Genomic DNA, 57,671 nt, shown 5'->3' on the forward strand with positions numbered 1-57,671 from the left:
AGATTATTGATATTTTTTTAGCAGGTGCTAAAGATTTAATTTCTGTGGTGATGATTATTGTGGTAGCTAGGGGAGCCTCAGTTTTAATGTCTCAAACGCATTTAGATTTATATATTTTAGATAAAGCAGCGGGTGGTTTATCCCATCTTTCGCCTATTTTATTTGTGATTATGTCTTACATACTTTATCTAGCCTTAAGCTTCTTAATCCCATCAACTTCTGGTTTGGCTTATGTATCAATTCCTGTAATGGGAGGCCTAGCCCACAGTATTGGTTTAAGTCCAGAGGTTATGATTATGATTTTTGTCTCAGGGTGTGGTCTAATCAATATTATTACTCCGACTTCTGGGGTAGTGATGGGAGGTTTGGAAGCGGCAAAAATTAATTACTCAACGTGGCTCAAATTTATTATCAAACCAATGATTATTATTTCATTAATGAATTTGATTGTACTTGTTATTTCGATGTTACTTGTAACATAAGGTAAAGCTTGTCTGTATTCTTTATGGCATAAAAAGAGGTACTTCTAGAAATACTAGAGGTACCTCTTTTTTCCATCATATAGATAAGTTAGTTTTAAGGAGTATCATCTGATTTAGTCGTATGTGTCATAACCTTTAAAGGTAAATGGGAATCTAAAAATAGTAGTACGGAGAAGTGTTACAGGGTCAGTTATTATAAGCTCTCCTTGTTTGTCAGTACAAAGAAGTTAGTTGGATTAAACACTAAAGCATTAGAAAGTTATTTGTTATTTATAAATGAATCTCGTTTTAAAAATGTATGTTTTGTATAAAGTTAATTGTATAATATAGATAAACTTTAGTGTTAGAAAGTAGGTAAATTATGCAGGACAACTATAAAAATATCATAGAGGCATGGTTAAGAATTGAATATTTGAATACAGGAAAATTAAAGATAAAGGAAAACACATCTAAAGTATCTAGCTTAGAAGGGACAACTTTTTCAGAAGGAAACTTTTTTTTGGAAGATGTCGAACAATATAGTGTCATCTATTTTGGGATTTTTGATGATAATGACTTGGAAAAACAGCTATGTACACTTGTTGATAATGGAAGAAAGCCGATAGGTGAAAAGAAAACTTTGAACTATTCTTTATCTGTAAAGGTTAGTAATGAGGGGGCATATGTTGAGAATAGTATTTTTATACCACAATTACAATATATGCTCAAAAAAATTATGGGTAATGAGATGGATAATATAGGTGAAGATGAGTTAGCCAGATTAGAAAATGAGGCAGTGGGGTTATTTGAAATCGAGTTAAAAAATTTATTTAAAGAAGGATTTACACTAGAAAAATTATTGAGTGTTAATGAAAAAATTGGTAATTATTTTCTGACAATTAATTTACTTAGAGAGGAATGCTATATTTCTTTTGGCGTAAAGAATGAGATTGATTTTAATAGTTTCCTTACATCAGATTTAGAAAAAATATCTAAGTTAGATGAATTACCAAAACAGTTGAAATTATACATTGATGGGCACGATCAGTTTAAAAATATAGATGAGAATGAGAAGGCTATTATGGAAATTTTAAATTTGGAGAACTTGCCAGATGGTAGATGGCCATCAAATAATAATTTCAAACTCTCATTGATGCAGCAGGTTTCGGTTAATCTAGTTCTAAATGAAGAAATAGATATTTTCTCTGTTAATGGCCCACCTGGAACGGGGAAAACAACATTACTTAAAGATATATTTGCTAACCTTGTCATTAAGAGAGCGTGTGAAATGACAAAGTTTTCAAGTCCGAAAGAAGCATATCAGAATAAAGGAGTGGTTTATTCTGATGTTAATAACAAGAAGGGATATAATTTTAGAAGTTATCAATTGGATGACTCAATATGTGGTTATAGTATTGTTGTAGCGTCATCAAATAATAGTGCGGTTGAAAATATTTCAAAGGATTTACCCAAATCTGAAGAATTAATCCATGATAATGATCGGTTTATGTCATCAGATAAGGGGTTTTCTGAGAGCATAAAGGAAGTAAATTATTTTCCTGAATACTTATCTTATATATTTGATAAGACAGGTGCTAAAAAAACAGAGAGTCCTTTTGAAAAATATTGGGGATTATTTTCGGTGAATATGGGGAGATCATCCAATATAAATCAAGTATTAGATCCTTTGCTTTATGGGAAAGAATCAAAGACGGATGGTAAATTAGAAAAACTTAATGATCGTTTGAAATCTTCAAAGACCACTGTAAAAGAGTGGTCTGTAGTATGTGAGAAATTTACTGATATAAAAAATCAAATTGAAGATGAGAAAGTAAAGATAACAAACTATTTGGTTCATTTAAAAAAAGAAAATAAACTTATAATAAAGTTAAACGAACTGGATGCAAATCTAACTATATTAAAAAATGAGATGAATGAAAAGCAAGAAAATATGAAAAGGTTTTATGTAAAGAAAAGTTATTTGATTGAGCAAAAAGAACTACTTCCACGGTTATCTTTTTTTACTAAGTTAATGGTAATATTAGGAATCAAAGTAAATGAATCAGAAGAAGAGTTGAAGAAGAGTCTTAGTGAACTAAATGAAAAAATTAGAGCGTATGAAATTGATGTCGATATGATGAAGGAACAGATAAAAAAAATTGAAATTGAGAAACAAGAAAATAGGATAAAACAAGAAAAATTATCTGAAAGTTTAAAAGAGGAAAGACTTTATTTTCTTGATGACGAAGTAGATACTTTAGAGGGAGAATGGGGACCAGAGTGTTATGATAAAAGACAATTAACGACACCTTTCGTGACTAAGCGATTAAATTATTTGAGGGGAAATTATTTTATTCAGGCAATGAATGTTCATAAGGTTTTTAATGAAATAAACTCACCCTTATTTTGGTCAGCACTCAATGTTCTAAAGAATCGCTCTAAATTAGATATGGCGAGTAGTGAACATAAAGAATTGTTAAAACAGTCATGGCAGATTTTTCATTTGTTAATTCCAGTAGTAAGTACAACTTTTTCAAGCTTGGGTACAATGTATAAAGGGTTAGAAGAAGAGAGTATAGATTATTTGTTTATTGATGAAGCAGGACAAGCAACACCACAAGCCGCTGCTGGGGGTATATGGCGAGCTAAACGTGTGATAGCAGTGGGAGATCCTTCTCAAATTGAACCAGTATTAGGAATAGATCCATCGATTTTAGGAATTATCAAAGAAAAATATCAAATTGAAGATCACTATGCAGGCGAACAAGCTTCTGTTCAAAAATTAGCAGATTATGCGAATAAGTATGGGACGGTAAAACCTGATAAATCAAGAATCGGAGTCCCACTTTGGGTTCATAGAAGATGTTTGAGTCCTATTTTTAACATTTCAAATGAAATATCATATGAAGGTAAGATGGTTCAAGGGGTATCGGGTAAAGAAGGGACAGTCAGATGGTTTGATATTAAAGGTAAAGCGACTGATAAGTATGTATTAGAACAGAGCCAATGTTTATTAGAGGAATTGAAAAAAGCGACAAATCTGAGTGATATTTACATCATTTCTCCTTTCAAAAATGTTGTTGACAAAACAAAAGAATTTTTAAGAGAGAATAGTTCTTATTTAGCTGAAAATGAGGGGATTAAAATAAAAGATTGGATTAATAAATCAATTGGAACCGTTCATACCTTTCAAGGGAAAGAAGCACCTATTGTTTATTTTATTTGTGGAACAGATATAGACTCTGAAGGAGCTGCAAATTGGTCATGTCAAACAGCGAATATAATAAATGTAGCAGTAACAAGAGCTAAGAAGGAGTTCTATATCATTGGTGATTATAGTAGATTTAGTGGCAAACCTTTTTACCAAACGCTTGCAAAGTACAGTGAAAATCCTATTAAAAACCAGCCGGATGAAATGTAAACCCAGTTATTTTTCAATTAAGAAACATAGAATCTCTATCGTGAATACGCTTACTTAAAAATTATAGTATGTTATACTTTAAATGACAATTTATCACATATTTTGATTCACCTTTACCACAATTCAATATTGTCAAGGTTCATATGTATTTTCTTTTATAAAATGGAAGAGGGGTTTATATGAAAAAAGTAAAAAAAATTGGGTTATTGATATCGGTAGTAGCAATGAGTGTGTTGACTTTAACCGCTTGTGGGAAAAATGAAGACACGTCTGATGAAAAGGCACAAGGGTCAGAACCTGTTACGATTTATTTAACACGACATGGTGAGACACTGTTTAATTTAACCTCAAAAGTCCAAGGCTGGTCTGATACACCACTTACTGAAAAAGGTGAGGAAGTAGCAGATGCGTTGGGAAAAGGCTTGAAAGCAGAAAAAATCACCTTCGATTCAGCTTACTCTAGTGACTTGAAACGAGCCTACGATACAGCGTCACATGTCTTAGCAAACACAGGTCAAAAGGATCTTAAAGTAACCTATGATGAAGGTCTAAGAGAAGCTTCCTATGGCTCGTTTGAGGGTGATAGAATTGCAGAATCAAGTGTTAAACTAGCTGAAAAAAATGGCTATAAAGATGGTGAAGAGTTTGAAGCAAAAACAGGAAAAATGTATTGGAATGAATTAGCAAATACCTATAAAGAATTAGATGAAATAGGAATTGCAGAAGATTCTAAGATGATCATTGACCGCATGACAAAAACGCTTGAAAAGATCGGTAAAACTGAAAGCGAAGCGGGGAATAAAAATGTCCTTGTAGTCAGTCACGGTATGGCAATTAATGTCATGTTATCAAGTTTATCAGACCAGTATGAAGGTAAACCACTAAAAAATGTGAGTGTCACTAAAATCATTTATGATAATGGTAAACTAAAAGTCGAAACAATCGGTGACAATCATTACTTTGAAGAAGGCTTGAAGCTATAATAAAGAGTTACGCGTTGGATGTCGCATGTAAGGGTGAAAAACTGAATAAAGGGAATTGTCAGATTAAATTTATTAAAAAGTAAGAGACTTATTATAGATTAAAAAAACGTAAAAGTTCATGTATGATATAACATGATTTTTACGTTTTTTTATAGTCACTTTATATTTTTTGATAAGCGGTAAATGAGGCTGACTTGAAGCCTGCTGCAATTCATTTTCTAAAACAATTAAAACGTCAGCTTAAATATACGTTGGAATTAAGTAGGAGTTCCCTCAATTGCTAGTTAATATTATATGAAAAGGTGAATAGCCTCTATGCTGATCCCATTTTAACATTCTTGTTTGGTAGCGGTAATATCAATTTCTCTAATCGTAACATTTTGTGGCATATCGTAAATAAATTTGACGGTCTGAGCAACGTGAATAGGGTCTAGCGTCACCCCACCCATTGTTTGCTTCCAACTATTGTAATCTGAAAGAGCCTGTTGATCTGTAGTGTGAGATAAAAGTTCTGTCTCGGCTGCACCAGGCGCAACGAGGGAGATGCGAACATTATGACTAGCAACTTCTTGTCGAACCGTTTCGGTTGCACCGTGAATACCAAATTTTGAAGCGACATAAGCAGCGTGGTTGGTAAAAGCTTTGAAGCCTGCGATTGAAGACATATTAATAATCGTTCCCTGTTTATTTTGTTTCATTGTCTCTAACACAATACTCATACCGTTTAATACGCCTAAGACATTAGTTGTTAACATGGTATCCCATTCACTAGGGTCTTGTGTTTCTAAGTTTCCTAATAACATAACCCCTGCATTGTTAACAAGTAAATCAGTAGGACCATAAGTCTCTTCTGCAGATTTTATTGCAGCTGTAAAGTCGTCTAAGTTGGTAACATCAACTTGTTTAATTAGAACAGTACTAAAATCTAAGGGTAAGGCCTCTATCTTATCGACACGACGTCCAAGTAAAAGCATTGGAAACCCTGCTTGATTAAATAATTTGGCGATTTCTGCACCGAAGCCAGAACTTGCTCCTGTAATAACGATTAATGGTTTAGTAGTCATTTTTGTTCCTCTTTTCTTTGTGATACACTGTAGCATATCACTTGGAGTAAGCTCCAAGTCAAGGAGGGAATTATGAAAAAATATACGATTGGTGAAATTGCTAAAAAATATGATGTCTCGACAGATACTTTACGATATTACGACAAAGAAGGGCTTCTTCCATTTGTAAAAAAAGATAAGGCCAATAGACGTTATTTTTTAGAAAGTGATTTTCAATATTTAGATACCATACTGTGTTTAAAACGAGCAGGTGTTGAAGTGAAACAAATTGCGTTGTTTATTAGTCTTTGTTTACAAGGTGATTGTACTTTAGAGTCTCGTTATGATTTTATTAAACAGCAAGAAAAGGAATTAGAAGCTAAAATAGCTCGCTTGTCAGAAAGTTTGGATTATTTAAGATGGAAAAAGTGGTATTATGCAGAAGCAAATAAGGCTAAAACGGAAGAAATATTTTTCGAGGATGGGACGACACAAGTGGATTCGAAATTTTATGAAGAGTATTTAAAAAATAAATGAGTAAGGTATCGGTTAATATAACGTAAGGATTACTTTAAGTGATTAATGGTGTTGGGTGTTTTTACCAAAAATTTTCTTAATCACTCGGTAGCCAAAAGAGACGAGCAAATTGACTACTAAGGGCATCAAACAATAAAGCCAAGCGAGTAATGAAGACTCTCCATAGTAAACAATAAAAAAAAGAATAAGAATAAATGTGATACATATGCCGGCAAGTGGGAGTGACTTAGTAAAGTAACCATCAAATTTTTTCATAGAGTTATCTCCTTTTTAATTGACTTAAGCGCTAAGGAAGAAGTGAATAGTCTATCTATCTTGGATTATACCCATTAGCACTAGGTATTTTCAAGAGAAAGGTTGATTTCACATTTGTAAGGGGTGTTAGAGAAAGCAAGTATTTTTGTAGAGAAGTATCCACGCGTGTGCTTACTCATTATGTAGTTCAGGGTTAAGTGAATTAAAATAATTAGTTGAATTTATTATGTAGGTTGTTTCTTTGGTGTCATTATTTAAGTGTAGAAGTAGTTAGTCTTAAAAAGAAGTAAGTATGTTCATTGTAAAAATAAAACTGAACCTTATTCAGATGAGATGTTAAACGCTAATTAAAAAAGCACCTGTTTTTTTACAATGCACCTCTTTTAGATTTAAGGTATAATAATTAGCGTAGATTAAACGGAAGTGTAGGTGAAAAGTAGTGGAGAGAATATCTTATTCAGATCGGTACTTCAATATAAAAGAGGCATTGACGAAACAAGAACGTGAGGCAGGGGAATATATTCTTAAACATTTGGGAAGCATTGACCAGTTGAGCATTCAAGAATTATCGAAGAAAGCCTATGTATCAAGTGCTACTGTGACACGCTTGTCACGCAAACTGAATTATACGAACTTTTCGGAGTTGAAAAGTTATATTAGAGAAGAGTGTGCCAAAGAACGTAACTCTAAAAAAACGCTAGAACCACCAATTGCCACTTATTATAAACAAATGCTTCGATCGGTAAATACCTTGGTTCATCGAGAATCATTAGAACAGCTCGTTAGTCTAGTCAAGAGTGCACGTAAACTTGTATTAGTTGGGATAGGTAGTTCAGGTTTAACCGCGACAGAGGCCAAGCTACACCTTTCTAGAATGGGATTCTTAGTGGACTGTATCAGTGACCCTCATATGATGAAGATGAGTGCGACTTTACTGACTAAGGCTGATTTGATTATTTGTATTTCAAATTCAGGTGAAACACAGGCGATATTAGAAACTGTTAAGATTGCGAAAGGAAATGGGACAACCGTTGTCTCACTAACCAATAGTTCTTATAGTAGTTTAGCAAAAGCATCTGATTTAAACTTAGCAACAGCAAGTATTGAAACAATTGATGATTCTCGCTTTATTAATAGTCAATTTACAAATATTTTTATTTTAGACTGTCTTTTTTATGAGTTACTTGAGACGCCAATCTATGCTGATAATCGTAGTAAAACATTAAGGGTCTTATAAAAAAAGAACTTAGCTCTCTAGAGAGCCAAGTTCTTTTTTTATTTGATTGCATCAACGAAAGTTTTGGTAATAAGTTGTGGGCGAGTAATTGAGCTACCGACAACGGCACTGTGTACGCCTAATTCTAAAACACGGGCTAGTTTTTCAGGGGTATTAATATTACCTTCTGCTATTAGAGGGACCGATACAACGGCAATCATTTCTTTTAAAATAGCAAAATCATCTGCTGAAACATCTAAGTGACTGGATTCTTTGGTGTAACCAATAAGTGTACTTGACACACAATCAAATCCGATTTCAGCTGCATATTTAGCTTCTTCAACTAGAGCAACATCGCCCATTAACAACGTGTTAGGGTATTTTTCTTTTGCATATTTTACAACATCAGCTAACTCTTCATTATGAGGTCGTTTGCGACTTGTTGCATCTAGAGCAATCATTTCGCAACCAGATGTTGCTAATTCATCAATTTCTTTTTTTGTTGCAGTAATAAAAACTTCTGAATCAGGATAGTCACGCTTGATGATCCCGATAACAGGTAAGTCAACTTCTTTTTTGATTGCTTTTATATCAACAACTGAGTTAGCTCTAATACCAGAAGCGCCACCTTCTTGAGCAGCTACAGCCATCCGTGACATGATATATGAGCTATGTAAAGGTTCATTATCAAGTGCTTGGCAAGATACAACAAGGTTACCTTTAATTTTTTCTAACATAAATTTATTCTCCCATCAATTCTTCAATTTCATTTTTTATGATTGTTACTTGTGGTCCGTAAATGACCTGAATACCATTTCCTTTTGCAACGACACCTTTGGCACCGGTTGTTTTTAATTTTTCTTCAGAAACTTGTGTGCCATCTTTGACAGTAACACGTAAACGAGTTGCACAGCAGTCGACAGTATCTAAGTTTTTAAGTCCACCTAGACCTTCTGTAATAGCTAAAGCACGGTCACTTACGTTACCGGTTGCTGTGTCTTTCGTTAGTGTTTCTTCACGACCAGGGGTTTTAAAATTAAATTTCTTAATTAAGAAGCTAAAGCTAAAGAAGTATAAAAAGAACCATGGGATCCCGACTAATAACACACGAATCCAGTTCGTTTTGTCATTACCTTGCAAGACTCCAAATAAAATGTAGTCAATAAAACCACCAGAAAATGTTTGGCCGATTGTAATATTTAAGATATGAGCTAACATAAATGCTAAACCATCAAAGAATGCATGAACAACATATAACGCAGGTGCAATAAATAAGAATGAGAATTCTAATGGTTCAGTAATCCCTGTTAAAAATGAGGTAAGTGCAGCGGTCAACATTAGCCCACCAACAATTTTTTTATTTTCAGGTTTAGCACATTTATAAATAGCAAAGGCTGCACCTAATAAACCAAACATCATGGTAATAAAACGCCCTGACATAAAACGAGCAGTCCCTTCAAAGAAGGCTGTTGTGTTAGGGTCACCTAGTTGTGCAAAGAAAATATTTTGAGTCCCTTGGAATACTTTTCCACCAACTTCTAATGTACCACCTAGAGCTGTTTGCCAGAATGGTAAATAGAAGATATGGTGTAAACCGAAAGGTCCTAATAAACGTAAAATAAAACCATAGAAGAAAGTTCCAATATAACCGGTTGCGTTTACAATATCGCCAATTTTAAAGATACCACTTTGAAAAATAGGCCAGATAAAATACATGACCGTTCCTAAAATAATAGCAGCAAAAGCTGTAATAATTGGGACAAAACGTGAGCCACCAAAGAACCCTAAAAATTGAGGCAATTCAGTTTTGTTAAAGCGGTTATGCAAGTAAGCAGTCATAATCCCTACAACTAATCCCCCAAATACACCTGATTCAAGAGTTTGAATTCCAAGAGACATTCCTTGTCCTGCACTAGCCAGTTCAGAAGGATCTGCTAGTTTTCCAGCAATACCTAAAATAGAACCAATGGTAGCATTCATGACTAAATAACCAAGTAAAGAAGCGAGTGCCGCTGTTCCTTTATCAGATTTTGCTAGGCCAACAGCAACCCCAACAGCAAATAATACAGGTAAGTTACCAAATACGATACTACCAGCTGCTGACATGACGCTAAAGATTGCCTGTAACCATTGGACATCAAGTATTGGATAAGCCGTCACTGTATTAGGGTTAGAAAAAGCACCCCCGATGCCTAATAGTAAACCCGCTGCTGGTAAAACTGCTATGGGCAACATAAATGATTTACCAAATTGCTGAGCTTTTTCAAATAAATTTTTCATTTCATCTCTCCTTTTTGATATTTTTTTCAAAGTAATAATATCATATGTGAAAAATATCTGCAATCGGTTTCTAAAAAAAGATAAAAAACACCCCATTCCTATAAGAAAGAGGCTCTTATTTTATTTAACTGGTAAAACATTAAAAACCAACTTATCATGTCATGCTATATTTTCAGGAACGGTTGTGATAGTTGCCACTCTCTCCATAGTTGTCGTAACAATGACAAATGGTGAAGAAGTGGCTGTTTTATTAAGTTGTTTAACTCCATAATGACTAACTAAGCCTCTAAATTGACGGGGGAACTCTCCGTTAAAAGTATATCAAAAAATATTTAATCTAAAGAAATTATCTCGATTATTATGTGGTTAGGTGTTTAAATCGGATGCTATTAAAATAAAAATAGCCTGCTTAGCTGAAAAAATAGTTGTATTAATTCTGGTTACTGGTGAGATAGTAATGAAAGGATCTTTAGGTTTTTGATAAAAAAACAATAATAGGATATAAAATGAAAAAAATATCAATTATTTGGATGTTAGCGTAAAAAAAAACGACCTCTTTAATTGCTAGTGTGGTCGTTTTTTCACGTATTTTTTAGTTGCTGTTGTTTTAGCAAAATTGCTAATTGTGGCTGTCTGTTTGTGACGTGTTGTAATCTGGTCATCACCTGGCGGAGTTTTTCCTTGTTTTCTAGCAATCAAACGTTTGGCTTTTTCTTGTTGTGTGTCGTTCATCCTGTCACTCCTTCATAGAATAATGAGTCTATTATAGCATTTATATAACTATCAGGTTTATTTGAGTTACTGATTTTTTATAAAAAAGTAAACTGTCGTTCTGATTAGTCTTGACTATGGCTGAGATGTTGGGAAGGGGGATAGCCATAGTGTTGTTTAAAGAGTTTTGAAAAAGAATTGAGTGAGCCAAAACCAAGAGATTCGGAAATCTGACTTAGAGAATCCTGTTGTTGTTCAATCAACTCACAGGCGGCCTGCAATTTAGTCTGTTTAATATAGCGTGCCACTGATATTTTCAAGTCTGCTTTAAAAATTTTATCCAAATGATTGGGGCTAATAGCTAGAAAAGTTGCGACTGTTTCTCTTGTCGTTTGTTCATAGAGGTGGTTGCTAATATATTCTCGAGCTTTGTTAGTAAGCGGACTGATATTCAGTTGTTTTTCTTGATGAACTAAGCGTGTTAAGTCGATAAGGGCTTCAGTCATTGACTTGTTAAGGTCTGTCATAAAGTGAGCATCTTCTAAAGTTTGGATAGCACGATCACTTAAGCTGTAAGCGACTTCAGGAAATAAGCCACCTTGTATAGCAGCACGGGTGGCAAGGGTAACAGTTGTAATACTAATATTTCGATAGTAGCGTATTAAGCTTTTTTTAGATAAGAGGCCGATTGAATCATTTTCCTTATTAAGTGGATTGTGGAGTAACAGTTCTTTGACTTTGGCGACTTGTCCATCTTTGATTGCACGTAACATCATTGTTTCTAATGTTTGTTGATGAAGAGGTTGCTCAGATGTCGCACGTAACTCGTTAGGTACTGTAGAATATTTGAGACCCAGGTCTTCTTCAAATCGTAGTGTTGTCCCTAGTTTCTGAAATAGCAAGTAATAGAGCAACTCACTTAGCGGTCGTAAGCTAGCTTTCTTCAGATAGGGCAAGGTACTTGTCTGAGTGCTAAGGGTAAAGGGGCCTAGTAAGTAATAGCAACCAGTTGATGGAAACATGATAAAGGCCATTTTGTGATTTATTTCTAAAAATAACGGATCGAGGCTTTCTTGGTGTTCAGTGTAAAAGTCACCAATTATTTTGAGTGAATCTGGTTGGTACTGATTGTCAGATAATAGTGTTGCTAATTCTGTTTCTGGATAAACTGCATGTAATCTAAGCTGATGCAACTCTTTAATAAGGTATTGAATTTGTTTGAATTCCATCTTACTTCCTCCAGTTTCTCTTTCCTTTATCCTATATCATGATTAATAAAAACGCAATTTTTGGATATTATTATTCTTTTTTACTCATTAGTTCTAAAAAACATGGGAAATCAGCTAGTTATCATAATATACGAACCGTATACTGTGTCTTGTCAAGCAGACAACTTAAAAGAAATGAGGAAGATAAGATGAGAACAGAAAAAGAAAAAATGATTGCAGGCGATTTATATTTATCAGGAAATGATGTCGAGCTCAATGCGGGTCTAAGCAGAGCTCGCTCCCTACTTTATAAGTTTAATCAATCACCACCAAATGATGAGGGGTTACGTTACGGGATTATTAAAGAATTATTCGGAAAATCACCAGAGTTATTCTTAGTTGAACCGCCTTTCAAGTGCGATCATGGGTTTAATATTTCAGTCGGCGATTACTTTTTTGCCAATTTTGACTGCACTATGCTAGATGTGGCACCGATTACTATTGGTGATCGGGTTTATTTAGGACCTAAAGTTGGCTTATATACAGCCAATCATCCTATTGATAAAGATATTCGTCATGAGTTTTATGAATTTGGTTCACCGATTACGATTGGCGATGATGTCTGGTTGGGGGCGAATACGGTTGTGACACCAGGTGTTACGATCGGTAGTAATGTCGTAATAGGTTCGGGGTCAGTTGTCACAAAAGACATTCCAGACAACGTGATAGCAGTTGGTAACCCTTGTAAAGTACTGCGTCCGATTACGAGTGAGGACAAAGCTTACTGGCAAGCTCGTAAAGAAGCTTATCAAGCTGAATTATGCCAAGACAATGTCATAGAATAACATTAGAAATCAGCGGATACTCGATTGAGCTAATAGTAGCAAAAAGGAGGGTCGAAGCGATTTTATTAAGGAGGCAATCGTATTGAATGAAACAACAGCAATAGAATCTAGCCATAAAACCAGTCTTGTTAATAGGTTAATTGGAGTCATTTCAGCTATCTTTACCCCATACATAGGAATATTAGCTGGGGCAGGCATTTTGATGGCACTCAATACACTGTTACAAAAGATGGCGATTATCTCAACCGAGTCATTTATCAGTGTGATATTAACAGCAGTCTCATCGGGTGTGTTTACCTTGTTACCAGTTTTTATTGGTATTACGACTGCCAAAGTTTTTAATAGTAATGTCTATATTGGTGTCGCCTTGGCGACAGCGCTGTTATTTCCCCTAACAGCAGCAGAGATGCCTGAGACAATTCATCTCTTTGGGCTAAGTTTAGGTGTCAAAAGTTACGGTGGGGCAGTTATTCCCACAATCTTAGCAGTTTTCGTCGCAGGTTATATTGAACGCTTTTTCAAAAAAATAGTGCCAGCCGTCGCTGAAATAGTAGTAGTTCCAGCCTTAACCTTACTTGTTGCAGGTTTTGTTACTTTTCTAGTTATCGGGCCTTTAGGGATGGCACTGGGAAGTGGTATTTCATGGATCTATGGCCAAGCTTACGGCTTTAGTCCTTTAGTGGCGGGAGTTTTACTAGGTGCTTTATTCCCCTTCACCTTCGTTTTTGGCATTCATTGGAGTATCTTACCAGTAGCCATGATTAATATTCAGTCTCTTGGATATGATACGATTTTACCAATCATGATGATGGCGGTCTTTGGTCAATTCGGAGCAGCAGCAGGGATGGTTCGTCATGTTTCAAAAGCAGATCGGGCTTTAACAGTCTCAACCTTAATTCCCGCTTTTTTCGGAATTACAGAACCAGCTATTTACGGTGTCAATTTGAAATACGGCAAACCTTTTATTAGTGGGGTGATTGCTTCAGCTTTAGGTGGTGGTTTGATTAGCTTTTTAGGGGTTAAAATATTCCAATTCACCCCGATTTTAAGCGCCTTATACTATCCGCTATTTATCGGGCCGGATTCTAGTATGAGATTAGGTATTTTGTCATCAGTCATCACCTTTGTTATTGCCTTTTTAGGCAGTTTTATCTTTGGAAAAATTAAACAAACAAATAACTAGGAAAAGAGTGTAGAATATGAAAAAAAATTACCAAGTATTATTAAAAGATCTAACGTTAGAAGAAAAAGCTGGACTATGTTCAGGAGGGACATTCTGGGATTTAAGAGGAGTTGATCGCTTAGGAATTCCTGAGATTGCCTTGACAGATGGACCTCATGGTTTGAGAAAACAACGACGTGATCAATCTGATCACTTAGGTTTCATGGATAGTGAACCAGCGATTTGTTTTCCACCTGCAGTCGGATTAGCCTCATCATGGGATCGTGAATTAGTATATCAAGTCGGAGAAGCTTTGGGAGAAGAGTGCTTATCACATGATGTCAGCGTACTTTTAGGACCTGGTATTAACATCAAACGTTCGCCTTTATGTGGCCGTAATTTTGAATATTTTTCAGAGGATCCTTATTTAACAGCCCAAATGGGTGCCGAACAAGTGAAAGGTACCCAATCAAAAGGCGTTGGTACCTCTTTAAAACATTTTGCTGTTAATAATCAAGAGACCCGTCGTATGACTATTGATGCTAAGGTCAGTGAACGCGCGCTCAGAGAAATCTACCTAGCGGCTTTTGAACATATTGTCAAAGAGGCACAACCGACAACGATTATGACATCGTACAATAAAGTAAACGGTGAGTACGTCAATGAAAGCAAGCATCTCTTACAAGAAGTTTTACGTGACGAGTGGGGCTTTGAAGGAGTTTTAGTCTCAGATTGGTTAGCTGTTGACAATTGTATTAATGGCATAAAAGCAGGTCATGATGTTGAAATGCCAACAACGGGTAATTATTCACCAAACAAAATCGTACAAGCGGTCAAAAGTGGTGAGTTATTAGAAAGTGAGTTAGACAAGGTCGTTTTACGGATACTAGCTTTGATTGACAAGACTGAAATAACTGAAAAACATGGGATGTATGACCAAGAGGCTCACCATGAGTTTGCTCGTCAAGTAGCAGCTGAAACTATGGTTTTATTGAAAAATGATGACAACATATTACCCTTATCTCAAACAGATAAGGTGTTATTAATTGGGGACTTAGCTCAAAAACCACGTTACCAAGGAAGTGGTAGCTCGCATATCATTCCAACAAAAATTGAGAATTTACATGAAGAATTAACAAAACTAATGCCCGAAGGCTCACTTACATTTACTAGAGGTTATGAAGCAGAATTAGATGTCGCCTTGTCTAATCATTATTTAGAGGAAGCTTGTGAATTAGCTCGTCAAGCCGATAAAGTTATTTTACATTTAGGCTTACCAGCCCGTTACGAAGCAGAAGGTTTAGATAGAAGCCATCTAAATTTACCAGAAAACCAATTGGAATTACTCTCAGCTGTCTCTTCCTTTAATTCAAATGTGATTGTGGTATTATCAAATGGCTCAGCCATTGATTTATCTTGGGATGATCAAGTTAAAAGTATTTTAGAAGCTTATTTAGGGGGGCAAGCAAGTGGCGGTGCTATCGCAGATATCCTAGTTGGGAAAGTCAACCCAAGTGCTAAACTAGCTGAAAGTTTCCCTGAAAGATTGCAAGATGTCTCATGTTACCGTGATTTCCCAGGTGTCCGAGATGAGACTGTATATACTGATGATATTTTTGTGGGCTACCGTCACTATGATAAAGTTGGTCTTCCAGCTCGTTATTCATTTGGTCATGGCTTGAGCTATACCAATTTTACCTACAGTGGCCTAACTATCAGTTCTAAAAAAATGGCAGCAGATGAGCAAATAGAAGTGACTGTGACTGTAACTAATACAGGACAGGTACGAGGGAAAGAAATTGTTCAACTCTATGTGTTACCGCTAGATGCAACCGTCCCTCGTCCTATTAAGGAATTGAAAGGCTTTGATAAAGTAGCCTTAGAGCCAAATGAGTCGAAAGACGTGACGTTTGTTGTCAACCAGGAAACCTTAAAATACTTTGATTCAGTTGCAAATGATTGGTATGTGGCTTCTGGCCAGTACCAGCTAGCAGTTGGAAAATCAGCGGAGCAATTACTTCTAAAAACAAATGTAACAGTTGAAAATGCAACACCTTTAAAAGCAACTGTCACGCGCAATACACCTGTACGTGATGTGGCAGCAGATCCAAAGAAATATGCCATTGCTCGTGAGTTATTTGAAACCTGGTATAGCTTAATTGTTAGAGAAAAAACGAGTGATAATGATAAGGTTGATACGGAGTTAGGAATCGCAACTTACAATAATATGCCATTACGTGGCTTGATTAATTTTTCTCAAGGACAGTTAATTGATGATGAGAAATTAGATGAGTTGATTACAAAATTGAATGCCGTACAGTAAGTTTTAAATAAAAAAGAAGAGAGCTTAGGCTCTCTTCTTTTTTATTTAAAACCCATAGGAGTCTTCTTGCTCTTGCCACGCTCTTTGATAGCTTTTAGCTAAGACTAAGCTGTCTTCTACTAGTTTATTTAATCGTCTGGTTACATCATCATTGGTGATTTTTTGTTGGTAAAAATCAATATCTTCAATAAAAACATAATTGGAAACAAGTAGGCCTTTCATATAATGAATGATAGGTTTTAGCTGAGTTTCTGCTACTAAAAAATGTTTTGGGGAACCAGCTGTCATGACAAGACCTACAATTTTTCGCTCTAAAGCATTTTGAGGAAGTAAGTCAAAAATATTTTTTAGTGTGGCAGGTATAGAGGCTTGGAAAGTCGGTGAACCGATTAAAATAACATCAGCGCTCATTAGTTCGCTTGTTACCAAACCAGCGTCTCCTTGGTAATCCAAATAATTTCGGCCATCACTAAACGGTAACTCATAATCCTTTAAATCTAAAAGAGTTAAGTCATGTTCAGAAGCTGTCAGCTTTAAGTGGTTATATAAATAAGTCATCGCTGTTTGAGTTTTTGTACCCACTGTTGAGCCAGATAACAAGACAATTTTCATTAGGGTGTCACTTCTTTCTTTGTATATTTTTTAATAGCAGGGACAATTTTCTCACCTAAAATTTCAATATTTTTCATAATTTTATCAAAAGGAACGCCACCAAAATCTAATTGAGCAATGTAACGTTGGTTATTGAAGACTTCATGTTGATAAAGAATTTTTTCAATGATTTGTTGAGGTGAGCCAACATTAATGATGCTTTCTTTTTCTTTACCATGAGCAAAGGCAGGTTTTGGAAATCCTTGCCCATTAGCTAAGGTGAGACCTTGATTAACATGAGGGTAGTATTCTTTAAAAGCATCTTGGCTATTTTCAGATGCATAGAAGAAACCGCCTGTGGCCACCAACAACTCTTCTTGTTTAAAACCAACTTGTTCACCGGCTTGGCGATAGTAGTCAAGTGTTGGTTTAAATGATGACGCAGGCCCCCCAAGATGAGCTAGGTATAGAGGAACACCAGCGCGTCCAGCATTGATTGCACTAGTTGAGGTCCCACCAACTGCTCGCCAAATTGGTAAGTGTTCTTTTTGAGGACGTGGGAGAATGTGAGCCTCGCTCAATGGTTTTCTAAACTGTCCATGCCAATTGATCGTTTCTTCTTGGTTAATTTTTAACAGCAAATCAAATTTTTCTTCAAATAAGGCATCATAATCAGCTAAATCATACCCCAATAAGTCGAATAACCCAACACGGGAAGCCCGTCCAGCTACTAGTTCAATACGACCACCTGATAATAAATCAAGAGTTGAAAAATCTTCAAAGACTCTGACCGGATCAGAAGTACTTAACATTGTAGCAGAGCTGGATAGTTTGATGCGATGTGTTGCTGCTGCAATATTGGCGAGAATAATACTGTGAGCTTGAGAGATAAAGTGCTCTTGATGACTTTCACCTAAGGCAAATATATCTAGACCAGCTTGTTCAGCTAAAACAGCCATCTCTTTGATTTCATTTAAACGTTGTTGAGGGCTAATTAATTGTTGAGTATGAGGATTAGGCATATGGTCACCAAGTGTATAGATGCCTAATTCTAATCCTTTAGTCACATCTATCTGTGGAGATGTTACGAATTTTTTTGTCATAAGGAACAGTCCTTTCTTATTATAAATACTTAAAGCGATCATTTAAGATAGAGCTAGCATATCACGCTTACTTTTAGTAAGCAATTTAAATGCTTTAAATGAATGATTGGGCTTGCTATGAAACTCGTTTCATAGATTATACTCAGGATAAGAGCAACTGAGGGAGGGAATAAAAGGTGAACACTTATGTAAAAGTCAACAATCATATTTCGAACGCTACCATTCATTTTCTAAAGAATCATCTGTATATAACAAGCCATCAAGGTTATTTTAAAGGTCAAACAATCAGTCTGAAGTGTCAGGATATTTATTATGTCACTTCTACGAGTGTTTTTGGTGGTAAACAAATTTGTTTTAGTTATGAAAATACTTATTATACCTTGTATACTCAAGGACTAGGCATGGCTGATTATTTTGAACGACACTTAGGTCTTTAAAGAGAAGCAACAGTCTATGATATTGTAGTGGAAACTTAGCCTTCAAGTTATTTTATGAAGAGAGTAAGGAATGGTTGGTTTTGTCTGATAGCGTCATACTATGTTAGTAATAAATGGGACGATTAAAAGAACTGTGACAATAGCTGTCAGAGTTTTTTTTCGTATTTGGCAACAAGTTGTTAGGTAAACTAATCCAAAAGGGACTATAATAAAGAAAGCTAACGTTGTTAACTATTTTGATAAAAGGGTGATGTTTATTCAAATATTGACTATTTTTGTTTCATTGACTTTACGAGCTCTTTTCCAATGCCTTAGTTTTAGTCGAAGGACGGAAAGTTTTTTATTAGGCTGTTTGTTAGTTACTATTAACCAATTCGCTTAAAGTTAACACCCTTAATGTCGGTACCACACAGTTAGCTGATAGGTGTGGTAGTCAATTTTAATTGGGGTAATTGTTGTCTTTAATTTGTCGATTTTATTTTCAAGAGTAACGATACAACAATTAGTCAGATTTGTAGTTCTCGAGGCAGTCGGTTGTTTGTTATTATTTGGTTATAATATCTTTCTAAAAAGGACGTGGAAAAATGAATATGCTAAAGAAAATAGTAAGCACAGTTAGTTTATTAATAGTCGTAATCGGTTTGAGTGCGTGTGGAGGATCTAAGGTTTCTGATGAAGAAGCTGAAGCTTATAAGCAAGAGGCAAGTGTGATTATTATGGATGTGATGGCACATAATTATGAGGATATTTTGACCAATTTGAACGATGAGATGAAAGAAGATTTGACTGAAGAGACTCTGAAAGAGATTGAACCCATTTTAAAAAAATCTGGCGACTTTAAAAAAATTGGCAAACAAACAGTACTTTTCAAAAATGATAACTACACGACGGTTTCTGAAGTCACATATAGTAAAGAAAAACGGATTTTTTCTATTTCATTTAATGAACAAGAGGAAATATCTAGCTTGGTTGTCAAATAAGTTGAGAAAGTAGTGTCTTTGAAAGATAGTCCTCCTTTAGAAAATAACATTATTAACATAGACTATCTGAATATCAACTAAAAGACATGGGATTAGAGGATGAATTTTTAGCATCAATTGCTCCTATTATGTGGGAATATACAAGTGAGAGGGATAAAGCGAATGGTGAGTAAGTTTTATTACCTAAAATAAGCAGTCAAAATAAAAATAATAAGAATTTGATTAAAAAATAAGGTGTTTTAGGTAGTAGAGGAGGATTCTAAGCAAGCTTGAGCAATTAAGTCCCTTCCTCAACTATCAATTAGCAAAAAACTTCTCATTTTGACTTAATGATAGGTATGACTATTTTGCTTATACTACTCTTACACGAAAGGAAGGGATAAGTATGAAACCATCATTAACGAAAGCTCAGTTTACTGATATCTATTTAAACGAGGAATTACTGCTTGTCAATAGTAAGATAGAGGGAGATGTGATTGAAGGTGATAATCTATATCGTGCCGATATTTCCAATTGTCATTTTAAGAATGTGACGTTTCATGGCGTTGATTTTGAAAAGGTTGAACTTGTGGATGTTGTTTTTGAAAATTGCGATTTTTCTAATTCAGCCTTAACAGAAGCCAGTATTATTCGAACCACTTTTATTGGTTGTAAATTATTAGGGACGGATTTTAATAAGAGTTATTTTTTTGAGAGTCAATTTAAAGATAGTGACTTATCATTAGCCAGTTTGTCTCACTCTCATTTTAAGCAAAGTCAAATGTCAGGGTGTCGTTTAATTGATACGTATTTGGTTGACTGCAAACTGACCAAAATGGCCTTCCTTGATTGTGAATTAGTGAAGGTGAATTTCACGGATACGGCATTAAAAAAAGTTGATTTAAGTACGTGTCAACTTGTTTCACTGATTATTGATTATAGTGATTTAGCAGGCTGTTTATTATCACAAAGCCAGACCGTTTTTCTTGCGAGTTTATTAAGAATTCAACTAGTTGATTAGATAATTAAACACTCACAACAAAAATTGGGTGAGTGTTTAATAGCTTAAGCTTCAGCAATGAAGGTTAAGGTAGCGTGTGCACCTGAATTTTGACCGTAATCCCAGATGACTTGACAATTTTTAAACCCTATTTTTTCTAAAATAAGTTTAAATTCTTCAATACCATACCAAGATAAGATAAATTGAGATAATTCAGTTTGGACCATCTGTCCTTTTACCCATTTTTCATAGCGGTGTAACTCAGTTGTACGTTGGGCTTCCCAATCAATATTGAGTGAGGTACTATTGAAGATGATACCAGTGCTATCAGAAAGTTCACATGTTGTAGTTGATGAGTTTCCTTCTTGAAAGTCTCGAGGTAAAAGTAAATCTAAAATTAATTTACCACCAGGTAATAAATGGTGTTTAAACGCTGTTAGGCTTTTAAGCATCATCTCTCTAGTCGGTAACAGTGCAAAACTACCGGTTGGCATGATAATCATTTGATACTTCTTTGGTAAATCAAGGGCTTGAAGATCTTGAAGATAGAGTTTCACTTCTAGTTTGCGCTCATTTAAATGGTGTTGACATTTTTCTAACATAAATGGGGACAAATCAACGCCTTCTATTTTGATGCCTTTTTCAGCAAAAGGCACGAGCATGCGTCCTGTCCCAACACCTGCTTCAAGGACTAAGCCTGTTGCTGATTTGACTTGTTCTAAATAAAAAGTTAGGTCGCCGTCAATTTCATGACCAATTGGTTTGGTAAAGTCATAAAGCTCAGTACTTAGTTCACCATATTCTTCGAACATATAAAACCTCCTATTTTTAAGTAGTAAAAGTATAACATATTTTTAAGAAAGCTGTGCTCAATGGTGATAGTGTAGAAATAAAGAAAGCGAGGTGCTCAAGGTGGCTAGACCCGAAGATAAAGAAAGTTTATTAGCTTTATCAGCAGAAAATTTTACTAAATTAATGGCAATGATTGAGAATATGCCAGTTGAGATGAAGGAGGGAAGCTTTCCCTTTAATGATCGAGATAAAAACGTGAGAGATGTCTTAGGACACCTTCATGACTGGCATCTTATGTTTTTCGATTGGTATAAAGATGGGATGGCAGGTGTTAAGCCAACGATGCCAAAATCGGGGTATACCTGGAAAACATTGCCGGCCTTAAATCAACAAATTTGGGAAAGTTATCAAATGATGAGTTTAGAAGAAAGCCAGAGTTTGCTCATAAAAAGTCATAAACGTGTAATGGCATTAATTGAAAGTCATTCTGACTATGAGTTATTTACTAAAAAATACTATAAATGGACGAATACGACGTCTTTAGGAGCTTATTTTATTTCGGCAACGTCTAGTCACTATGATTGGGCTTTTAAAAAGTTAAGTAAGTATCAACGTGCTATGAGATAAACTTTCTAGTCAAATAAAAAACATCGCAAATAAGATTTGCGATGTTTTTTATTTGAGTTCTTTATCATACAGAAAGAAACCAATTTGTTCTTTTGAGCGATCAGGTGTTAAGGTAAGAGTCATCATTTTTTTGTCCTGTTGCTTCATTCCTTGGTACTCATAAAATTGATAATGACATTTAGTATCTGTAAATAAATAAAAGTTAGTCACTTTTTGTTGCTCAAAATAAGAAATAGCTGCTTGATAGAGTGTTTTACCGATCCCTTTTCCTTGATAGCCATCAGCCATGACAAATAAAGTTAATTCGGCCTCATAATTCTTGTTGCTTTTTGCTAGAAGTTCTTGATCAAGTGCTTCTACTTTAGTCAAATTAGTAAGGACATGTCGACCTTCTTCTGTTAAATAGAGAGGAAGTAAAGAGCTAGCCAGGCGAAAAAGATCCCTCACATTTTGCTTTTTACAAGTAAGGTCTTTTGCTAAAATAACTCCTACTACTTGATCTTGATAGACAGCTACTTGTGAAAAACTTGAGTGGGCTAAACAAGAGCTTAAAAACATTTTAACGGCTCGTTTAGAGGTTTTTGGGCTACAAAAAGTATCGTATTCCCATATTTTTTGAATGATTGATTCTAACGTTTTAAAGTCCTTTTTTTTGATGTTTCGAAAGTATAAAGTCATTTACATTCTCCTAAAGTTAATAAGGTATATCATAACTGAAATTAAGTGATAGTCAATAGTTATCAAGTAGTTATTGAGAGAAAGTGTGCTACACTATGATCATTATAAATAAAAAAGGGAGTGAGAAAAATGATTTTAGAAACAGATCGTTTGATACTAAGGCCATTTGAACTTGAGGATGCCACGGCGCTTTATCACTATGCTAAAAATCCTAAGATTGGACCTGCAGCTGGTTGGTCTTCACATACAAGTGTGGCTGAAAGTCAAAGAGTCATTCAAGAGGAGTTAACGGGTGAACTTATTTTTGCGATTGTCTTAAAATCACAACCTGATGAAGTCATCGGTTGTATCGATCTAGCAATCGGTAAGCGTTCATTTATGTTGGATACTGAAGGTGAGATTGGTTATTGGCTAGGAGAAGAGTTTTGGGGACGTGGACTTGTGCCAGAGGCAGTTCGAACAGTATTGAGACAAGGGTTTGGGATTATTGGTTTAGATTATATTTGGTGTGCTGCCTTTATCGATAATAAAAACTCTCAAAGAGTGCAAGAGAAGATCGGATTTAAGTACATTAAAACGATAGAAAATGTAGAGTTTAAACTGATTGATGCTAAGAAAACAGAACGCTTGACCCGTCTAAGTCGGCAGGAGTGGCACCAACTATCTAAAAACTAAAAAGGGTTCGTTTGCGTTATACTTAGTCTCTAGAAGTGTTATTAAACTAATTAAACGGAAAATATTCCTTGACTATTTAGGCGATACCTTCTTATAATGTGCGTATAGAAATGAATCAAATAAAAAGGCACTCGAAAAGAGGATAGAAGTCCTTTTTCGAGACTTGAATTCGACACCACCATGTCTAATCAAGTTGCCATAGATTTATGCTACCATCATGGTTAATAATTGTAAATAACTTTAAGTGCAAGTTTGTTTTAAATTTGCTGTTTTTACAGCCTATGTTGGTTTTATTTAGCTATGTTAAAGAGGTTGGATGAGTTTATCCCAACTTCTTTATTTTTTTGCATTAGTGTAAAAAGAACGGCAAGTCAGATTCGTTTCTATGCTTTATAATGAAAGCGGTTAAATAAATGTTAGAGAGGGGATTTTTACAGTGAACGAATTACAAGAAGAGCTGTTATCAATGTTAGAAGCAAGAGAAGATGAGATGGTTGCTATCCGTCGTTACTTGCATGCCAACCCCGAACTGTCCTTTCACGAAACGAAAACTGCCAAGTATATTGCTGATTTTTATAAAGGAAAAGCCTGTCATGTGCAAACAATGATTGGTGGACAAAATGGTGTATTAGTTGATATTGAAGGAGGATTTCCCGGCGATAATTTAGCTTTACGAGCTGACTTTGATGCACTTCCTATCCAAGAAGAAACGGACTTACCTTTTAGTTCTAAAAATGAAGGCGTTATGCACGCGTGTGGGCATGATGCTCACACGGCTTACATGTTAGTGTTAGCTGATTGTTTGATTCAAGTGAAAGATCGTTTAAAAGGGACGATTCGGATCATTCATCAACCAGCTGAAGAAGTTCCGCCAGGAGGTGCTATCACAATGGTTGAATGCGACTGTTTAAAAGACATCTCTCATGTATTAGGGATACACATCATTAATAATTTTCCAACTGGAACGATTAGTTATCACCCAGGTGCAGTTCACACTGGGAGAGCGACTTTTAAATTGAAAATTCAAGGACAAGGTGGCCATGGGTCATCCCCTCATGAAGCAAAGGATAGTATTTTAGCCGGAGCTCAATTTGTGACAGCTATCCAAACGATTGTCAGTCGGAAAATTGATCCAATGGAAACTGTTAGCGTGACTATTGGCTCATTTGATGGCAAAGGATCAGCTAATATTATCAAAGATTCTGTTATTTTAGAGGGTGATGTCAGAATGTTAAAGGAGAGTTCTCGTCCTAAAGTAGAGGCAGAATTTAGAAGAATATTAAAAGGTGTTTGTTTAGCAAATGAGATGTCTTACGATTTAGATTATATGAATGATTATATAGTTTGTATCAATGATGAGGCGACAACCATCATGGTTAAAGAAGCTTTGGATTTAGCGAATCTAAAAGAGGTGACAACTATTAATGATTGTGGTGCCCTAAATCCCTCAGAAGATTTTGCTTATTATGCAGCTAAAAGGCCGAGTTGCTTTTTTTATGTAGGTGCTCGTGAAATTGAAGGAGCGTGCTATCCTCATCACCATCCCAAGTTTAGAATTAATGAAAAATGCTTATTGATTGCTGCAAAAGCAATGGCCAGCTCTGTTCTATATTATATGTCAGAAGGTGTGTAGGCTAAGATGAGTGCTACTAATTTGACTTATAAAGGGACGAACAAACTCTTAACCGGAATCGTTTTAAGTATCTTGACTTATTGGCTGTTTGCTCAAGCTTTAGTAAATATAGCGCCTGATGTCCAATCAGATTTAGGACTATCGGCAAGTATTTTTGGGATAGGTCTGTCTTTAGCAGGTTTATGTTGTGGTACTTTTATCGTAGTGGCAGGGACAGCTGCAGATCGCTTTGGTAGAATGAAGTTAACTTATCTTGGCTTAAGTTTAAATATTATGGGTTCCTTATTTTTAGTAATAACACAAGGAGCGTTATTATTTATTATAGGTAGAATGTTACAAGGACTGGCAGCCGCCTGTATTATGCCTGCGACTATTTCTTTAGTTAAAAGCTATTATGTCGGAAACGACAGGCAAAGAGCGGTTAGTTATTGGTCGATTGGTTCTTGGGGTGGTTCAGGTTTTTGTTCATTTTTTGGAGGAGCTGTTGCTAGTAATTTTGGCTGGCGCTATGTTTTTATTTTTTCTATCATTATTTCGGTTTTGAGTATGGGCTTGATATTTGGAACGCCTGAAAGTAAAGCTGAGAAAACTAAAAAGGTACCCTTTGATTTTGTAGGTCTCACGATTTTTATTATTTTTATGTTAGCATTTAATATTTTTATTTCTAAAGGTGGCGATTTTGGTTGGACGAGTCTAACGACGCTCATGTTGTTAGTAGTTGCTATAGTCGGTGGTTATCTATTCATAAGAGTAGAGTTGGGAAATCAAGATAGTTTTATTGATTTAAGTTTATTTAAAAATAGATATTATTTAGGTGCGACAGTTTCGGATTTTTTACTAAATTCTATTTCAGGCACCATGTTTGTAGTTAATTCATATGTTCAACAAGGAAGAGGTTTGTCCGCAGCTCAATCAGGATTATTATCACTAGGTTATTTGGTTTTAGTTTTAGTTTCAATTAGGATCGGTGAAAAATTATTGCAAGTAATGGGTGCTCGTAAACCAATGATTTTGGGAACAGTTATAGCAGGGATGGGTGTTAGTTGTATGTCTTTGACTGTATTAAAGGGTCCAATATATTTAATGTTTGTTTTCATTGGGTTTAGTTTACTGGGAATCGGATTAGGATTGTATGCAACTCCCTCGACAGATACTGCTATTTCTAGTGTTCCAGATGAAAAAGTTGGAGTCGCTTCAGGTATTTATAAGATGGCCAGTTCACTAGGAGGAGGTACGGGAGTTGTCTTATCATCAACTATCTATGCTCATTTTAGCGCAAGTGGTGATTATACATCTGGTGCGACCTACGGATTATTATGGAATATTTTATTTAGCATATTAGCAGTGTGCTCAATTGTAATGATTGTTCCAAAAGAAACTAATCAGAACGACTGAGCTGGTCATTTTCAATGCTGTTGGCAATTTATTTTATGATGATCAACTAATTAGTTGAATTCGGTAAAAAAGTTCCTATTTAAAGGAACTTTTTTACTTTACTATGTAGTATTGATGATAGTTGTACTTTTTAATTGAGTGCCCTTACTAGCATAGTTGATAGAGACCTATTAATTGGGCATATCTCGGTGATAGTTTCTATGAGTATTTCAGTCGAAAAAGTGACAGGGACATAAGACTTTTATCATTCTATGCCCCAGTTTCTTTTTAGTTGCTCATTAATTATTAAGCGACGTTACATTCTGAGACTGTTTTTATGAGAATAGAAAACACATTTGATGTGTATTAAACGGAGGTATGTAGAATATAAACAGTAAGCGCTTGCAAACGTTTGGAGAATCTACTAAACTAGAGTTGTCGAAAGTTACACAAACTAAACTCTGATACTTTATTAAAACTTTATTATAACAAGTTATTTAACACTGGTTGTTATGTGAATAAATTATTTATTGGGGACATAGCAGTCATTTAAGATAACTATTTCAAGGCATAAAACTGACTTGTAGTAGTTAAAAGTAGAATAACTAATCATAAGCTTTGATATAAGTGAGAGGGGTTTTCATTATGGAAAATACAGAAAAGTTAGGATTTAAGCAATCATTATTTCATGTTTTAAACGGAACAGCCACAGGAATTGTAGTTGGTTTGATTCCAAATGCAGTTTTGGGTGAGCTTTTTAAAGCTTTTGATGGTGCTTTTTTTGAAATGGCCTATCAAGTAGTTTATTCCTTGCAATTTGCCACAGCTGCGGCTGTTGGTGTGCTAGTCGCTGTTAATTTCGGTTTTAATGCTATGCAGGCAGCTGCGGTTGGGACAGCTGCATTTGTTGGTTCTGGTGCAGTGACTTTTAAAGACGGTATATGGGTCGGTGGTGGGATTGGTGATTTGATTAACGTCATGATAACTGCGGGTATTGCTTGTTGGATTATTTTAAAAGTGAAGGATAAATTGGGCTCTTTTAATGCTATTGGTTTACCAATTTTAGGCGGAGCGGTGCCAGCTTTTATTGGATTATTTCTATTACCTTATGTGAGCATGATTACAACTTATATTGGTGATTTAATTAATAGCTTTACGCACTTAGAGCCCAAATTAATGAGTGTACTTATTGCGATTGCTTTTGCGATGTTAATCGTCTCTCCTATTTCAACTGTTGCGATAGGTTTGGCCATAGGCTTAAATGGGTTAGCAGCAGGTGCAGCTGCAATAGGAGTGACTGCGTGTACAGCGATTCTTTTGATTTCATCTGTGAGGGTCAATAAGATAGGGACGACGTTGGCAATTTTATTTGGTGCTATGAAAATGATGTTACCAAATTTAGTTAGAAACCCAATCATGCTAGTTCCCTCAGTGATAACCGGAGCAATTAGCGGATTTGTAGCGGCTTTATTAAATATTCAAGGTATCCCAGCTAGTGCGGGATTTGGTTTGGTTGGCTTAGTAGGCCCAATTCATGCCGTTCAACAATCAACAGCAAACTTCAGCATGGCTGTGTTGAGTACAATTTTAGCTTTTATTATTGTTCCGTTTGGAGTAGGTTGGGTAGTTGACTATCTTTGTCGAAATGTTTTCCATCTATATAAAACGGATATTTTTAAATATGAAGCTTAAGAGTGACTAAAAATAATAAAAAGAGCTCCTCAAGAGAGCTCTTTTTTATTCGACTAATTTGATTTTTTTATGATTAGAGAAGAGTAACGAAGCTAACAACAATCAGAGTTGTCATAAACGGACAGACGTCTAAATTTTCTTACCTTTGATTAATTGTTCATAGACATTGTTTTTTTATTCTAAGTAGTTGTTTTTTATAATTTGTTTTGTAAGGGTACTTATTTTTAGTTTTCTAACAATTTTAGTGACAGATAGACTCTCTTTCTTTTATTACATCGTTTTTATAGAATCGTCATTTTCATTGATCAGAACTATTTTTTAATGTTTAAAAGCAAGGGTGAGCATTTGTAAGCTACTATCAAAAATGTGAACAGATTGAAGTATTCATAAACCGATAATCCCTGGGTATGATCATCTAAGTATTTAAAAGTAACGATTTTTGATAAAATAGGCAATCTACTAATATTTATTAATTAGGATTTCTGATACTATGACAATCATTTAATTTTTGTATTTATCAATAGTAATCGCCAACTATAAACTATTGAAGATATTTTCTGTAGGATAATCGACCATAATAGAAAATAATAAGATTGATTTATTAAGGTTAGTTTGTTAAACTATTTTTAATATAAACGAAAGGGGTGAGATGATGACTACTTATGAATGGATAAAAGTCATGATACCACCGTTTCCCTGTAAAGGATGTTTTTTCCTCAGATTACAATAATTAGGAGTTTAAACAATGAGAAAAAACATCAAAAAACAACCGGGCGTCTTACTATTAATCGTATTAGTAGGGTTTCCGCAAATCAGTGAAACAATTTTTACCCCATCTTTACCACAAATTGCTACAGCTTATGGTGTGGCGATTAATACAGCGCAATTGACTTTAAGCATTTATTTCTTAGCATTTGCTTTTGGCGTTTTTACGTGGGGATGGTTATCAGATAGTATAGGTCGTCGTAAAGCGATGAATTACGGTATTTTAATCTATGGTCTTGGTAGCTTAATGTGCTACCTATCAGGCTCGATGACGAGTTTATTAGTAGCGCGTTTTATTCAAGCTTTTGGTGCCAGTACTGGCTCCATCACAACTCAGACTATTTTACGTGAAAGCTATGAAGGGAACGAACGCCACAGTTTATTTGCCAAAATATCTGCTGCTTTAGCCTTTACTCCCGCAATTGGACCACTTATCGGTGGGTTTGTCGGAGAATCATTTGGCTATCGAGCGGTCTTCTTCACCTTAGTCTTGATGAGTGTAGGAGTATTTGCCTATAGTTACTTATCTTTACCAGAAACATTTGTCCCTGAAACGAAAACAGCCGTTTCGCTTTCAAAAGTTGCTAGACGATTAATTTCAAATCCACGTGTTGTGACCTTTGGGATTATTATCGGAGGAATTAATGGGCTATTGTTTAGTTATTATGCTGAGGCACCGTATGTGTTTATTGAGTATTTTGGTATGACTCAATCTCACTATGGTTTCTTAGGAATCATGATTGCTTTAGCAACAGTGATTGGTTCATTGCTCTCAAAACGCCTGTTAGCTCACTTTAAACCAGAAATGATTATACGCGGTGGTTTGAGTTTAGCTTTCCTAGGTGCCGTAGCTTTACTTGTAGTCACTTGTCTATCAGGTATGGCAAGTTGGATACAAATGGGCTTATATATCATAACAGTTTTTATAATATTAGTTGGAACAGGCATTAGCTTACCAAACTGCTTGAGTTTGGCTTTAGTTGATTTTAAAGATGTTGTCGGAACAGCAGGAGCTATTTTTAGTTTAGCCTATTATTTATTGGTTAGCTTATGTACATTTTTAATGAGTGTTCTTCACACAGGCTCATTAATCAACATGCCACTATACTTTATCGCCTTAATCGGTGTGCAATTGATGTTAAGTAAACGTTATTTGAAATAGTAGTGAAAGAACTAGTCACAAGGTGACTAGTTTTTTTATTAAGTTAAGGACAAGTGAAAGTAGGGGATAGGATGAAGATTTATAATAAGAAATATTTTATTCAAGGTATACTCTCAGGTTTAATTGGGATGATAGCGCTAATCAGTTTGGCTGTAATCCCATCAGAAGACGTAACGTTTTTAAGAATGGTTCGATCGGTATTTTTAGGAGGAATCTTATTGCTAATTTCAGTTTATGAATTGAAGTGTGGGTGTTCCCCTCAATTTGATACAGCTAAAAAGAAACCGACTAATAAATAATTGAGTGACGCACAAATGATTTTGAGCGGCCCCTCTATTTAGTTTTTGTGACTTGTGTGATAATGACACAACCTTTCATTTAAAGGGGATTTAAATATAAAAATCAAGGAAGGAAGGAGCCTTTGAAGGCTACTTTTAATAATGATTCAAAAAATAATCAACTTGTGAGGCGTTGAATCTGACCCTTATTAGTTTAAAAATAACAAAAGTCACGATATTATAGTAATAGAAGGAGGGGATTGGTTGACTAAAGAAGTTGTATATGTTGTATCAAACAAAAGTGATATGACAGAAAAGTCTTCAACATCCATGCTCCGTTTCGATGAAGGGAATCACTGCTAATTAACTTGATGATTTAGTAAGGTATCGGAAATGAGTCTTGGTTTGAGGGATATTTTTCATAAAAACAGGAAATGAAAGGTATCTTCTTACAAAAAAAAGAGTCAAAAAAATCATTATTAAAAGGGAGAGTGGCAAAGATGGGTTTAATTTGGACATTATTAGTAGGCGCCTTAATTGGGGTTATTGCGGGATCACTAACTAACAAAGGCGGCTCAATGGGCTGGATCGCGAATATTTTAGCAGGCTTGGTTGGTTCTTCAATTGGTCAGTCTTTATTGGGACATTGGGGACCGCAGTTAGCTGGGATGGCTTTAATTCCATCTATTGTAGGAGCTGTCATTTTGGTCGCAGTGGTGTCATTTTTCTTCAGTAAAGGTGAACAAGTCAACAAGTAAGTTTCCTCAAATAGTATTCAGAATAGAAAAACTAGTGATAAAATTAATTTTTTATCACTAGTTTTTTTGTTCCCCTTTACAAAGGGAACGTATGTTTGTATCATAAGGTGAAGCGTTAGAAATCGTGAATAGATACTATAAAGCACTAATGTTCTAAGAGCTAGTGGCGTTTACTTTTATGAAAAGAAACTATCAGATTTAGATAGGAGTAGCAACAAAAAATTTCTAGGGAGCTGTTTTGAGATGAGGACTTTTATGAGACAAGGAAAACTATTTTTTAAAACGAATGGTGTGATTCATTTTAATGCATGGTATGCTGATTTTGAGATCAGATTGGCCAATCTTCTCACTATTTTAAAGGAGAAGATTATGATGAAAAAAAGAGTGATTACCTTAACTAATGTTCCAGTTTATTATAAACGTCGAGTAGGAGAGTATGGGATTGGCAATTATCAAGTAATGGAAGAGATGAAGCAATGGGTAACTGATAATTTACCAAGTGAGACGGAAATTTGGGCAGTCGCCTTAGACAATCCTAATCAAGTTGCACCAAAGGAGTGTCGTTATGATGTCTGTGCAACTAAATTATTAGGAGGCATCCCTTTAACTCTTCCAAGAGATATTAAAAATCGGACGCTAATAGCAGGTGAGTATATGGTGATCACGATTCCTCATACAGTTGAAGGGACACAAGTTTTTTGGCAGACTTTTTTAGAGCAATTAGAAGAATATGACATAGACCGTAGCCGACCTATTATGGAACATTATTCCAAAGCTAAATTAGCTTTAGGTTATTGTGAGATGTATGTCCCTATTAGAAGCTGATTTGATTGACGCTACTTCTACTAAAAGGCATGTCATACAAGTAAAAAACGTCAGCTGTTTTGGTTGGCGTTTTTTTTTGTTAACATTTTGTTCATAAAGCTGTGTTAAAGTTAATTTATTGATAAAAAAAAGGAGACAGATATGAGTAAAATAAAACAAAAAAATAAGTTATTCGAAATGGCACAACCTAACAAGAAATTAATGGCAGTTGCTATTTTTTTAAGTGCAACAAGTGCTATCTTCGGGTTAATCATTCCTTTGATTATTCAAAAAGTGATTGATGGGTCAGGTAGCACCCCAAGTATTGGGATGGGGCTTATTGCTCTGGGAGTATTTTTATTAGAAATAGCGATTAGTGCTCTTTCTTATTATTTGCTAACATGGATCGGTTTGAAAATGGTAAAAGGGTTACGTGAACGAATGGTAAAAAAAACCACAGCCTTTGAATTATCTTATTTTCAAATAGAAAAACCTGGTGAATTAGTGAGTCGAACAATTAACGACACTAATTTGATAAAAGAGTTTGTGGGAGAAAAAATACCACAATTAATTTCAGGAATTGTTACCCTCGTTTTTACAGTGATTATCTTATTTTATATGGATTGGCAGATGAGTATTTTAATCGTTATTTCAATGCCCTTATGCACCTTGTTTATGCTACCCTTGGGTAAAAAATTATTTAATATCTCAAAAAAAACGCAAGATAAAATCGCAGGTTTTACTGCTGATTTTACCCAAGTACTATCCTCAGCTGAGTTAGTAAAAGCCTCTAATGGCGAGGCTGAGATGGTCAGGCAGATGGAAGATGAAATTGAGTCTCTATTTACCTATGGTAAAGAGGAAGGAAAGGTTAATTCTATTTTACAACCTTTAATGATGTTTGTCGTAATGGGCTTAATTATGTTTATTGTGGCTTATGGTGGGTATCGTGTGTCCCAGGGTACCCTACTACCTGGGAAATTTATTGCTTTCATGATTTATATTTTTCAGATTATTGGTCCGGTTGTTTCTTTTAGCACAATTTTTTCTGGGTATCAAAAAGTAAAAGGGGCAACAGAACGTATTCAAGAATTAGATAAGGTTGTGACAGAAGATTTAACTAAAGGGCGTCAAGTGGTGATTGATGGTCAAGACATTCAGTTTGTTGATGTCACATTTGCCTATTCACAAGAAAAAACAATTTTAAAAAATGTATCATTTATAGCCAAACAAAATCAAACAGTGGCTTTTGTTGGACCTAGTGGTAGTGGTAAAAGTACAACTTTTAATTTAATTGAGCGCTTTTATCGGCCTAGTTCTGGGCAGATTTTAGTTGGCGGGGAAGATTTAGAAGAATTTTCTTTACAATCATGGCGTGAACAAATTGGTTATGTTCCCCAAGCTAGTACCCTATTATCTGGGACAATCCGCGATAATCTTACCTTTGGCTTAGTACGAGAAGTAACAGATGAGGAACTGGACGTTGTGATGTCTCAAGCGTGTGGTTCTGAAATTATTAAACGTCTACCAAAAGGGTATGATAGTGAGGTAGGTGAAAGGGGGAGCCTTTTATCAGGTGGAGAACGTCAACGACTGGCTATTGCCAGAGCTTTTTTACGTCAACCCAAGTTATTATTGTTAGATGAAGCAACGGCTAGTCTCGACAGTCGTTCTGAAAAAGTTGTCCAACAAGCCTTGGAAAATCTAATGGAAAATCGGACAACCTTTGTGATTGCACACCGTTTGTCTACGGTCGTTAATGCAGATAAAATATTATTTATTGAACAAGGTGAGGTAACAGGTGAGGGGACTCACCACGAATTATTAGCTAGCCACGATTTATATAAAGAATTTTGTAATCAACAATTAGCAGAATAGAGGTGTCACTTATGCTAAATATTTTAGTAATGGATGATGATCGAAAAATTAATGAATTTCTGACAATTGCTCTCGAACAAGCTGGTTTCCATGTCTTATCAGCTTTAGATGGAGAAGAGGGCTTGTCGCTCCTTGAACAAGAGACTATTGATTTGATAGTACTTGATATTATGATGCCTAAGATAGATGGGTGGGAAGTCGCCAGTTATGTTCAAGATCTAAATTTAGAAGTGCCTATCTTAATGTTAAGCGCGAAAGGACAATTAGTTGATAAATTAAAAGGGTTTGAATTAGGTATTGCTGATTATCTCCAGAAGCCTTTTTTGATTGAAGAATTGGTAGCTAGGATTCGCGCTATCTTGACTCGTTATCGAAAAATGACTCAAACTAATAGTGTTGTTGTAGGCAAGACAGTGATAGATTTTCAAGCAGGCAGTCTATCTATAAATGGTGGACAAGGAGTTAATTTACCTAAAAAAGAATTAGACCTATTGCATTATTTATATTTAAATAAAGGGCATTTAGTTAGTCGAGATAGCATTTTTAATCAGGTTTGGGGCTTGGCTTTTGTAGGGGATAGTCGAACAATTGATGTCCATATTAAAAGGTTACGTGACAAATTATTAGCTAGTGAGCTTAAGATTGTCTCGGTTCGTGGCTTAGGTTATAAATTAGAGGTGCCGTTACATGTCTAAGTCAAAAAAAATCAGTCAATTTAGTCTAACGCTAATTGGCATTGTTTTATTATTTGTTGGCGTTACCTTTCTGATTGACCATCTGCCTCTTACCTTATCTTGGTGGCTCAAATCAGGACTATCAGGTTTGTTATGGTTAGGAATAATTACGCTGATAGGTTACTTTTTGGGAGGAAGCGAGAGACAGTTTTACAAAGTAGTGACACATACGTTATTTGAAATGGGTCGAGGTAATTTTGCGATTGACTTATCGTCAGAAAAGAAAAAAATGGCACGTTTTGATGAGTGGGTAACATTTTTAAATCAAATAGAAAAAACGAGTGATAACTTAGCTAAGATGGAGGCATTGAAACAGTCTTTTATTTCAAATGTTTCACATGAGATACGTAGTCCTTTAACGTCAATTTCAGGTTTTTCTCAATTAGCTTTAAATGAAAAAGATGAGAGAAAGCGTGCTTATTATTTAGAAAATATTCAAGGTGAGTGTATGCGTTTATCTCATTTAAGTGAAAGTTTATTAAAATTAACAGAACTTGAAGAGACAAATGTGCTTCAAAAAAGTCAGATTGATTTGTCAGAGCTACTAAAACAAGTCGTAAATGGCTTTCAAATTCAGTTGATAGAGAAAAAAATCGAAATCAATTTAAAGTTAGCACCGATTAGTTATCAAGGTGAGCCAGTGCTATTTTACCAAATATGGCAAAATTTATTAGGGAACGCGATTAAATTTTCCACCTCTGGTTCTATCGTTAAGTTGGAAGTAAGTGGAACAGATGAGGCATGGGCTATCACGTTAATAGATCAGGGAATAGGTATGTCAAAAGAAAACGTAACACATATTTTTAATCGCTTCTATAAAGTTGACAAGGCGCGTAATTCGGATATAGAAGGCAATGGGTTAGGTTTAGCAATTGTCAAAGAGATAGTCACCCTTCATGAGGATTTAACGCTTGAGGTATGTAGTGATTTATCTGTTGGGACAACCTTTACATTAAATAAGCATTAAGATTGGTAAAAAACATGCTATCATTTTACGAGGTAGCGTGTTTTTAGCCTGATATAATAAGGATGCTAGTCATACTAGTAGGCTAAAAAATAATAGCTAGAATAACTAGCTTGTTTTATTATTAGCAATTAGTTATAACAGATAGGGGAGGGGACTAAATGGAATTTGCTAAACAAATTAAACAGCTACGAGCCGCTAATCAGTTAACACAAGAGCAACTTGCTCAACAATTAAATGTTTCTCGTCAAACAATTTCAAGTTGGGAAACAGGACGTAATTTACCAGATTTAGAGATGGTCGTAGTGTTGGCTAAACTATTTGACATTTCGCTCGACACTTTAATTTTAGGAGATGATAAGATGGAAAATAAATTAATTGACGATGGTAATTTAGTAAATAAATCAAGAAATAATCGAGTGAGTCTTAGCTTGATAGTCATTGGTGTAATCTGCTTTTTAATAAAGGCATTAATCAAAACAAAAGTTTTAGCAGATGGAACATTGAGTGAACCTTTTTTCTTTTTACTCCCAATTGGTTATCTTTTTATTTTTTTAGGCTTACTAATTGGGATTATTAGCTTAATTAAGGTGGTAATAAAAAAACTTTAGAAAAGCTAGGAAATATTTAGTGAGCGGTGTTAACAAAGTATTTGGAGATTACTATTTGATTCGTTAGAGAAATACTAAATGCCCCATATGCTCGCTAGGACTCCCAGATTATATGATTTAGATTTTTAAGTTGTTTGTTATTTAATTATCTGGTAAAAAAACAAAAAATATTTTTTTATACTCGTTTTTTATTGACCTATTACTAATAAAAGTCTACACTGAAGTCATCATTAATTGAGGGGATTGTTGAAATGATTCGTTATTTATTAACATTTAAAAATGTTGCAACCAGGCCGTGCTTCTAGAACTAACAATTAATTAAAAATAGAAGTGAGGAATTTACAATGACAAAATGTAACCATTGGTCTGAAACAAAATATATTAAAGATATTATTACTAACCCATTAATTGAGGCAGGAGATTATTCTTACTATTCGGGGTATTATTCATCAGGTAGTTTTGAAGATGGATGTGTTCGGTATTTATGGGGAGATGAGGTCTCTCGTCAGTTATTTAATCCCATTGAACAAATGGGTTGGCACCTTGATAAGCTACTTATTGGCAATTACGTGTGTATTGCCAGTGGCGTCACGATTTTAATGGGTGGCAACCATAATCATCAGATGGATAGTATCAGTGTTTACCCTTTTTTAGAGACCATTGCAGACACGTATGAACCACGAGGTGACACCATTATTAAGAGTGATGCTTGGTTAGGCATGAATGCGATGATTATGCCAGGAATCACAATAGGTGAGGGTGCAATTGTAGCGGCAGGTTCAGTTGTGACTAGAGATGTTGAACCTTATACTGTGGTAGGTGGCAATCCAGCGAAACCAATCAAAAAACGGTTTAACGAAAAAGAGATCGAACAACTCTTATCGATGCGTTGGTATGATTGGGAGCGACCTTTAATTGAACGTGCCCTACCCATTATTACGCAAGGCTCCGTATCAGATTTATATGACTTTTATCAACAAGAGGTATTAGCAACTAAATGATGAGTACGTAAGGCTACCTAATATTATTAGGTAGCTTTTTTTACTAATACGAAACAAGTGTTTTAGTGATTTTTATAACAAGCTTTTTACTTTATTAATTATGTTAACGCTGTCATAATAAAAGGGTGATAAACGAACAGAAGGAGTGAAGAAAATGAAAAGGTTTAAAGATAAAGTAGCGATTGTAACAGGGGGAGCCAGTGGGATTGGACTTGCAACTATTCGAGAGTTTTTTGCTGAAGGAGCTAAGGTTGTTATTGCTGATTTTTCAGATAAAGGGGCAGACATTGCAGCAGAGTTTAACCAAGAACGCAGTGAATCAGCGTTATTTATTAAAGTTGATGTTTCTCAAGAAGAGCAAGTAAAAAATTTATTCGTTGAAACGGTTAAATTTTTTGGTAAAGTTGATATTGTTTTTGCTAATGCGGGCATCGCTGATCAAGGACGTATCACTGATATTAGTTTGGCAGATTGGGATCGGATTATGGGGGTAAATTTAACTGGTGTCTTTTTGACTGATAAGTTTGCTGTCGAACAATTTTTAGCTCAAGGCTCACCGGGGGTGATTATTAATTGTGGATCCGCTCATAGTTTAGTAGCGAAAACAGGTATTACAGCTTATCCGGCAGCTAAAGGAGGGGTGAAGATGTTGACTCAGACTTTAGCTAATGACTACGCTAAAGATGGGATTCGGGTCAATACAGTGGCACCAGGCTATATTGAAACACCAATCATTGCTAGGGCTAATAGTGAGGCTAAAGAACGTTTAGTTAGTTTACACCCGATGGGACGTTTAGGTGAACCCAGAGAGATTGCTCGTGGCGTACTATTCTTAGCAAGTGAGGATGCTTCATTTATTACTGGTACAATCTTACCGATAGATGGTGGCTATACATCAGTTTAAAATAAAAAAAGTGTGTTTGTGTGACGTTTACTCACATAAACACACTTTTTTTTATTTAGAATAAAACTGTTCACTAATCGGTGTTAAAAGGCTTTTTTTAAATGGAAAATCACTTGGAATAAAAAAAGTTCAAAACTGAGCACATAAATATTATACATTTTAAATAATTCATGTTATTTTAAATGTATAATAAAAAAACAAATAGTAAAGTTCGATAGGACGTTGTATTTAGACGGTAAATTTCTTTGTGTCTATTTATGGTTTCTTTAGTAAGCGTGATCATTAGTGAATAGTTTAGCTAGCAAGGATGATTATACAGGCCCCCTTTAGAAATTAACAACATCTTCACCTTACTTACAATTAGTTCGAGAAAGGTTGGTTTAATATGAAAAAGTTTAGCTTTTTATTTATAGCAACAACGTTAATGGTATCACCTTTAGTTGGAATGGGTGCTGAAGTAGTTGGTGGGAGTCAGTTAAAAGATATTAAAGAACCTCAAATAGAATTAGCAACGGCTAAGATTGAAAAAAAATTAGCTGATATAAAAGAAGAAACAACAAAAGAACAAAAACAGAGTAAAGTGAAGGGGATGTGGGGAAGCGCCCCATTTGAATTTGAAAATGGAGTTTTTACTATTTATGAAGGTGATTTAGAAAGTCATCATATAGCACCATGGAGATCTGGCGGAGGAAATAAGATAGACCCAAAAGGTATTTTAGAAATTAAATTAGCTGGGAAGGTGAAGGCTCCAGAGTACTGCTACAGATTATTTGCAGGCGATAACACTGCTAACTCTTTGCATAATATAGTGACGTATACTAATTTAGATTTATTAGATACATCAGAAACAATAAGTATGGCAAATATGTTTAGTGATAATCGGAGCCTAACTTATTTAGATCTACGGTCATTTGATACGTCAAAAGTTACAACTATGGAGAGTATGTTTGCTAGAACACTGAAACTAGATACTTTGAAGGTAGACGGTTGGGATACTTCTAGCTTAACTCAAATGGAGAATATGTTTCAAGGAACGAGCATGAAGAATTTTAATATTAATCATTTTAATACTTCAAAGGTGACAAGTATGAGGGATGTTTTCCATGGCTGTGAGATTGATAAATTAGATATTAGCGACTGGGATACCTCGAATGTTACAGATATGGTTCAAACTTTTCATCTAAGCGAAATTAGAGATCTGAATATCAGCGGATGGGATACTGGGAAAGTTACTGATATGTTTAATATGTTTAATAGGGAACCAAGTAAATATGATAAGTGTGGACCACATAGAGTCACATTGGGAAAAAATTTTAAATTTATTGGTTACGATAATCATGCGACAAACCCAAGTTTCAACCCTCAATATGGTGTAGGGACAGGAAGATGGATAAGAGAAGATTTATTAACAAAATCATATACACCATTAAATTTTATGAAAAATTATGGAACAGGAGAACTGACACCAGGGACCTATATCGTTGAACCTAAGGAAAAGGTTGCCCAACCAATTACCATTCATTATAAGGATTTAAATGGTAAGGAATTAAGGGAGTCTACTAAACTAGAGGGTAAATTAGGATCAGTAGCTAAGATCGATATTCCTGATATCAAAGGCTACGAATTTGTTAAGTCGGATAAGGATTTAGAACTAAAATATTCTGGTTTAGCACAAGAGGTGACCTTAACTTATAAAGAAGCTGATTTTACTTCGATCAAAGCGAGTAACTCTATCATTGCTGTAGATACTAAGTGGAAAGCGGAAGATAACTTTGTTAAAGCAACCGATAAATTAGGAAATGAGGTTAGTTTTGATAAGGTTAAAGTAAGTGGTGAGGTTGATACTTCAAAAGTTGGTAATTATAGCGTGACCTATCGTTATGGTGGCTTTTCAACAACGATTATTGTGGTAGTTGTCGAAAAACCAGAACGTCCAGAAGTTTGGCCTGGTGAAGAGATCAACAAAACGAGTATTGAAGCTAAGAATTCAAAAATTGCGGTAGATACTAAATGGGAAGCGAAAGACAACTTTGTCAAAGCGACAGATAAATTAGGAAAAGATGTTAAGTTAGAAAAAGTTAACGTTACAGGTGAGGTTGATACTTCAAAAGTTGGTGAATACAAAGTAACGTATGCCTATGGTGGTTTACGCACAACCATCACAGTAACCGTTGTTGAAAAACCAGAACGTCCAGAAGTGTGGCCTGGTGAAGAGATCAACAAAACGAGTATTGAAGCTAAGAATTCAAAAATTGCGGTAGATACTAAATGGGAAGCGAAAGACAACTTTGTCAAAGCGACAGATAAACTAGGTAAAGAAGTTAACTTTGAAGACGTTAAAGTCAGTGGTAAAGTTGATACGTCGAAAGTTGGCGAATACAAAGTAACGTATGAATACGGGGGAATGCGTACAACCGTTACCGTAACCGTAGTTGAGAAACCAGAACGACCAGAAGTCTGGCCTGGTGAAGAGATCAACAAAACAAGTATTGAAGCTAAGAATTCAAAAATTGCGGTAGATACTAAATGGGAAGCGAAAGACAACTTTGTCAAAGCGACAGATAAACTAGGAAAAGATGTTAAATTTGAAGACGTTAAAGTAACTGGCGATGTAGATACGTCGAAAGTTGGCGAATACAAAGTAACGTATAAATACGGAGATAAGCGTGTAACCGTTACTGTAACAGTAGTCGAAAAACCAGAACGTCCAGAAGTTTGGCCTGGTGAAGAGATCAACAAAACAAGTATTGAAGCTAAGAATTCAAAAATTGCGGTAGATACTAAATGGGAAGCGAAAGACAACTTTGTCAAAGCGACAGATAAACTAGGAAAAGATGTTAAGTTAGAAAAAGTTAGCGTTACAGGTGAAGTTGATACGTCGAAAGTTGGCGAATACAAAGTAACGTATAAATACGGAGATAAGCGTGTAACCGTTACTGTAACAGTAGTCGAAAAACCAGAACGTCCAGAAGTTTGGCCTGGTGAAGAGATCAACAAAACAAGTATTGAAGCTAAGAATTCAAAAATTGCGGTAGATACTAAATGGGAGGCGAAAGACAACTTTGTCAAAGCGACAGATAAACTAGGAAAAGATGTTAAATTTGAAGACGTTAAAGTAACTGGCGATGTAGATACGTCGAAAGTTGGCGAATACAAAGTAACGTATAAATACGGAGATAAGCGTGTAACCGTTACTGTAACAGTAGTCGAAAAACCAGAACGTCCAGAAGTTTGGCCTGGTGAAGAGATCAACAAAACAAGTATTGAAGCTAAGAATTCAAAAATTGCGGTAGATACTAAATGGGAATCGAAAGACAACTTTGTCAAAGCGACAGATAAACTAGGAAAAGATGTTAAGTTTGAAGACGTTAAAGTAACTGGCGATGTAGATACGTCGAAAGTTGGCGAATACAAAGTAACGTATAAATACGGAGATAAGCGTGTAACCGTTACTGTAACAGTAGTCGAAAAACCAGAACGTCCAGAGGTTTGGCCTGGTGAAGAGATCAACAAAACAAGTATTGAAGCTAAGAATTCAAAAATTGCGGTAGATACTAAATGGGAAGCGAAAGACAACTTTGTCAAAGCGACAGATAAACTAGGAAAAGATGTTAAATTTGAAGACGTTAAAGTAACTGGCGATGTAGATACGTCGAAAGTTGGCGAATACAAAGTAACGTATAAATACGGAGATAAGCGTGTAACCGTTACTGTAACAGTAGTCGAAAAACCAGAACGTCCAGAAGTTTGGCCTGGTGAAGAGATCAACAAAACAAGTATTGAAGCTAAGAATTCAAAAATTGCGGTAGATACTAAATGGGAAGCGAAAGACAACTTTGTCAAAGCGACAGATAAACTAGGAAAAGATGTTAAGTTAGAAAAAGTTAGCGTTACAGGTGAAGTTGATACGTCGAAAGTTGGCGAATACAAAGTAACGTATAAATACGGAGATAAGCGTGTAACCGTTACTGTAACAGTAGTCGAAAAACCAGAACGTCCAGAAGTTTGGCCTGGTGAAGAGATCAACAAAACAAGTATTGAAGCTAAGAATTCAAAAATTGCGGTAGATACTAAATGGGAGGCGAAAGACAACTTTGTCAAAGCGACAGATAAACTAGGAAAAGATGTTAAGTTTGAAGACGTTAAAGTAACTGGCGATGTAGATACGTCGAAAGTTGGCGAATACAAAGTAACGTATAAATACGGAGATAAGCGTGTAACCGTTACTGTAACAGTAGTCGAAAAACCAGAACGTCCAGAGGTTTGGCCTGGTGAAGAGATCAACAAAACAAGTATTGAAGCTAAGAATTCAAAAATTGCGGTAGATACTAAATGGGAAGCGAAAGACAACTTTGTCAAAGCGACAGATAAACTAGGAAAAGATGTTAAGTTAGAAAAAGTTAGCGTTACAGGTGAAGTTGATACGTCGAAAGTTGGCGAATACAAAGTAACGTATAAATACGGAGATAAGCGTGTAACCGTTACTGTAACAGTAGTCGAAAAACCAGAACGTCCAGAAGTTTGGCCTGGTGAAGAGATCAACAAAACAAGTATTGAGGCAGAAAGTTCAACAATTGTCGTAGATACTAAGTGGGAAGCGAAAGACAACTTTGTCAAAGCGACAGATAAACTAGGAAAAGACGTTAAATTTGAAGACGTTAAAGTAAGTGGCGATGTAGATACGTCGAAAGTTGGCGAATACAAAGTAACCTATGAATACGGCGGTATGTCAACCGTTGTGATCGTAACAGTAGTCGAAAAACCAGAACGTCCAGAAGTGTGGCCTGGTGAAGAGATTAATAAGCTAAGCATTGAAGTTCGCAGTTCAACAATTGTTGTAGGTAATAAATGGGAAGCTGAAGACAACTTTGTCAAAGCGACAGATAAATTAGGAAAAGACATTAACTTTGAAGACGTCAAAGTAAGTGGTGAAGTTGATACCTCAAAAGTTGGGGATTATCAAGTATCATTTACATATGATGGCATGACAGTGACGACAACCGTCCTAGTAGTCGAAAAGCCAGAGCGTCCAGAAGTTTGGCCTGGTGAAGAAATTAATCAAGAAAGTATTGAAGCGCAATCTTCAACTCTAGTTTTGGGAAGCGCGTGGGAAGCGAAAGATAACTTTATTAAAGCGACAAATAAATTAGGAAAAGCTGTTAAATTTGAAGACGTTAGAGTCAGTGGTGAGGTTGATACTTCAAAAGTAGGCGAATATGAGGTGATTTATGCTTATGGTAGTGCAAGTGCAAGCGTAAAAGTGACTGTAGTTGAAAAACCAGAACGTCCAGAAGTCTGGCCTGGTGAAGAGATCAATAAAACAAGTATTCAAGCCAAAAATTCAACAATTGTTGTTGATAGTCAGTGGGAAGCGAAAGATAATTTTGTCAAAGCAACAGATAAATTAGGTGAAGAAGTATCTTTTGATGAAATTAAAGTAAATGGAAAAGTTGATACAACACAACCTGGTGACTATCAAGTTAGTTACGATTATGATGGTATGAGTATTGTTGTAACAGTAACTGTAGTAGAAGAACCAGAGCGTCCAGAAGTGTGGCCTGGTGAAGAAATAAATAAAACGAGTATTAATGTTCAAAATGTGATGTTAACAGTTGGGACATCGTGGGAAGCGAAAGATAACTTTATTAATGCCACTAATAAATTAGGTGAAGAGGTCACCTTTGATGACATTGATGTAACAGGCGAGGTTGATACGTCAAAAGTTGGGGACTACAAAGTGACTTATCACTATGGTGGCTTAAGTATAAGTGCTATTGTGACAGTTGTTGAAGAACCAGAGCGTCCAGAAATCTGGCCAGGTGAAGAAATTAATCAGACAAGTTTAGTAGTCCAAAACTCAACGATTGTAGTTGGAAGTGAGTGGACAAGTGAAGATAACTTTATTCAAGCAACTGATAAGAATGGTGAAGCGTTAGCCTTTAATCAAATTAAAGTGAGTGGTGAAGTTGATACAACTAAACCTGGTGAGTATCAAGTAACTTACAAAAATCAGGGTATGATTGCAATCGCAACAATTACAGTTGTCGAAGAGCCAGAGCGTCCAGAAGTCTGGCCAGGTGAAGAAGTGGATCAATCAATGATTCAAGTTCAAAATTCAACAGTTGTAATTGATAGTGAGTGGCAAGCTGAGGATAACTTTGTGAAGGCGACAGACAAACAGGGACAATTAGTTGATTTCACTAAAATCAAAGTTGAGGGAGAGGTAGATACGTCAAAAGTAGGCGACTATCAAGTTACTTATGCTTATAACAATCAAGTGGCAACAGCAACTATTACAGTAGTAAAAGTTCCAGAACGTCCAGAAGTCTGGCCAGGTGAAGAAGTTAACAGAACAAGCTTGCAAGTAAGAAGTTCTAGTATTGTTAAAGGTGCCGAGTGGCAAGCTAAGGATAACTTTATTCAAGCGACGAATAAATTAGGTGAAGAGGTTAATTTCTCAGAAGTTAGGGTGGTAGGAGATGTTGATACGGCTCAGGTTGGTGAGTATCAAGTAACATATGACTATCAAGGTATTAGCGCGATGATAACCGTTACTGTTGTCGAAAAACCAGAACGCCCAGAAGTCTGGCCGGGTGAGGAAATTAATAAGTCAAGTTTACAAGTTAAAGGTTCAACTATTTTAGTAGATAGTAAGTGGCAAGCGAAGGACAACTTTATTCAAGCAACTGATAAAGAGGGGAAAGAAGTCGATTTTGCTAAAGTAAAAGTCACAGGAGAAGTTGATACGTCAAAAGTCGGGAGCTATGATGTGATTTATAGCTATGGCGGCATGTCAACAACAGCAACAATTACGGTGGTAGATAAACCAGAGCGTCCAGAAGTGTGGCCAGGCGAAGAAGTCAATAAAACAAGCTTGCAAGTGAAAAACTTGGTCTTGGAGATTGGAAGTAAATGGGAAGCGAAAGACAACTTTGTTGGTGCGACAACTAAGTTAGGGAAAGAAGTCGTATTTGAAGAAGTGAACTATTCAGGTGAGGTTGATACTTCTAAAACTGGGGATTACGAAATTGTCTATAGTTATGGTGGGCTAAAAGCAATAGCGATCGTAACAGTTATTGATAAAGAAGACTCAGATCAAGACAAAGATAAAGATCAAGACAAAGACAAAGACAAAGATAAAGATCAAGATCAAGACAAAGACAAAGACAAAGACAAAGATAAAGATAAAGATAAAGAACAAGACAAAGACAAAGATAAAGATAAAGATAAAGAACAAGATAAAGAACAAGACAAAGATAAAGAACAAGACAAAGACAAAGAACAAGATAAAGACTTAAATAAAAACAACGGTCAAGACAACGGAAAAGATAATGATTTTGGAATAAATAATAATGACACCTCACAAAATAAAGTTAGTGATGGTCAAAGAGAGGATGGTGCTAGTAACAAAACTATTGGGACGGATCTGACGACTAGACAGGGAGTATTAAGAACAACAACTACTAATCAAGACGGTACAAAAAATGCTGTGTCAGCCTCAGTTCCAACTAATGGGCTAGAACGAACACAAGTAACACCAGCACCAGTTAAAGGTCAGCAAACAACAGGAAATGATGTTATAGCAGATACACACAAAAAATTAGGTACAAGTCTTCCTGTTAGTGGTAAAGATATTAGTCAAACAACCTTACCGCAAACAAATGAAAAAAATGACTCATGGCTAGTTATCTTAGGTGGTTTCCTGTTAGGTCTAGTTACATTGTTTAGAAATAAAACTAAATAACCAAATAAAGTAAAAGAACCCTATCTATTGATGGGTTCTTTTACTTTATTAAGGCTAAAGGCGGATGTCGAACTGGTCATTATCTCTTATAATAATGATTGAATAAAATAGGGGGAGATATGATGGGAAAAACAAAAATAAAAGGACGAGTATTATTAATAGCATACTTAGTGGTACTGGTCTGGATTTTATTATTTAAATTTGCTTTCTCAATTGATGACATTATAGCAGTATTTCATAATCAAGGGAGGAGCATTAATTTATTGCCCTTTTCAGAATCAGTCATTGTTAATGGTCACATTGATATCAGTGAAATAATCAATAATTTAGTTATTTTTATCCCTTTTGGCGGATTATTAGGAATCTTAGGTGAAAAGAGAGGCTTTATTAAGTCGCTAAGTTTAATTTTATTATTTAGTTTGCTAGTAGAAGCTAGCCAATTTATCCTAGGCATAGGAGCTACCGATATTACCGATATTGTGATGAATAGTTTAGGTGGGGTGATTGGTTTAGTGAGTTATGGTGTATTAGCAAAGTATATCAATCGCTCTAAATTAGATAGATTTTTGGTTAATATAGGCACGTTATTGTTTAGTCTGATTTTGGCGACATTAGTTTTTTTACTTATTTTTAATATGTGATTTTAAAAGATCTTGGTTAAGTGTCAAGGTCTTTTTTTGTAAATTTTATCTTTTTATACGCCTTTAAAATGGGAAAAAATGTAAATTTATAATACTTATCAGTAAGGTGGATGTCATATCAAAGAGACTCTCGTTATACTTGTTTTGTGAACGTTCGCAAAAAATAACTGTAAAAAGAGAGGTTGTCATTGTGGATAAATTATTGAATTTAGTTGAAGCCAAACTAGCCCCATTAGCACAAAGATTGGATCGGAATCGTTATTTGACAGCAATTAAAGATGGTTTTTTTGTGGTCATGCCTTTATTAATTATTGGGTCGGCTTTTTTACTTGTTACACAGTTACCTTTTAAACCCTATTTAAATTTTATGGAAAGTCTATTAGGCAAAGAGTGGACTTCTTATTTTTTAGTTGTAAATACTATGACAATGAATATGATGACTTTGTTTGTTGTTTTAGGAATAGCTAGAAGCCTGGCAAGACAGTATAAAATTGATACGATTGGGAGTCAAGCTATCTCCCTACTTTCTTTTTTTATTTTGACACCTGTCATAACAGATAAGGCAGGTGCTGAAGGTTTACCGATTGGTAACTTTGGTGCAGCAGGCTTATTTATTGGCATGATGTCAACGATTGCGACAGTGGAACTTTTTCGATTAGTGATCAAAAAAGGTTGGATTATCAAAATGCCAGAATCAGTTCCCCCCAATGTCGCTAATTCTTTTTCCGCACTTATTCCAGGATTTATTGTAGTCGTTATTTTTAACTTAATTCGAATTTTATTTTTAGTGACGCCTTATGAAACTGCGCATAATTTTGTCTTTGAGATTTTACAAAAGCCGTTATTATCATTAGGAAGTTCTTTGCCAGCATTAATTGTACTACTATTATTTGAGGCATCTATGTGGGCCTTTGGTATTCATGGCTCAAATATTATGTTGGCCGTTATGACGCCTATCTGGACAGCTCTAGCAGTTGAAAATGCTGAGGCTTTTGCTCGCGGAGATGTTTTACCTAATATTGTTAATATGCAATTTTATAGTAATTTTATCAAATTAGGTGGTGCTAGCGGGACAATTGGCTTAGCAGTAGCTTGCATGTTTTTTGCTAAGTCTAGTCAGTATAAAACGTTAGGAAAACTATCTTTTGGACCTGCACTATTCAATATTAATGAGCCTTTGATTTTTGGAATGCCGATAGTTTTAAATCCTATTATGTTAATTCCTTTTATCCTATGTCCTATTATTTTAGGGATTTTAAGTTATATCGCAATGGCGACAAAGTTAGTTCCGATTACTAATGGCTTACAATTACCTTGGACTATGCCACCTATTTTTTCAGGATTTATATTATCAGGTTGGCGTGGTGCTGTTTTTCAGGTGATTGAGATGTTTGTTAGTTTTATGATTTTCTTTCCATTTTTTAAGCTTGAAGACAGAAAAGCTTTGGCAATTGAAGAAAATAAAGGTAAATAGTAGGAACAAAGAAGAACGGTCTGAAACTCACATATCAGACCGTTCTTCTTTGAGTGTTTCTAACTTTGAACAACGAGGATCATTCATTTTTGAAATTAAAATATTATGATCTAAATTTGTTTGATAATTAAGTGAAAAGACGCCAGAGTACAGAATATCTAAGATTAAACAGATTGAGTGATGACTACTAAATCCACTAACTTTAGAATATAGTTTTTCTCGTGTTGATATTTTTAAAGAACAATTGGAGGCATTAGCAATGGTATTTTCTCCCATATTAGTTAAGGAGAGTATTTGAACTTTATTTTTTTTCAAGATAGGTAGCAGATGAGTAATAGAGCTGTTTTCACCACTATAAGAAATTAAAAAAGCTAAAACATTTTCGTTAGCATTAGCAGCTTCAAAGACTTTTTCTCCATCTAAGCTAACAATGGAGATGTTTTTTTTGATTCTAGTCATCTTATGAGCAAAATCCTGTGCTAGGTAAATATTAATATTACTAGTAAAAATTTTTATTTGTGGAGACTCATCCAATAATCTTATAGCTTGGGATAAGTCATCATGATGTAGGAGATGTAAGGTGTCAGTGACAGTTTCTTGAACTAACGTTCCAACTTTATTAGCAATTTTCATACAAGAGTCTTTGGCAGTAAAAGGAAAATTGGCATCAATATTATTGAAATGGGTATCGAGATAGTTCACTTCTTCTAAAAATTCTTTTTTAAAAGCTGTCCATCCGCGATAACCTAATTTATTAGAAATACGAATCAAAATGGATGGGCTGATAAAGGTCTCATTTGAAATCTCTTTGATAGTTTTATTGGCAATAGCTAAACGTTGTTCTAAAAGGTAATCAATTACTAATCGCTCAGTAGTTGAAAAGATCGGTTGTTTTAATTTTTCCGTTAAGAGCATATTAGCCTCCTTTATTAGTTTTTATTTAACTTTATTGTAACGTAAATACTATGGTTTGTAAGCAATTACAAGTAATGTAAATTTTTATTACTAAAATTTACAAATTTAAGATGGTTCTTGTGTTTTTTTGTAAATTAACTTTTTTCCTTGGAAAATATGTTCTCAATAAAAGAGGGGTCATTTAAACTTAAAGAGTAATCAAAACAGCTAAGGAGTGACGATAATGAGTAAAAAAGAAGGAATTAAAATCGCAACAATTGGCGGAGGTTCAAGTTATACACCAGAGTTAATGGAAGGATTTATCAAACGTTATGAAGAGTTACCAATTCGTGAGATTTGGTTAGTAGATATTGAAGCTGGGAAAGAAAAATTAGAAATTGTTGGCGCAATGGCCAAAAGAATGTGGGAGGCTTCGCCTTATGAGGTTGAGGTTCACCTAACACTAGATCGTGAGGAAGCATTAAAAGATGCTGATTTTGTAACGACACAATTCAGAGTCGGACTATTGGATGCTCGTGTAAAAGATGAGCGTATCCCGGCTTATTACGGTATGATTGGTCAAGAAACCAATGGAGCAGGTGGAATATTTAAAGCTTTTAGAACTATTCCTGTTATTTTGGATATTGTAGAAGACATGAAACGACTTTGTCCAGAAGCATGGTTGATTAATTTTACCAATCCAGCTGGGATGGTTACAGAAGCAATTGTTCGCTATGGAAAATGGGAAAAAGTGATGGGGTTATGTAACGTACCGGTAGGTGCAATGATGATGGAGCCAAAATTATTAGAAACGACTTTAGATCAGTTGGTCTATAAGTTTGCAGGCTTAAATCATTTTCATTGGCATCGTGTAGCCGATGCTGATGGAAACGACGTTACCATGAAGATTATTGATAAAATGTATAGTGAGGACGCAGGTTTGCCTGCTAATATCTTTGATATTCCATTCTTTAAAGAACAGTTAGAGCAAATGAAAGCTATTCCATGTGGGTATCATCGTTATTATTATCGTGAACAAGAGATGTTGGCTCATGCTTTAGAAGAGTATGAAACGATTGGAACTCGTGCTCAGCAGGTAAAAGAAACAGAAGCAGAATTATTTGACTTGTATAAAGATGTCAATTTAGATCATAAACCAGAGCAACTAGCAAAACGTGGAGGCGCGCATTATTCGGACGCTGCGTGTGAAACGATTGCATCAATTTACGCTAATAAAAATACACATATTGTTGTTTCAACCAAAAATAATGGAGCAGTGCCAGATTTACCGGCTGATTGTGTCGTTGAAGTCTCTGCTTTTGTTGGTGCAGCAGGTGCGTTACCAATTGCCTTTGGTAGCTTACAAGCTGCTGAGAGAGGTTGGCTACAAGTAATGAAGAATATGGAGCTAGTGACAATTGAAGCAGCCATTACTGGTGACTATGGTTTAGCTTTACAAGCCTTTACGATTAATCCACTTGTTACATCTGGTGAGACTGCTAAACAAATTTTAGATGAATTATTAATTGCACACAAAGAGTTCTTACCTAATTTTGCGGAAACTATTTATCGTTTAGAAGCAGAAGGGGTTACGGTCAAAGATCCTATTGTTAAAGAGATGTTGAAAAATTAAATAATACTATAATAAAAAGTAGACAATTATTTGTCTACTTTTTTACGTTATTTTATATGATTTTAAGTTGTGGCAAGGAATCAATAGTTTTATCGGAGAAGTTATATATCTTGTATTAGTAATAGTGACAGCTGTGATTCAGACGAATGACAGCCAAGGAAGTTTTTCTTGGTCTAACAGTAGCCAAACTATTTTATTAGTATTATTTATATATTAATTGTTAAGGGCTCAAATTGGTCATTAATAGTCATTATATAGTCTACTGAGCAAGTATTGTTTGAACGTAAACAATAACCCCACCGCTATCAGCATTGCTTTATTTTACAATAAGCTACAGTACCCTTGTAGGAATAAGTTCTGGTCTTTTTTATAGCGTTTATTTTTTATTGAAGAATAGTAAAAAATGGTATACTACATCTGACTAAGGAAAAGGGAGGTAACATGATGAGAGAGTATGAGCAAGTTTATGAAGGAGCAAAAAATATCGGTGGCTGGCTAATTCCTGATGAAGAAGTTGAAGAGTATACAGCCAAGCGTCAAGCACTGATAGATTATTTATATTCAGAGTTAAAACAGAGATATACCAATGTTTATATTGGAGGGAAAGGATCTGAAGATGGAGACTATATTTCTGCAAGTGAAGGTAAAAAGGCAAGGGATATGGGAAGTGTTTTTGTTCATTTTGACCCAGTGGAAGTTGATAAATTTTGTGGATTTGAGGATAAAAAAGAGTATTTGAAAGAGTTACTTTTTTTCAATCAGAAAGAGTATGACTATTATCAAGATGATCAAAAACTGGATTTAGAAGGTCAAGATGCCTTGGACGATTGGCAGGCTTTTATTTCAAAAGAGTATGAATTAGAATTTAAAAAAGAGTATCCGTATCCACGCTTATAAAAGATATTTTTTGGAGGGAATTAATGTATCAATTAATAAAAAACTATAGGGGAGACAGTAACTATCGCAGTAGTTTTTTTGATTTAGCGAAAAAGATATTCGGCTTAGATTTTGATATTTGGTATCAAAAAGGTTGTTGGAACGATCAGTATATCTGTTATTCTTTTGTGGATGAAGGGCAAGTTATTGCCAATGCGTCTGCTAATTTTTTAACCGTTATTAAAGAAGGAAAACCGTATAAGCTTATCCAGTTAGGAACGGTGATGACGGCTGAAAATTATCGCAGACAAGGGTTAGCCAAGCAGCTAATTAAGACGATTATTGCAGACTATCAAGATGAAGTTGATGGTATCTACTTATTTGCTAATGAGACTGTTCTAGATTTTTATCCAAAGATAGGTTTTGAAAGGCAAATAGAATCAAATTTTACCATTAATCATGCTACTAATAGGCTAGAAGGTCAACGTGGAACTGATAAACAGTGGCGTAAACTAAATCCAGATAACCAGGATGATTGGGCACTTTTGACAGATTATAGCCAAAGAAGACTTCTTAATTCAACTCAGTTAGATGTAATTGAGAACGAAGCATTATTAGGCTTTTATTTTATGTTAGCCTTCAAAGATAAGATGTATTATTCTGACACATTTAAAACGATTGTATTGTGTGAAGAAATCGAAAAGACGTTGTATTTATACGATGTTTTATCTTTGGAAAAAGTTAAGCTGAAGACTTTAATTACGTCTCTTGCTAGTAAACTAAGCGAGACAACAGAGCTAGGCTTTATGAGTCAAGATGATTCTGTCGTAATAAATTCTGAGGAAGCTTTGGACACAGATGATTATTTATTTGTCTTACCGGGATTTGTTTTACCAACAGCCCCTTTTTTATTTCCTTTAACATCACATGGTTAGTAAGCTAGATTTAAACCTCTCATTATGAGAGGTTTTTTTGTAAATTTGTTATTTACTTCCAAGTATTTTATGATAAAGATAATAAAATTAGTTATTAAAGAAAATAGGGGATACTATGGAAAATTCATTGGTAAGAAAACTTGCTGAAAATAAAAAATTAAGTTTATTAGAAAGAGATGTCTTGAATTACATTGTAAAGAACAGCGAAAGTGTTTCAAAGATGGGCATTAGAGAGGTTGCTAAAAATATGCATACTTCAACTTCCACCATCATGCGTTTATCAAAAAAACTAGGATTTAATGGCTATATTGACATGAATTATAAGTTGATTCCATTGATAGAAGGCAAATCGTTTGAGAAACAGGAAAATTATGAAGGGATTTTTGATGGTGGGGGGTTCTTAAAATTAAATGAGCAAGCGGTTTTTAAAGAAATCGGACAAATTTTGACAGAGTTAGATAAGCAATTCATTTTTGTTTATGCGAATGGTTTTTCAGGAATTATCGCTGAATACTTATATAAAAAATTATTAGTACTAGGAAAAAGAGTGATGTTTTCAACTGGAAATGATTCAGTTGGCGTTTTTGAAAATAATTTAGAAGACATTGGTTTGTTTATTACCATCTCTAAATCAGGAGAAACTCAGAAAGTTATTGAGAAAGCAACCACGGCGCGTGAAAATAAGATTCCTGTCATTTCATTTACTAATGATGGTTACAGTGCGTTATCTGAACTTTCTACCCACTGGATAAAAATAAAAGATACCAAAAAATACGATGATTATAATGCTAGTCCTAATAATTTTTTTCCGCAAGTTTTAATGGCCCTAGAGGTGATGGTTTATGAATACACGATTTTGGTACAAAATCAATTGAAACAAGAAACAAGTTCCTAGTTAGGGTAACTTGTTTCTTGTTTTTGTTAAGCGGTTACATATCTGGCTGAGACGTTGTAATATAAATACATAAATAAATTTGGGAGGGATAATTATTGAAGGAAAAAATCATGAATGGCTTACAACGATTCTCTAAAGCAATGTTTATACCAGTACTGATTTTACCGATAGCCGGTATTTTAATCGCAGTGGGGAATTTATTTACAAATCCATTACTTATTGAAAAAGTTAGTTTTTTAGATAATCCTGTAACAAAAGGTTTTGGAATGATTTTGTCAGGGTCGTTAGTCTCAATCTTAACTAATTTAGGTTTAATTTTTTGTGTAGGCTTAGCTGTTGGGCTAGCCAAAAATAAAAAAGCAGAGGCAGGCTTTACGGCAGTATTAGGTTTTTTAGTTTTTATTAATGCAATGAATAAATTTATGGAATTACAAGGTATCTTAGTTGCTTCAGATTCTTTAAGCGGAACGGGTCAAACGATGGTATTGGGTGTTCAAATCTTAGATATGGGTGTATTTTTAGGTATTATTTTGGGAATTATTGTGGCATACATCCATAATAAATTTAGTGAACAAGAGTTTAATAATGCCTTTCAAATATATGGTGGGTCCAGATTTGTGTTTATTGTTCTTATACCTGTCATTGTTTTGATTGCCATTTTATTGACATATATCTGGCCGTTTGTGCAGATGGGGATAACCAGTTTAGGAACGGTTATTAATAGAAGTGGCAATTTTGGTATTTTTATTTATGGAACTTTAGAGAGATTGTTAATCCCAACGGGCTTGCATCATCTAGTATATACGCCTTTCTTGTATACTTCTCTCGGTGGGGTAGCCGACGTTGGCGGCCAAGTTTTTGAAGGTGCACGTAATATTTATTATGCAGAAATCGCTGATCCAGCGGTCAAAGTATTATCTGAAAGTGTTATTTGGGATGCGAGGGGTATTTCTAAAATGTTTGGCTTATTAGGAGCCTGTCTTGCGATGTATCATACAACAAAACCAGAAAATAGAACTAAAGTAAAAGCAATTCTGATACCTGCTGCAGTCACATCTTTTATCGCAGGTGTCACAGAGCCTATTGAATTTTCATTTATGTTTGTCGCACCTATCTTGTTCATTACTCATTCCCTTATGAGTGGGCTAAGTATGGTTGTTTTAAATATCCTAAATGTTAGAGCAATTGGTCCAAACGGCTTTATCGATTTTCTATTATACAATTTACCTTTAGGGATTGGTAAGACTAAGTGGCCAATGTACATTTTGGTAGGCGTATTATTCTTTATTCTTTATTATGTCGTATTTAGATTTTTAATTACTAAATTAAATTTAAAAACGGTCGGTCGTGAGGTTAATCAAGAGATTAAATTACATAGTAAAAAAGATTATAAAGAAAAAACTAGTGAGGGAAAAGAAGTGATAACTAACAATCCAAAAGATGATTCGTCATTAGGCGAATGGATTGTAAATGCTTTGGGTGGGGTAACAAATATCAAATCAGTTGATAATTGTTATACACGTTTACGTTTGATAATTAATGACGTGGCATTAGTTGATCAAGATAGTTTGAAAAATGATACCGCAGCCAGTGGTGTTATTATTAAAAATAATAATGTTCAAGTAGTGTATGGCTTAAATGTGACTAAAATTAGGAAAATAGTTGATGAAGAAATTATGAAACAAACAATATAAAAAGAAAGTAGGAAGATAAAATGAAAAAACAATCAATAGTTATAGCCGGTGGTGGAAGTACTTACACACCAGGTATTGTCATGATGTTACTAGATAACCTAGATAAATTACCAATTAAAACGTTAAAACTTTACGATAATGATGCAGAACGTCAGGAAATCTTAGCGAAGGCTTTGAAAATAGTCCTTGACGAACAAGCGCCAGAAATAGAATTTAGTTATACGACAGATCCTAAGGTAGCATTTGAAGGTGTCGATTTTTGTATGGCTCACATTCGAACTGGTCAGTATCGAATGCGAGAGTTGGATGAAAAAATCCCATTAAAATTTGGTCTAGTAGGTCAAGAAACCTGTGGGCCAGGAGGTATTGCTTACGGAATGCGAAGCATTGGTGATATGATTGAATTAATAGATTATATGGAGAAATATGCGCCAAATGCTTGGATGCTTAATTATTCTAACCCAGCAGCAATCGTCGCTGAAGCATGTCGTGTCTTAAGACCAGAAGCCAAAGTTATTAATATGTGTGATATGCCTGTGGGAACTTTAAGAAGAATGTCGCAAATTATCGGTAAAACTCCTGATGAGTTGACAGTCAGATATTTTGGGTTAAATCATTTTGGTTGGTGGACAAGTGTAAAAGATCAGGAAGGTCACGAGTATTTGCCAGAAATTAGAGATTATGTAGCGGAAAATGGCTATTTAACTCAGATAGAAGTAGATACCCAACATATGGATCAAAGTTGGCAAGAGACACACAAAAAAGCAAAAGATTTACTAGCGGTTAATCCGCGCTACTTACCGAATACTTATTTAAAATACTATTTATACCCTGATTATGTTGTCGAACATTCAAATCCAGAATACACAAGGGCTAATGAGGTTATGGCAGGTCGTGAGAAACGAGTATTTGATGCAGCTCGTAAGATCATTGAGACTGGCAAGTGTGGTGAAGGAGATTTTCATATAGATAACCATGCGCTATTTATTGTAGACTTGGCCAGAGCGATTGCGTTTAATACAGGAGAGAGAATGTTACTAATTGTTCCTAATAATGGCGCTATTTCTAATTTTAGACAGGATGCCATGGTTGAAGTTCCTTGTATTGTAGGAACAGATGGACCAGAACCTTTGTGTCAAGGAGATATTCCTACCTTTGAAAGAGGTATGATGGAGCAACAAGTGGCTGTTGAAAAGTTAATAGTTGAAGCTTGGGTAGAAAAATCATACCAAAAAATGTGGCAAGCATTGACGCTATCTAAAACAGTACCTAGCGCTAAAGTTGCAAAAGACGTTTTAGATGCTTTGATTGAGGTTAATACTGAGTATTGGCCAGAATTAAAATAGTTTTATTTTTCAGACCTCTCATATAATTAATGAGAGGTTTTTGTTATATAGTTTAATTTGTTAGTTATTCAAAATCAAATAAAACTTGTTTAGATAACATCGATAGGTATATTTTACAAGGAAAGTGATTATCTTATAGTGTTGATAACGTTATAAAAAAATACTGTTCATTTTCGAGGTATAATTAAGTTGGTCATAAAGCTGGCCGTATACCAGAAAGGATTGATCAGATGGAATTAGAAAGAGGATTGAGTAATCGTCATGTACAACTAATTGCAATTGGTGGCGCAATCGGAACTGGCTTATTTTTGGGGGCGGGTAAAGCTATTCACTTGGCAGGCCCTTCAATTTTATTGGTGTACCTTATAGTTGGGGTTTTCGTATTTTTGATTATGAGAGCCTTGGGCGAGGTACTTTTAGCAAATTTGGAATGTCATTCATTTGTAGAGCTTGCGGACAAGTACCTAGGTAAGAGGATGGCTTTTGTTACAGGGTGGACCTATTGGTTTTGTTGGAGCGCCATAGCGATGGCTGATTTAACCGCAACTGGAATTTATATGCGTTTTTGGTTTCCTCAAGTCCCACAATGGCTTCCAGCTTTTATTATCTTGATATTCTTGATGTTTTTAAATATGATGTCAGTGAAATTATTTGGTGAAATCGAATTTTGGTTGGCTTTGATTAAGATTATTGCTATTATTGCACTGATCTTAGTTGGTTTTTATATGATTGTTACTCAGTTCAAAACACCACTTACTGTCACTTCTGTCAAAAATATTTATTCTCATGGTGGTTTTTTTCCAAATGGCTTATCCGGATTTTTATTAGGGTTTCAACTAGCTGTGTTTTCCTTTGTTGGTGTCGAATTAGTAGGTTTGACAGCAGGAGAGACGAAAGATCCAGAGATTGTAATCCCTAAAGCAATTAATAATATTCCTATTAGAATCATCTTGTTTTACATAGGTTCATTATTTGTAATTATGTGTATTCAACCGTGGGATACTATTGCTTCAGAATCTAGTCCTTTTGTGACAGTTTTTTCAACTATTGGTATTATAAGTGCAGCTAGTATTGTCAATTTTGTTGTGCTAAGTTCGGCATTATCAGCATGTAATAGTGCGATGTTTAGCACAAGTCGGATGCTTTACGGACTAGGGGTTAATAAACATGCTCCTAAATCCTTAATGAAATTGAGTAGTCGTAAAATCCCAACAAACGCTTTATTTTTTTCAACGATTGTTCTAGGAATAACGGTGGTGCTGAATTACTTTATGCCAGAGGGGGTCTTTACATTGGTGACCTCGATTTCAACAGCGTGTTTTTTATTTATCTGGGCAGTCATCTTGATTTGCCATTTAAAATACTTAAAAGAAACAGACAATCGAGTAACATTCAAATTATTTTTAGCACCCTATACTAACTATATTACCTTAGCTTTTTTATTGGCAATTGTCTTCGTGTTATTGGCGGCTCCAGAAACGCGAATTGCTCTTATTGTGTCACCGATTTGGTTTGCTGTTTTAGTTTTAATTTTTAATCGTTATTATGCTGAAGGTAAGGCTGGTGATAATTTGGATTAACTAGAGTTGTATTATAATCTAGTTCTCAGTTAAATAAGAAAGGGATTATAGAGAATGACTCTATAATCCCTTTTTTTCAGAAATAAAACATGAA

General features: G+C 35.1%; 46 protein-coding genes and 1 pseudogene (1 of these 47 only partly in view). 36 read left to right on the top strand and 11 right to left on the bottom strand.

Features of this window, described 5'->3' with window-relative positions:
• The 3 genes and pseudogenes from OL234_RS03430 to OL234_RS03440 form a co-directional block, all read left to right on the top strand.
• Nucleotides 1-482 (top strand): annotated as a pseudogene (locus tag OL234_RS03430) (YfcC family protein) (it extends 973 nt beyond the left edge of the window).
• Nucleotides 483-843: 361 nt separating this feature from the next.
• Nucleotides 844-3,882 (top strand): DEAD/DEAH box helicase, encoded by a 3,039-nt coding sequence (locus OL234_RS03435; protein ID WP_275469774.1) that lies wholly within the window; start codon nt 844-846, stop codon nt 3,880-3,882.
• Nucleotides 3,883-4,061: 179 nt separating this feature from the next.
• On the top strand, nt 4,062-4,865 hold the full coding sequence (locus tag OL234_RS03440) for a histidine phosphatase family protein (RefSeq protein WP_275469775.1): 804 nt from the start codon (nt 4,062-4,064) through the stop codon (nt 4,863-4,865).
• Between the two features lie 329 nt (nt 4,866-5,194).
• Here the strand turns inward: OL234_RS03440 and OL234_RS03445 are convergent, their stop codons facing one another.
• Nucleotides 5,195-5,929: an SDR family oxidoreductase gene (locus OL234_RS03445; protein WP_275469776.1), complete on the bottom strand. Its 735-nt coding sequence runs from the start codon at nt 5,927-5,929 to the stop codon at nt 5,195-5,197.
• A gap of 72 nt (nt 5,930-6,001) precedes the next feature.
• Here OL234_RS03445 and OL234_RS03450 point away from each other — a divergent pair, with 72 nt between their 5' ends.
• Nucleotides 6,002-6,445, top strand: coding sequence for a MerR family transcriptional regulator (locus OL234_RS03450; protein WP_275469777.1), 444 nt, complete (start codon nt 6,002-6,004; stop codon nt 6,443-6,445).
• Between the two features lie 42 nt (nt 6,446-6,487).
• Here the strand turns inward: OL234_RS03450 and OL234_RS03455 are convergent, their stop codons facing one another.
• Nucleotides 6,488-6,700, bottom strand: coding sequence for a hypothetical protein (locus OL234_RS03455; protein WP_275469778.1), 213 nt, complete (start codon nt 6,698-6,700; stop codon nt 6,488-6,490).
• 439 nt (nt 6,701-7,139) lie between these two features.
• Between OL234_RS03455 and OL234_RS03460 the strand changes: the two genes are divergently transcribed.
• Complete coding sequence (locus OL234_RS03460; protein WP_275469779.1) at nt 7,140-7,937, top strand: MurR/RpiR family transcriptional regulator; 798 nt, start codon at nt 7,140-7,142, stop codon at nt 7,935-7,937.
• Nucleotides 7,938-7,975: 38 nt separating this feature from the next.
• Here the strand turns inward: OL234_RS03460 and OL234_RS03465 are convergent, their stop codons facing one another.
• From OL234_RS03465 to OL234_RS03480, 4 genes are all read right to left on the bottom strand, one after another.
• Entirely contained in the window at nt 7,976-8,653 is a 678-nt protein-coding gene (locus tag OL234_RS03465; protein ID WP_275469780.1) for an N-acetylmannosamine-6-phosphate 2-epimerase, read from the bottom strand.
• A 4-nt stretch (nt 8,654-8,657) separates the two neighbouring features.
• A complete protein-coding gene (locus OL234_RS03470) occupies nt 8,658-10,196 on the bottom strand; it encodes a PTS transporter subunit EIIC (protein WP_275469781.1) in 1,539 nt (512 codons plus the stop codon).
• 564 nt (nt 10,197-10,760) lie between these two features.
• Complete coding sequence (locus tag OL234_RS03475) at nt 10,761-10,928, bottom strand: hypothetical protein (RefSeq protein WP_275469782.1); 168 nt, start codon at nt 10,926-10,928, stop codon at nt 10,761-10,763.
• A 104-nt stretch (nt 10,929-11,032) separates the two neighbouring features.
• Entirely contained in the window at nt 11,033-12,136 is a 1,104-nt protein-coding gene (locus tag OL234_RS03480) for a helix-turn-helix domain-containing protein (RefSeq protein ID WP_275469783.1), read from the bottom strand.
• Between the two features lie 188 nt (nt 12,137-12,324).
• Between OL234_RS03480 and OL234_RS03485 the strand changes: the two genes are divergently transcribed.
• From OL234_RS03485 to OL234_RS03495, 3 genes are all read left to right on the top strand, one after another.
• Nucleotides 12,325-12,960, top strand: a complete 636-nt coding sequence (locus tag OL234_RS03485) for a sugar O-acetyltransferase (RefSeq protein WP_275469784.1) — start codon at nt 12,325-12,327, stop codon at nt 12,958-12,960.
• 82 nt (nt 12,961-13,042) lie between these two features.
• Nucleotides 13,043-14,143, top strand: a complete 1,101-nt coding sequence (locus tag OL234_RS03490) for a PTS transporter subunit EIIC (protein ID WP_275469785.1) — start codon at nt 13,043-13,045, stop codon at nt 14,141-14,143.
• Between the two features lie 16 nt (nt 14,144-14,159).
• Entirely contained in the window at nt 14,160-16,445 is a 2,286-nt protein-coding gene (locus OL234_RS03495) for a beta-glucosidase (protein WP_275469786.1), read from the top strand.
• Between the two features lie 45 nt (nt 16,446-16,490).
• Here the strand turns inward: OL234_RS03495 and OL234_RS03500 are convergent, their stop codons facing one another.
• Both OL234_RS03500 and OL234_RS03505 read right to left on the bottom strand, forming a co-directional pair.
• Nucleotides 16,491-17,057, bottom strand: coding sequence for an NADPH-dependent FMN reductase (locus tag OL234_RS03500; RefSeq protein ID WP_275469787.1), 567 nt, complete (start codon nt 17,055-17,057; stop codon nt 16,491-16,493).
• Nucleotides 17,057-18,139: an LLM class flavin-dependent oxidoreductase gene (locus tag OL234_RS03505; protein ID WP_275469788.1), complete on the bottom strand. Its 1,083-nt coding sequence runs from the start codon at nt 18,137-18,139 to the stop codon at nt 17,057-17,059. The genes OL234_RS03500 and OL234_RS03505 overlap by 1 nt, the downstream gene beginning before the upstream one ends.
• Nucleotides 18,140-18,315: 176 nt before the next feature.
• Here OL234_RS03505 and OL234_RS03510 point away from each other — a divergent pair, with 176 nt between their 5' ends.
• The 3 genes from OL234_RS03510 (at nt 18,316) to OL234_RS03520 (ending at nt 20,556) form a co-directional block, all read left to right on the top strand.
• On the top strand, nt 18,316-18,576 hold the full coding sequence (locus tag OL234_RS03510) for a hypothetical protein (RefSeq protein ID WP_275469789.1): 261 nt from the start codon (nt 18,316-18,318) through the stop codon (nt 18,574-18,576).
• Between the two features lie 584 nt (nt 18,577-19,160).
• Entirely contained in the window at nt 19,161-19,556 is a 396-nt protein-coding gene (locus OL234_RS03515) for a DUF3887 domain-containing protein (RefSeq protein WP_275469790.1), read from the top strand.
• 385 nt (nt 19,557-19,941) lie between these two features.
• The gene (locus tag OL234_RS03520; protein WP_275469791.1) at nt 19,942-20,556 is read left to right on the top strand and encodes a pentapeptide repeat-containing protein; all 615 of its coding nucleotides are present in this window, start codon (nt 19,942-19,944) and stop codon (nt 20,554-20,556) included.
• Nucleotides 20,557-20,600: 44 nt separating this feature from the next.
• Here the strand turns inward: OL234_RS03520 and OL234_RS03525 are convergent, their stop codons facing one another.
• A complete protein-coding gene (locus OL234_RS03525; RefSeq protein ID WP_275469792.1) occupies nt 20,601-21,347 on the bottom strand; it encodes a class I SAM-dependent methyltransferase in 747 nt (248 codons plus the stop codon).
• A gap of 100 nt (nt 21,348-21,447) precedes the next feature.
• Between OL234_RS03525 and OL234_RS03530 the strand changes: the two genes are divergently transcribed.
• Nucleotides 21,448-21,954 (top strand): ClbS/DfsB family four-helix bundle protein, encoded by a 507-nt coding sequence (locus OL234_RS03530; protein WP_275469793.1) that lies wholly within the window; start codon nt 21,448-21,450, stop codon nt 21,952-21,954.
• Between the two features lie 48 nt (nt 21,955-22,002).
• Here OL234_RS03530 and OL234_RS03535 read toward each other — a convergent pair whose 3' ends face one another.
• Nucleotides 22,003-22,632, bottom strand: a complete 630-nt coding sequence (locus tag OL234_RS03535) for a GNAT family N-acetyltransferase (protein WP_275469794.1) — start codon at nt 22,630-22,632, stop codon at nt 22,003-22,005.
• Nucleotides 22,633-22,761: 129 nt separating this feature from the next.
• On the opposite strand from OL234_RS03535, the gene OL234_RS03540 reads away from it, so the two are divergent.
• The 17 genes from OL234_RS03540 (at nt 22,762) to OL234_RS03620 (ending at nt 47,724) form a co-directional block, all read left to right on the top strand.
• On the top strand, nt 22,762-23,307 hold the full coding sequence (locus OL234_RS03540; protein WP_275469795.1) for a GNAT family N-acetyltransferase: 546 nt from the start codon (nt 22,762-22,764) through the stop codon (nt 23,305-23,307).
• A gap of 466 nt (nt 23,308-23,773) precedes the next feature.
• Nucleotides 23,774-24,940 (top strand): amidohydrolase, encoded by a 1,167-nt coding sequence (locus OL234_RS03545; RefSeq protein ID WP_275470108.1) that lies wholly within the window; start codon nt 23,774-23,776, stop codon nt 24,938-24,940.
• Between the two features lie 6 nt (nt 24,941-24,946).
• Nucleotides 24,947-26,335 (top strand): MFS transporter, encoded by a 1,389-nt coding sequence (locus OL234_RS03550; protein ID WP_275469796.1) that lies wholly within the window; start codon nt 24,947-24,949, stop codon nt 26,333-26,335.
• A 624-nt stretch (nt 26,336-26,959) separates the two neighbouring features.
• A complete protein-coding gene (locus OL234_RS03555; RefSeq protein WP_275469797.1) occupies nt 26,960-28,006 on the top strand; it encodes a PTS sugar transporter subunit IIC in 1,047 nt (348 codons plus the stop codon).
• Nucleotides 28,007-28,751: 745 nt separating this feature from the next.
• Nucleotides 28,752-29,933 carry a multidrug effflux MFS transporter gene (locus OL234_RS03560; RefSeq protein WP_275469798.1) on the top strand — a complete coding sequence of 394 codons (1,182 nt, stop codon included), beginning with the start codon at nt 28,752-28,754 and terminating at the stop codon, nt 29,931-29,933.
• Between the two features lie 71 nt (nt 29,934-30,004).
• On the top strand, nt 30,005-30,232 hold the full coding sequence (locus tag OL234_RS03565) for a hypothetical protein (protein WP_275469799.1): 228 nt from the start codon (nt 30,005-30,007) through the stop codon (nt 30,230-30,232).
• A 479-nt stretch (nt 30,233-30,711) separates the two neighbouring features.
• Nucleotides 30,712-30,969 carry a GlsB/YeaQ/YmgE family stress response membrane protein gene (locus tag OL234_RS03570; RefSeq protein ID WP_275469800.1) on the top strand — a complete coding sequence of 86 codons (258 nt, stop codon included), beginning with the start codon at nt 30,712-30,714 and terminating at the stop codon, nt 30,967-30,969.
• 255 nt (nt 30,970-31,224) lie between these two features.
• Complete coding sequence (locus OL234_RS03575; protein WP_275469801.1) at nt 31,225-31,794, top strand: GyrI-like domain-containing protein; 570 nt, start codon at nt 31,225-31,227, stop codon at nt 31,792-31,794.
• A gap of 141 nt (nt 31,795-31,935) precedes the next feature.
• A complete protein-coding gene (locus tag OL234_RS03580) occupies nt 31,936-33,651 on the top strand; it encodes an ABC transporter ATP-binding protein (protein WP_275469802.1) in 1,716 nt (571 codons plus the stop codon).
• An 11-nt stretch (nt 33,652-33,662) separates the two neighbouring features.
• Nucleotides 33,663-34,346 carry a response regulator transcription factor gene (locus OL234_RS03585; protein ID WP_275469803.1) on the top strand — a complete coding sequence of 228 codons (684 nt, stop codon included), beginning with the start codon at nt 33,663-33,665 and terminating at the stop codon, nt 34,344-34,346.
• The gene (locus tag OL234_RS03590; protein WP_275469804.1) at nt 34,339-35,352 is read left to right on the top strand and encodes a sensor histidine kinase; all 1,014 of its coding nucleotides are present in this window, start codon (nt 34,339-34,341) and stop codon (nt 35,350-35,352) included. The genes OL234_RS03585 and OL234_RS03590 overlap by 8 nt, the downstream gene beginning before the upstream one ends.
• Before the next feature lie 158 nt (nt 35,353-35,510).
• A complete protein-coding gene (locus OL234_RS03595; RefSeq protein ID WP_275469805.1) occupies nt 35,511-35,960 on the top strand; it encodes a DUF3955 domain-containing protein in 450 nt (149 codons plus the stop codon).
• A gap of 344 nt (nt 35,961-36,304) precedes the next feature.
• The gene (locus tag OL234_RS03600) at nt 36,305-36,961 is read left to right on the top strand and encodes a CatB-related O-acetyltransferase (RefSeq protein ID WP_275469806.1); all 657 of its coding nucleotides are present in this window, start codon (nt 36,305-36,307) and stop codon (nt 36,959-36,961) included.
• Between the two features lie 154 nt (nt 36,962-37,115).
• Entirely contained in the window at nt 37,116-37,865 is a 750-nt protein-coding gene (locus OL234_RS03605) for an SDR family NAD(P)-dependent oxidoreductase (protein ID WP_275469807.1), read from the top strand.
• Nucleotides 37,866-38,250: 385 nt separating this feature from the next.
• Nucleotides 38,251-45,609: a bacterial Ig-like domain-containing protein gene (locus tag OL234_RS03610; RefSeq protein ID WP_275469808.1), complete on the top strand. Its 7,359-nt coding sequence runs from the start codon at nt 38,251-38,253 to the stop codon at nt 45,607-45,609.
• Nucleotides 45,610-45,731: 122 nt separating this feature from the next.
• Nucleotides 45,732-46,250, top strand: a complete 519-nt coding sequence (locus OL234_RS03615; RefSeq protein ID WP_275469809.1) for a VanZ family protein — start codon at nt 45,732-45,734, stop codon at nt 46,248-46,250.
• Between the two features lie 190 nt (nt 46,251-46,440).
• Nucleotides 46,441-47,724, top strand: coding sequence for a PTS sugar transporter subunit IIC (locus tag OL234_RS03620; protein ID WP_275469810.1), 1,284 nt, complete (start codon nt 46,441-46,443; stop codon nt 47,722-47,724).
• 27 nt (nt 47,725-47,751) lie between these two features.
• On the opposite strand, the gene OL234_RS03625 is transcribed toward OL234_RS03620, so the two are convergent.
• Nucleotides 47,752-48,639, bottom strand: coding sequence for a MurR/RpiR family transcriptional regulator (locus OL234_RS03625; protein ID WP_275469811.1), 888 nt, complete (start codon nt 48,637-48,639; stop codon nt 47,752-47,754).
• A 223-nt stretch (nt 48,640-48,862) separates the two neighbouring features.
• On the opposite strand from OL234_RS03625, the gene OL234_RS03630 reads away from it, so the two are divergent.
• The 7 genes from OL234_RS03630 to OL234_RS03660 all read left to right on the top strand — a co-directional run bounded on the left by OL234_RS03630 (nt 48,863) and on the right by OL234_RS03660 (nt 57,577).
• On the top strand, nt 48,863-50,251 hold the full coding sequence (locus tag OL234_RS03630; protein WP_275469812.1) for a 6-phospho-beta-glucosidase: 1,389 nt from the start codon (nt 48,863-48,865) through the stop codon (nt 50,249-50,251).
• A gap of 444 nt (nt 50,252-50,695) precedes the next feature.
• Nucleotides 50,696-51,148, top strand: a complete 453-nt coding sequence (locus OL234_RS03635; RefSeq protein WP_275469813.1) for a hypothetical protein — start codon at nt 50,696-50,698, stop codon at nt 51,146-51,148.
• Nucleotides 51,149-51,171: 23 nt separating this feature from the next.
• Nucleotides 51,172-52,062 (top strand): GNAT family N-acetyltransferase, encoded by an 891-nt coding sequence (locus tag OL234_RS03640; RefSeq protein ID WP_275469814.1) that lies wholly within the window; start codon nt 51,172-51,174, stop codon nt 52,060-52,062.
• Nucleotides 52,063-52,177: 115 nt separating this feature from the next.
• Nucleotides 52,178-52,957 carry a MurR/RpiR family transcriptional regulator gene (locus OL234_RS03645; protein ID WP_275469815.1) on the top strand — a complete coding sequence of 260 codons (780 nt, stop codon included), beginning with the start codon at nt 52,178-52,180 and terminating at the stop codon, nt 52,955-52,957.
• Between the two features lie 95 nt (nt 52,958-53,052).
• The gene (locus OL234_RS03650) at nt 53,053-54,651 is read left to right on the top strand and encodes a PTS transporter subunit EIIC (RefSeq protein WP_275469816.1); all 1,599 of its coding nucleotides are present in this window, start codon (nt 53,053-53,055) and stop codon (nt 54,649-54,651) included.
• 20 nt (nt 54,652-54,671) lie between these two features.
• On the top strand, nt 54,672-55,997 hold the full coding sequence (locus OL234_RS03655; RefSeq protein ID WP_275469817.1) for a 6-phospho-alpha-glucosidase: 1,326 nt from the start codon (nt 54,672-54,674) through the stop codon (nt 55,995-55,997).
• 230 nt (nt 55,998-56,227) lie between these two features.
• Nucleotides 56,228-57,577 carry an amino acid permease gene (locus OL234_RS03660; RefSeq protein WP_275469818.1) on the top strand — a complete coding sequence of 450 codons (1,350 nt, stop codon included), beginning with the start codon at nt 56,228-56,230 and terminating at the stop codon, nt 57,575-57,577.
• The last annotated feature ends 94 nt before the right edge of the window (nt 57,578-57,671 follow it).

Origin of the sequence: Vagococcus intermedius (genome assembly GCF_029144185.1) — a bacterium.
GTDB classification, from domain to species: Bacteria; Bacillota; Bacilli; order Lactobacillales; family Vagococcaceae; genus Vagococcus_D; species Vagococcus_D intermedius.

What these genes read in the sequence shown, in the direction of transcription:
- OL234_RS03435 (WP_275469774.1), top strand. Translation starts at nt 844, where the DNA reads ATGCAGGACAACTATAAAAATATCATAGAGGCATGGTTAAGAATTGAA.
- OL234_RS03440 (WP_275469775.1), top strand. Translation starts at nt 4,062, where the DNA reads ATGAAAAAAGTAAAAAAAATTGGGTTATTGATATCGGTAGTAGCAATG.
- OL234_RS03445 (WP_275469776.1), bottom strand. Translation starts at nt 5,929, where the DNA reads ATGACTACTAAACCATTAATCGTTATTACAGGAGCAAGTTCTGGCTTC.
- OL234_RS03450 (WP_275469777.1), top strand. Translation starts at nt 6,002, where the DNA reads ATGAAAAAATATACGATTGGTGAAATTGCTAAAAAATATGATGTCTCG.
- OL234_RS03455 (WP_275469778.1), bottom strand. Translation starts at nt 6,700, where the DNA reads ATGAAAAAATTTGATGGTTACTTTACTAAGTCACTCCCACTTGCCGGC.
- OL234_RS03465 (WP_275469780.1), bottom strand. Translation starts at nt 8,653, where the DNA reads ATGTTAGAAAAAATTAAAGGTAACCTTGTTGTATCTTGCCAAGCACTT.
- OL234_RS03470 (WP_275469781.1), bottom strand. Translation starts at nt 10,196, where the DNA reads ATGAAAAATTTATTTGAAAAAGCTCAGCAATTTGGTAAATCATTTATG.
- OL234_RS03475 (WP_275469782.1), bottom strand. Translation starts at nt 10,928, where the DNA reads ATGAACGACACACAACAAGAAAAAGCCAAACGTTTGATTGCTAGAAAA.
- OL234_RS03480 (WP_275469783.1), bottom strand. Translation starts at nt 12,136, where the DNA reads ATGGAATTCAAACAAATTCAATACCTTATTAAAGAGTTGCATCAGCTT.
- OL234_RS03485 (WP_275469784.1), top strand. Translation starts at nt 12,325, where the DNA reads ATGAGAACAGAAAAAGAAAAAATGATTGCAGGCGATTTATATTTATCA.
- OL234_RS03495 (WP_275469786.1), top strand. Translation starts at nt 14,160, where the DNA reads ATGAAAAAAAATTACCAAGTATTATTAAAAGATCTAACGTTAGAAGAA.
- OL234_RS03500 (WP_275469787.1), bottom strand. Translation starts at nt 17,057, where the DNA reads ATGAAAATTGTCTTGTTATCTGGCTCAACAGTGGGTACAAAAACTCAA.
- OL234_RS03505 (WP_275469788.1), bottom strand. Translation starts at nt 18,139, where the DNA reads ATGACAAAAAAATTCGTAACATCTCCACAGATAGATGTGACTAAAGGA.
- OL234_RS03515 (WP_275469790.1), top strand. Translation starts at nt 19,161, where the DNA reads ATGAATATGCTAAAGAAAATAGTAAGCACAGTTAGTTTATTAATAGTC.
- OL234_RS03520 (WP_275469791.1), top strand. Translation starts at nt 19,942, where the DNA reads ATGAAACCATCATTAACGAAAGCTCAGTTTACTGATATCTATTTAAAC.
- OL234_RS03525 (WP_275469792.1), bottom strand. Translation starts at nt 21,347, where the DNA reads ATGTTCGAAGAATATGGTGAACTAAGTACTGAGCTTTATGACTTTACC.
- OL234_RS03535 (WP_275469794.1), bottom strand. Translation starts at nt 22,632, where the DNA reads ATGACTTTATACTTTCGAAACATCAAAAAAAAGGACTTTAAAACGTTA.
- OL234_RS03540 (WP_275469795.1), top strand. Translation starts at nt 22,762, where the DNA reads ATGATTTTAGAAACAGATCGTTTGATACTAAGGCCATTTGAACTTGAG.
- OL234_RS03545 (WP_275470108.1), top strand. Translation starts at nt 23,774, where the DNA reads ATGTTAGAAGCAAGAGAAGATGAGATGGTTGCTATCCGTCGTTACTTG.
- OL234_RS03550 (WP_275469796.1), top strand. Translation starts at nt 24,947, where the DNA reads ATGAGTGCTACTAATTTGACTTATAAAGGGACGAACAAACTCTTAACC.
- OL234_RS03555 (WP_275469797.1), top strand. Translation starts at nt 26,960, where the DNA reads ATGGAAAATACAGAAAAGTTAGGATTTAAGCAATCATTATTTCATGTT.
- OL234_RS03560 (WP_275469798.1), top strand. Translation starts at nt 28,752, where the DNA reads ATGAGAAAAAACATCAAAAAACAACCGGGCGTCTTACTATTAATCGTA.
- OL234_RS03565 (WP_275469799.1), top strand. Translation starts at nt 30,005, where the DNA reads ATGAAGATTTATAATAAGAAATATTTTATTCAAGGTATACTCTCAGGT.
- OL234_RS03570 (WP_275469800.1), top strand. Translation starts at nt 30,712, where the DNA reads ATGGGTTTAATTTGGACATTATTAGTAGGCGCCTTAATTGGGGTTATT.
- OL234_RS03575 (WP_275469801.1), top strand. Translation starts at nt 31,225, where the DNA reads ATGAGACAAGGAAAACTATTTTTTAAAACGAATGGTGTGATTCATTTT.
- OL234_RS03580 (WP_275469802.1), top strand. Translation starts at nt 31,936, where the DNA reads ATGAGTAAAATAAAACAAAAAAATAAGTTATTCGAAATGGCACAACCT.
- OL234_RS03585 (WP_275469803.1), top strand. Translation starts at nt 33,663, where the DNA reads ATGCTAAATATTTTAGTAATGGATGATGATCGAAAAATTAATGAATTT.
- OL234_RS03590 (WP_275469804.1), top strand. Translation starts at nt 34,339, where the DNA reads ATGTCTAAGTCAAAAAAAATCAGTCAATTTAGTCTAACGCTAATTGGC.
- OL234_RS03595 (WP_275469805.1), top strand. Translation starts at nt 35,511, where the DNA reads ATGGAATTTGCTAAACAAATTAAACAGCTACGAGCCGCTAATCAGTTA.
- OL234_RS03600 (WP_275469806.1), top strand. Translation starts at nt 36,305, where the DNA reads ATGACAAAATGTAACCATTGGTCTGAAACAAAATATATTAAAGATATT.
- OL234_RS03605 (WP_275469807.1), top strand. Translation starts at nt 37,116, where the DNA reads ATGAAAAGGTTTAAAGATAAAGTAGCGATTGTAACAGGGGGAGCCAGT.
- OL234_RS03610 (WP_275469808.1), top strand. Translation starts at nt 38,251, where the DNA reads ATGAAAAAGTTTAGCTTTTTATTTATAGCAACAACGTTAATGGTATCA.
- OL234_RS03615 (WP_275469809.1), top strand. Translation starts at nt 45,732, where the DNA reads ATGGGAAAAACAAAAATAAAAGGACGAGTATTATTAATAGCATACTTA.
- OL234_RS03625 (WP_275469811.1), bottom strand. Translation starts at nt 48,639, where the DNA reads ATGCTCTTAACGGAAAAATTAAAACAACCGATCTTTTCAACTACTGAG.
- OL234_RS03630 (WP_275469812.1), top strand. Translation starts at nt 48,863, where the DNA reads ATGAGTAAAAAAGAAGGAATTAAAATCGCAACAATTGGCGGAGGTTCA.
- OL234_RS03635 (WP_275469813.1), top strand. Translation starts at nt 50,696, where the DNA reads ATGAGAGAGTATGAGCAAGTTTATGAAGGAGCAAAAAATATCGGTGGC.
- OL234_RS03640 (WP_275469814.1), top strand. Translation starts at nt 51,172, where the DNA reads ATGTATCAATTAATAAAAAACTATAGGGGAGACAGTAACTATCGCAGT.
- OL234_RS03645 (WP_275469815.1), top strand. Translation starts at nt 52,178, where the DNA reads ATGGAAAATTCATTGGTAAGAAAACTTGCTGAAAATAAAAAATTAAGT.
- OL234_RS03655 (WP_275469817.1), top strand. Translation starts at nt 54,672, where the DNA reads ATGAAAAAACAATCAATAGTTATAGCCGGTGGTGGAAGTACTTACACA.
- OL234_RS03660 (WP_275469818.1), top strand. Translation starts at nt 56,228, where the DNA reads ATGGAATTAGAAAGAGGATTGAGTAATCGTCATGTACAACTAATTGCA.